Origin of the sequence: Gordonia prachuapensis (genome assembly GCF_036350515.1) — a bacterium.
GTDB classification, from domain to species: Bacteria; Actinomycetota; Actinomycetes; order Mycobacteriales; family Mycobacteriaceae; genus Gordonia; species Gordonia prachuapensis.
Map to the genome: position 1 here is coordinate 229,335 of NZ_JAZDUE010000004.1, position 57,671 is coordinate 287,005.

At 68.1% G+C, this 57,671-nt stretch carries 51 protein-coding genes (2 of these 51 cut by a window edge); 40 read left to right on the plus strand and 11 right to left on the minus strand.

Going from position 1 to position 57,671, the window contains the following annotated elements; all coding sequences use genetic code 11:
* The 4 genes from V1Y59_RS06735 to V1Y59_RS06750 form a co-directional block, all read left to right on the plus strand.
* Positions 1-318 carry the final stretch of a VWA domain-containing protein gene (locus tag V1Y59_RS06735; protein WP_330504046.1) on the plus strand. The gene continues 1,740 nt to the left of window position 1, outside the view, so 318 of the gene's 2,058 nt are visible here — the last part of the coding sequence; its start codon lies beyond the left edge, outside the window; it ends in the stop codon at positions 316-318.
* Positions 319-391: 73 nt separating this feature from the next.
* The gene (gene cobO / locus V1Y59_RS06740; protein WP_330504047.1) at positions 392-1,009 is read left to right on the plus strand and encodes a cob(I)yrinic acid a,c-diamide adenosyltransferase; all 618 of its coding nucleotides are present in this window, start codon (positions 392-394) and stop codon (positions 1,007-1,009) included.
* Between the two features lie 16 nt (positions 1,010-1,025).
* Positions 1,026-2,444, plus strand: a complete 1,419-nt coding sequence (locus V1Y59_RS06745; RefSeq protein ID WP_330504048.1) for a cobyrinic acid a,c-diamide synthase CobB — start codon at positions 1,026-1,028, stop codon at positions 2,442-2,444.
* The gene (locus V1Y59_RS06750) at positions 2,441-4,069 is read left to right on the plus strand and encodes a GAF domain-containing sensor histidine kinase (protein WP_330504049.1); all 1,629 of its coding nucleotides are present in this window, start codon (positions 2,441-2,443) and stop codon (positions 4,067-4,069) included. The genes V1Y59_RS06745 and V1Y59_RS06750 overlap by 4 nt, the downstream gene beginning before the upstream one ends.
* 12 nt (positions 4,070-4,081) lie before the next feature.
* Here V1Y59_RS06750 and V1Y59_RS06755 read toward each other — a convergent pair whose 3' ends face one another.
* Positions 4,082-4,768 (minus strand): response regulator transcription factor, encoded by a 687-nt coding sequence (locus tag V1Y59_RS06755; protein WP_330504050.1) that lies wholly within the window; start codon positions 4,766-4,768, stop codon positions 4,082-4,084.
* Positions 4,769-4,918: 150 nt separating this feature from the next.
* On the opposite strand from V1Y59_RS06755, the gene V1Y59_RS06760 reads away from it, so the two are divergent.
* From V1Y59_RS06760 to V1Y59_RS06770, 3 genes are all read left to right on the plus strand, one after another.
* Positions 4,919-5,950, plus strand: coding sequence for an acyl-ACP desaturase (locus tag V1Y59_RS06760; RefSeq protein WP_330504051.1), 1,032 nt, complete (start codon positions 4,919-4,921; stop codon positions 5,948-5,950).
* Positions 5,951-6,064: 114 nt separating this feature from the next.
* The gene (cobA, locus tag V1Y59_RS06765; RefSeq protein ID WP_330504052.1) at positions 6,065-7,354 is read left to right on the plus strand and encodes a uroporphyrinogen-III C-methyltransferase; all 1,290 of its coding nucleotides are present in this window, start codon (positions 6,065-6,067) and stop codon (positions 7,352-7,354) included.
* 61 nt (positions 7,355-7,415) lie between these two features.
* Positions 7,416-8,930, plus strand: a complete 1,515-nt coding sequence (locus tag V1Y59_RS06770; protein ID WP_330504054.1) for a DHA2 family efflux MFS transporter permease subunit — start codon at positions 7,416-7,418, stop codon at positions 8,928-8,930.
* 27 nt (positions 8,931-8,957) lie between these two features.
* Here the strand turns inward: V1Y59_RS06770 and V1Y59_RS06775 are convergent, their stop codons facing one another.
* On the minus strand, positions 8,958-11,669 hold the full coding sequence (locus V1Y59_RS06775; RefSeq protein WP_330504055.1) for an ATP-binding protein: 2,712 nt from the start codon (positions 11,667-11,669) through the stop codon (positions 8,958-8,960).
* A gap of 120 nt (positions 11,670-11,789) precedes the next feature.
* Between V1Y59_RS06775 and V1Y59_RS06780 the strand changes: the two genes are divergently transcribed.
* Positions 11,790-12,881 carry a class I SAM-dependent methyltransferase gene (locus tag V1Y59_RS06780; RefSeq protein WP_330504056.1) on the plus strand — a complete coding sequence of 364 codons (1,092 nt, stop codon included), beginning with the start codon at positions 11,790-11,792 and terminating at the stop codon, positions 12,879-12,881.
* 71 nt (positions 12,882-12,952) lie between these two features.
* Positions 12,953-15,151 (plus strand): alpha/beta fold hydrolase, encoded by a 2,199-nt coding sequence (locus V1Y59_RS06785; protein ID WP_330504057.1) that lies wholly within the window; start codon positions 12,953-12,955, stop codon positions 15,149-15,151.
* Positions 15,152-15,520: 369 nt separating this feature from the next.
* On the opposite strand, the gene yaaA is transcribed toward V1Y59_RS06785, so the two are convergent.
* Positions 15,521-16,261, minus strand: coding sequence for a peroxide stress protein YaaA (yaaA, locus tag V1Y59_RS06790; RefSeq protein WP_330504058.1), 741 nt, complete (start codon positions 16,259-16,261; stop codon positions 15,521-15,523).
* A gap of 60 nt (positions 16,262-16,321) precedes the next feature.
* Between yaaA and V1Y59_RS06795 the strand changes: the two genes are divergently transcribed.
* Entirely contained in the window at positions 16,322-18,052 is a 1,731-nt protein-coding gene (locus V1Y59_RS06795) for a proline--tRNA ligase (RefSeq protein WP_330504130.1), read from the plus strand.
* Positions 18,053-18,150: 98 nt separating this feature from the next.
* Positions 18,151-18,450 carry a CD225/dispanin family protein gene (locus tag V1Y59_RS06800; RefSeq protein WP_330432257.1) on the plus strand — a complete coding sequence of 100 codons (300 nt, stop codon included), beginning with the start codon at positions 18,151-18,153 and terminating at the stop codon, positions 18,448-18,450.
* Positions 18,451-18,468: 18 nt separating this feature from the next.
* Here V1Y59_RS06800 and V1Y59_RS06805 read toward each other — a convergent pair whose 3' ends face one another.
* Both V1Y59_RS06805 and V1Y59_RS06810 read right to left on the minus strand, forming a co-directional pair.
* The gene (locus V1Y59_RS06805; protein ID WP_330504059.1) at positions 18,469-18,903 is read right to left on the minus strand and encodes a ferritin-like domain-containing protein; all 435 of its coding nucleotides are present in this window, start codon (positions 18,901-18,903) and stop codon (positions 18,469-18,471) included.
* Positions 18,900-19,436 (minus strand): hypothetical protein, encoded by a 537-nt coding sequence (locus tag V1Y59_RS06810; RefSeq protein WP_330432255.1) that lies wholly within the window; start codon positions 19,434-19,436, stop codon positions 18,900-18,902. The genes V1Y59_RS06805 and V1Y59_RS06810 overlap by 4 nt, the downstream gene beginning before the upstream one ends.
* Positions 19,437-19,602: 166 nt before the next feature.
* On the opposite strand from V1Y59_RS06810, the gene rimP reads away from it, so the two are divergent.
* The 11 genes from rimP to truB all read left to right on the plus strand — a co-directional run bounded on the left by rimP (position 19,603) and on the right by truB (position 30,924).
* Positions 19,603-20,148 (plus strand): ribosome maturation factor RimP, encoded by a 546-nt coding sequence (gene rimP / locus V1Y59_RS06815; protein ID WP_330504060.1) that lies wholly within the window; start codon positions 19,603-19,605, stop codon positions 20,146-20,148.
* Positions 20,149-20,245: 97 nt separating this feature from the next.
* On the plus strand, positions 20,246-21,283 hold the full coding sequence (nusA, locus tag V1Y59_RS06820) for a transcription termination factor NusA (RefSeq protein ID WP_330504061.1): 1,038 nt from the start codon (positions 20,246-20,248) through the stop codon (positions 21,281-21,283).
* 121 nt (positions 21,284-21,404) lie between these two features.
* A complete protein-coding gene (locus V1Y59_RS06825) occupies positions 21,405-21,686 on the plus strand; it encodes a YlxR family protein (RefSeq protein ID WP_330504062.1) in 282 nt (93 codons plus the stop codon).
* A 102-nt stretch (positions 21,687-21,788) separates the two neighbouring features.
* Entirely contained in the window at positions 21,789-24,557 is a 2,769-nt protein-coding gene (infB, locus tag V1Y59_RS06830; protein ID WP_330504063.1) for a translation initiation factor IF-2, read from the plus strand.
* 91 nt (positions 24,558-24,648) lie between these two features.
* Positions 24,649-25,113, plus strand: coding sequence for a 30S ribosome-binding factor RbfA (rbfA, locus tag V1Y59_RS06835; protein WP_330504064.1), 465 nt, complete (start codon positions 24,649-24,651; stop codon positions 25,111-25,113).
* Entirely contained in the window at positions 25,110-26,066 is a 957-nt protein-coding gene (locus V1Y59_RS06840; RefSeq protein WP_330504065.1) for a DHH family phosphoesterase, read from the plus strand. The genes rbfA and V1Y59_RS06840 overlap by 4 nt, the downstream gene beginning before the upstream one ends.
* A gap of 23 nt (positions 26,067-26,089) precedes the next feature.
* On the plus strand, positions 26,090-27,424 hold the full coding sequence (locus V1Y59_RS06845; protein WP_330504066.1) for an MATE family efflux transporter: 1,335 nt from the start codon (positions 26,090-26,092) through the stop codon (positions 27,422-27,424).
* Between the two features lie 44 nt (positions 27,425-27,468).
* Positions 27,469-28,230 carry an esterase/lipase family protein gene (locus tag V1Y59_RS06850; RefSeq protein WP_330504067.1) on the plus strand — a complete coding sequence of 254 codons (762 nt, stop codon included), beginning with the start codon at positions 27,469-27,471 and terminating at the stop codon, positions 28,228-28,230.
* Between the two features lie 149 nt (positions 28,231-28,379).
* A complete protein-coding gene (locus V1Y59_RS06855; RefSeq protein ID WP_330504068.1) occupies positions 28,380-29,366 on the plus strand; it encodes a metallophosphoesterase family protein in 987 nt (328 codons plus the stop codon).
* On the plus strand, positions 29,363-30,019 hold the full coding sequence (locus V1Y59_RS06860; RefSeq protein WP_330504069.1) for a 4'-phosphopantetheinyl transferase family protein: 657 nt from the start codon (positions 29,363-29,365) through the stop codon (positions 30,017-30,019). The genes V1Y59_RS06855 and V1Y59_RS06860 overlap by 4 nt, the downstream gene beginning before the upstream one ends.
* A gap of 2 nt (positions 30,020-30,021) precedes the next feature.
* Complete coding sequence (gene truB, locus V1Y59_RS06865; protein ID WP_330504070.1) at positions 30,022-30,924, plus strand: tRNA pseudouridine(55) synthase TruB; 903 nt, start codon at positions 30,022-30,024, stop codon at positions 30,922-30,924.
* A gap of 30 nt (positions 30,925-30,954) precedes the next feature.
* Here the strand turns inward: truB and V1Y59_RS06870 are convergent, their stop codons facing one another.
* A complete protein-coding gene (locus V1Y59_RS06870; RefSeq protein WP_431309118.1) occupies positions 30,955-31,707 on the minus strand; it encodes a metal-dependent transcriptional regulator in 753 nt (250 codons plus the stop codon).
* Between the two features lie 160 nt (positions 31,708-31,867).
* On the opposite strand from V1Y59_RS06870, the gene V1Y59_RS06875 reads away from it, so the two are divergent.
* The 4 genes from V1Y59_RS06875 to V1Y59_RS06890 all read left to right on the plus strand — a co-directional run bounded on the left by V1Y59_RS06875 (position 31,868) and on the right by V1Y59_RS06890 (position 37,555).
* Positions 31,868-32,833 (plus strand): bifunctional riboflavin kinase/FAD synthetase, encoded by a 966-nt coding sequence (locus V1Y59_RS06875; protein ID WP_330432242.1) that lies wholly within the window; start codon positions 31,868-31,870, stop codon positions 32,831-32,833.
* A 149-nt stretch (positions 32,834-32,982) separates the two neighbouring features.
* Entirely contained in the window at positions 32,983-33,252 is a 270-nt protein-coding gene (rpsO, locus tag V1Y59_RS06880; protein WP_330504071.1) for a 30S ribosomal protein S15, read from the plus strand.
* Positions 33,253-33,648: 396 nt separating this feature from the next.
* A complete protein-coding gene (locus tag V1Y59_RS06885) occupies positions 33,649-35,946 on the plus strand; it encodes a polyribonucleotide nucleotidyltransferase (RefSeq protein ID WP_330504072.1) in 2,298 nt (765 codons plus the stop codon).
* A gap of 106 nt (positions 35,947-36,052) precedes the next feature.
* The gene (locus tag V1Y59_RS06890) at positions 36,053-37,555 is read left to right on the plus strand and encodes a putative nucleotidyltransferase substrate binding domain-containing protein (RefSeq protein WP_330504073.1); all 1,503 of its coding nucleotides are present in this window, start codon (positions 36,053-36,055) and stop codon (positions 37,553-37,555) included.
* 614 nt (positions 37,556-38,169) lie between these two features.
* On the opposite strand, the gene ald is transcribed toward V1Y59_RS06890, so the two are convergent.
* The gene (gene ald, locus V1Y59_RS06895) at positions 38,170-39,276 is read right to left on the minus strand and encodes an alanine dehydrogenase (protein ID WP_330504074.1); all 1,107 of its coding nucleotides are present in this window, start codon (positions 39,274-39,276) and stop codon (positions 38,170-38,172) included.
* A 136-nt stretch (positions 39,277-39,412) separates the two neighbouring features.
* Between ald and V1Y59_RS06900 the strand changes: the two genes are divergently transcribed.
* From V1Y59_RS06900 to V1Y59_RS06920, 5 genes are all read left to right on the plus strand, one after another.
* Positions 39,413-39,901, plus strand: a complete 489-nt coding sequence (locus V1Y59_RS06900; protein WP_330432237.1) for an Lrp/AsnC family transcriptional regulator — start codon at positions 39,413-39,415, stop codon at positions 39,899-39,901.
* Positions 39,902-39,986: 85 nt separating this feature from the next.
* The gene (gene dapB, locus V1Y59_RS06905) at positions 39,987-40,739 is read left to right on the plus strand and encodes a 4-hydroxy-tetrahydrodipicolinate reductase (RefSeq protein ID WP_330504075.1); all 753 of its coding nucleotides are present in this window, start codon (positions 39,987-39,989) and stop codon (positions 40,737-40,739) included.
* 18 nt (positions 40,740-40,757) lie between these two features.
* Positions 40,758-41,237 carry a hypothetical protein gene (locus V1Y59_RS06910; RefSeq protein WP_330504076.1) on the plus strand — a complete coding sequence of 160 codons (480 nt, stop codon included), beginning with the start codon at positions 40,758-40,760 and terminating at the stop codon, positions 41,235-41,237.
* Complete coding sequence (locus V1Y59_RS06915) at positions 41,234-41,689, plus strand: flavodoxin family protein (RefSeq protein WP_330504077.1); 456 nt, start codon at positions 41,234-41,236, stop codon at positions 41,687-41,689. The genes V1Y59_RS06910 and V1Y59_RS06915 overlap by 4 nt, the downstream gene beginning before the upstream one ends.
* A gap of 152 nt (positions 41,690-41,841) precedes the next feature.
* Positions 41,842-43,440, plus strand: coding sequence for an NCS1 family nucleobase:cation symporter-1 (locus tag V1Y59_RS06920; RefSeq protein ID WP_330504078.1), 1,599 nt, complete (start codon positions 41,842-41,844; stop codon positions 43,438-43,440).
* Between the two features lie 98 nt (positions 43,441-43,538).
* Here V1Y59_RS06920 and V1Y59_RS06925 read toward each other — a convergent pair whose 3' ends face one another.
* Positions 43,539-45,023, minus strand: a complete 1,485-nt coding sequence (locus V1Y59_RS06925) for an MFS transporter (protein WP_330504079.1) — start codon at positions 45,021-45,023, stop codon at positions 43,539-43,541.
* A 264-nt stretch (positions 45,024-45,287) separates the two neighbouring features.
* Here V1Y59_RS06925 and V1Y59_RS06930 point away from each other — a divergent pair, with 264 nt between their 5' ends.
* Positions 45,288-45,929: a TetR family transcriptional regulator gene (locus V1Y59_RS06930; RefSeq protein WP_330504080.1), complete on the plus strand. Its 642-nt coding sequence runs from the start codon at positions 45,288-45,290 to the stop codon at positions 45,927-45,929.
* Positions 45,930-45,971: 42 nt separating this feature from the next.
* Here the strand turns inward: V1Y59_RS06930 and V1Y59_RS06935 are convergent, their stop codons facing one another.
* Positions 45,972-46,382 carry a hypothetical protein gene (locus V1Y59_RS06935; RefSeq protein WP_330504081.1) on the minus strand — a complete coding sequence of 137 codons (411 nt, stop codon included), beginning with the start codon at positions 46,380-46,382 and terminating at the stop codon, positions 45,972-45,974.
* 272 nt (positions 46,383-46,654) lie between these two features.
* Between V1Y59_RS06935 and V1Y59_RS06940 the strand changes: the two genes are divergently transcribed.
* Genes V1Y59_RS06940 through V1Y59_RS06950 form a run of 3 tightly spaced genes read left to right on the plus strand, consistent with a single transcriptional unit; the run spans position 46,655 to position 49,220 of the window.
* A complete protein-coding gene (locus V1Y59_RS06940) occupies positions 46,655-47,488 on the plus strand; it encodes a thymidylate synthase (RefSeq protein WP_330504082.1) in 834 nt (277 codons plus the stop codon).
* A complete protein-coding gene (locus tag V1Y59_RS06945) occupies positions 47,488-47,997 on the plus strand; it encodes a dihydrofolate reductase (RefSeq protein ID WP_330504083.1) in 510 nt (169 codons plus the stop codon). The genes V1Y59_RS06940 and V1Y59_RS06945 overlap by 1 nt, the downstream gene beginning before the upstream one ends.
* The gene (locus tag V1Y59_RS06950) at positions 47,994-49,220 is read left to right on the plus strand and encodes a winged helix-turn-helix domain-containing protein (protein ID WP_330504084.1); all 1,227 of its coding nucleotides are present in this window, start codon (positions 47,994-47,996) and stop codon (positions 49,218-49,220) included. Before V1Y59_RS06945 ends, V1Y59_RS06950 begins: the two co-directional genes overlap by 4 nt.
* Positions 49,221-49,223: 3 nt before the next feature.
* Here V1Y59_RS06950 and V1Y59_RS06955 read toward each other — a convergent pair whose 3' ends face one another.
* Positions 49,224-50,237 carry an NADP-dependent oxidoreductase gene (locus V1Y59_RS06955; protein ID WP_330504085.1) on the minus strand — a complete coding sequence of 338 codons (1,014 nt, stop codon included), beginning with the start codon at positions 50,235-50,237 and terminating at the stop codon, positions 49,224-49,226.
* 194 nt (positions 50,238-50,431) lie between these two features.
* Between V1Y59_RS06955 and V1Y59_RS06960 the strand changes: the two genes are divergently transcribed.
* Positions 50,432-51,196 (plus strand): HAD-IIB family hydrolase, encoded by a 765-nt coding sequence (locus V1Y59_RS06960; RefSeq protein WP_330432227.1) that lies wholly within the window; start codon positions 50,432-50,434, stop codon positions 51,194-51,196.
* A 43-nt stretch (positions 51,197-51,239) separates the two neighbouring features.
* Here the strand turns inward: V1Y59_RS06960 and V1Y59_RS06965 are convergent, their stop codons facing one another.
* On the minus strand, positions 51,240-52,988 hold the full coding sequence (locus V1Y59_RS06965) for an alkaline phosphatase D family protein (protein ID WP_431309121.1): 1,749 nt from the start codon (positions 52,986-52,988) through the stop codon (positions 51,240-51,242).
* Between the two features lie 311 nt (positions 52,989-53,299).
* On the opposite strand from V1Y59_RS06965, the gene thyX reads away from it, so the two are divergent.
* The 4 genes from thyX to V1Y59_RS06985 all read left to right on the plus strand — a co-directional run.
* Entirely contained in the window at positions 53,300-54,052 is a 753-nt protein-coding gene (gene thyX / locus V1Y59_RS06970) for an FAD-dependent thymidylate synthase (protein WP_330432225.1), read from the plus strand.
* Between the two features lie 289 nt (positions 54,053-54,341).
* Positions 54,342-55,313 carry an SMP-30/gluconolactonase/LRE family protein gene (locus tag V1Y59_RS06975; protein WP_330504087.1) on the plus strand — a complete coding sequence of 324 codons (972 nt, stop codon included), beginning with the start codon at positions 54,342-54,344 and terminating at the stop codon, positions 55,311-55,313.
* A 124-nt stretch (positions 55,314-55,437) separates the two neighbouring features.
* A complete protein-coding gene (dapA, locus tag V1Y59_RS06980) occupies positions 55,438-56,346 on the plus strand; it encodes a 4-hydroxy-tetrahydrodipicolinate synthase (RefSeq protein ID WP_330432223.1) in 909 nt (302 codons plus the stop codon).
* Positions 56,343-57,671 carry the 5' portion of an RNase J family beta-CASP ribonuclease gene (locus V1Y59_RS06985; RefSeq protein WP_330504088.1) on the plus strand. The gene runs 642 nt beyond the window's last position, so only the first 1,329 of its 1,971 coding nucleotides appear in the window; the start codon lies at positions 56,343-56,345; its stop codon lies off the right edge, out of view. Before dapA ends, V1Y59_RS06985 begins: the two co-directional genes overlap by 4 nt.

A 57,671-nucleotide genomic window follows, 5' to 3' on the forward strand; every position in this document is an offset into this window, starting at 1 on the left:
GGTCGCACACCGCTGGCCGAGGGACTCATCGAGGCAGCCGATGTCATCGACCGCGCCGCGCGTCGCGAACCACAGCGTCGCGCGCTGCTCGTGGTGCTGACCGACGGCCGTGCGACGGCCGGGCCGGACGCCGCACCCCGGGCCCGGAAGGTGGCCACTGCGATCGGTCGGCGAGGCATCGACGCCGTGGTGGTCGACTGTGAACAGGGCATGATCCGGCTCGGGCTGGCCGCCGAACTCGCCGCGGCCCTCGGTGCGCGGTGTCTGCCGATGGACGAGTTGTCCGCCGACCTGCTCACCGGCGGCCGGGCCGCCTGAGTCCCGGGTCCGACTGAGACCCGAGTCCGCCTGAGACACTGTTCGCACCACACCGCGACTGCGAGGAGGCCACGTGCCACGAGGAGTGCCGGACACCGTCCCCGACGACGGTTTGACCACCCGGCAGCGGCGCAATCAGCCGGTGCTGGCGGTGCACACCGGTGACGGGAAGGGCAAGTCCACCGCGGCGTTCGGGATGGCGATGCGAGCCTGGAACGCGGGACTGAGCGTGGCGGTCTTCCAGTTCGTCAAGAGCGCCAAATGGAAGGTCGGGGAGGAGAGCGCCCTGCTGACGCTCGGCGATGTGCACGTCGAGACCGGCAAGGGAGCCCCGGTCGAATGGCACAAGATGGGTCAGGGCTGGTCGTGGCTGCGCGCCAACGCGGATCACGACGCCGACCACGCGGAGGATGCGCGGGCCGGATGGGTCGAGATATCTCGGCGCCTGGCCGCCGAACAGCACGATTTCTACGTCCTCGACGAGTTCACCTACCCGCTCGACTGGGGGTGGGTGGACACTGACGAGGTGGTGGAGACACTCCGGAACCGACCCGGCCGACAGCACGTGATCATCACGGGGCGCCGTGCGCCGGCGGCGCTGACGGACGCCGCCGATCTGGTGACCGAGATGCGCAAGGTCGCCCATCCGATGGACGCCGGACGCAAGGGCCAGAAGGGCATCGAGTGGTGAGCGGATCGGGGCGCAGATGAGTGCGGTGCCCGCCGTCGTCGTGGCCGCGCCTGCATCGGGCAGCGGCAAGACGACGGTGTCCACCGGACTGATCGGTGCGCTGCGGGCCGCGGGTCACCGCGTTGCCCCGTTCAAGGTCGGTCCCGACTACATCGACCCCGGCTACCACGCGGTCGCCGCCGGGACGGTGGGCCGCAACCTCGACCCGAATCTGGTCGGCGCCGACCTGGTCGGCCCGCTGTTCGCGGCCGGCTCGGCCGGCGCGGACATCGCCGTCGTCGAAGGCGTGATGGGCCTGTTCGACGGACGCATCCTCGCGGACTCGGCGTCCTCCGACGACCCGGCGGGTTTCGGGTCGACCGCCCACGTCGCCCGGCTCATCGGGGCGCCCGTCGTCCTCGTCGTCGACGCCTCCGGGCACAGCCAGTCGCTGGCCGCCACGCTGCACGGCTTCATCGGTTTCGATCCGTCGGTCCGCATCGTCGGGGTGATCCTGAACCGGGTGGGATCCGATCGCCACGAGTCGGTGCTGCGTAAGGCGTGCGCGCGTGTCGGACTACCGGTGATGGGTGTGCTGCGGCGCAACCCGGCGTTGCAGGTGCCGTCCCGGCACCTCGGGCTGATCCCGGCGGCCGAACGGCGCGACGACGCGGTTCGTGCAGTGGATGCGATGACCGCGACCATCGGTGCGGCACTTGATCTCCCGGCCATCGTCGCGGCGGCCCGCACGCGCGCGGCGCAGTCGACGACCGCGTGGTCACCGCACGAGGCCGTCGCCGACGGCGCACCCGCGACCAGCGCACGCAGACCGGTGGTGGCCGTGGCCGGCGGTGCCGCGTTCACCTTCGGCTATGCCGAGCATCGTGAGCTGTTGGTCGCAGCAGGCGTCGACGTGGTCGGCTTCGACCCGCTGCACGACCCGCTGCCACCGGACACCGATGCGGTCGTGATCGGCGGCGGCTTCCCGGAGGAACACGCCGAAGCCCTGTCGGCCAACGAACCCCTGCGGACCGGGCTCGCCGACCACGCGGCCGCCGGCCGGCCGATCGTCGCCGAATGCGCCGGGCTGCTCTATCTGGCCCGCGAACTGGACGGGTACCCCATGGCCGGGGTGATCGATGTCGTCGGTCGGTTCACCGACACCCTCACCCTCGGCTACCGCGACGCCGTGGCGGTGACCGACTCGGCCGCGTTCGCGGAGGGGCAGCGGGTCACCGGACACGAGTTCCATCGGTCCACCGTGATCGGCGGCGATCATCTTCGGCCCGCCTGGGCGTGGCGCGATCACCTCGGGGTCGCCGGGACCCACGGCTACGCGAACGGTGCCGTGCACGCCTCGTATCTCCATGTGCATCCGGCGGGTTGTCCGCACTCCGTGGCGCGGTTCGTCGAGCACGCGCGCAACCGCTCCCGGGTTCGCGAGCACACCGGATGACGAGCGGCCGGCGCCTGGGTGAAGCGCTCGGCGCCCTCGAACGCCAGGGCGTCGACGACCCTGCGGTACTGCGTGATCTCCTCGAGGCGGTCCTGGTCGTGGGCCGGGGATTGGACCTCGACAACGCGCTGCAGCGGATCGTGGAGGTGGCGTCCCACGTTCTCGACGCCCGCTACGCCGCGCTCGGTGTCCGCGGCCCGGACGGTGGGCTCAGCGCGTTCGTCTACACCGGCATCTCCGCGGCGCAGCGGGCCCGGATGGACCACCTCCCCGTCGGCCGGGGCGTGCTCGGCGTGCTCATCGAACAGACCGACGTGCTGCGCATACCCGCGCTCGCCGAGCACCCGTCGTCGGCGGGTTTCCCGGACGGTCACCCCCCGATGTCAACGTTCCTCGGTGCGCCGATCGTCATCCGCGGCTCGGTGTTCGGCAGTATCTACCTGACCGAGAAGCAGGGCGCGGATGCCTTCAGCGAGATCGACGAGACCCTCGTCGCCGTGCTCGCGGTGGCCGCCGGGATCGCCGTCGACAACGCGCGCCTGTTCGAGCAGGCCCGAACCCGTCACCGCTGGATGCAGGTGATCGCCCGACGCGGGTCGGAACCGCTGGCCGGAATCGCCTTGGACGACACGCTGTCCCGACTGTGTGACGACGTCGCCGCGCTCTGCGACGGCGTCGACGTGTTCCTGCTGACCGGCGAGCCCGGCGCGGTCACCGTGCGCGGTCACACCGGCCCCGACATCGCCGTCCCGGCCCTGGGAATCGGCCCGCGGGCCGCCCGGACGGTGGTGCCGCACACCGACATCCCGTCAGAACTGATCCGTCGGGATGCGCGCTGGGTGACCATCCAGCCGATGCAACGCGCCGCCGGCACCTTCGGGTATCTCGTGATCACCCACGTCGCCCGCCCGTGGTGGGACGACGAGGACGGGGCCGGTCTGGCGGGTGTCGCGGAGGTCGCGTCGTTGGCGGTTGCCTACGCCGAGCAGCAGCAGACGGCGCGCGATCTCGAAGTCCTCGAAGACCGGCACCGGATCGCGCGTGACCTGCACGACCACGTCATCCAACGCCTGTTCGCCATCGGCATGTCGGTGCAGGCGATGCTGGCGGGCCACGAAGCCGACGACGCGGCCCGGACCCGACTCGAACAGGTGGTGGGCGACCTCGACCGCACCATCGCCCAGATCCGTACGTCGATCTTCGATCTCCAGTCCGTCCCCGGACACCACGACACCGCGACGCTGCGTCGTCGGGTGCTCGACATCGTGTCTGAGTTGGCCACCCAGGCACCCATCGCCCCCGGCGTCGCGTTCGCGGGCCCGGTCGACACAGTCGTCCCGGAGCGTCTCGCGCCGCACATCGATGCCGTTCTGCGCGAAGGACTCTCGAACGCGTTGCGACACGCCCACGCGGAACACATCGATGTGTCGGTGACCGCCGACGACGACGTGTTGACGGTGGCGATCAGCGACGACGGTGTCGGGATCGGCGCCGATGTGGTCTACCGCGGACTCGACAACCTCACCCGTCGCGCCGAGGACTGCGACGGCGTGTTCGAAGTGGCGACCGCACCCGGGAGGGCCGGCGGGACCACCCTCACCTGGACGGTGCCGCTGCGGGGCTGATCCCGCAGGCCGCTAACGGTTCTTGCCGTCGCGCAAACGCGTCGCCATGACCGCGACCTGCGTGCGGCGCTGCATGTCCAGCTTCGACAGGATGCGCGACACGTAGTTCTTGATCGTCTTCTCCGCCAGAAACATCCGTTCGGCGATCTGTCGGTTCGTCAGGCCCTCGCCGATCAGGTTGAACACCTCACGTTCCTGGTGGGTGAGCTCGGCGAGCGGGTCCTCGGCGGTGTCCTTGCCGTCGCGCAGTTTCGCCAGCAGCGCGGCCGTGCTGCGATCGTCGAGCAGCGAACCGCCGCGGCCGACGGTCCGGACCGCCTCGATGAGGTTGTGTCCGAGGATCTGCTTCAGGACGAATCCCGACGCGCCGGCGAGGACTGCTGCGAGGAGCGCGTCGTCGTCGGCGTAGCTGGTCAGCATCAGACAGCGCACCGACGGTTCGGCGGCCCGCACGTCGCGGCACAACTCCACCCCGTTCCCGTCGGGCAACCGGACGTCGAGAACGGCGACGTCGGGCACGGCGGCGAGAATGCCCACCTTCGCCTCTCCGACGGAGGCCGCCTCGCCGACGACCTCGAGATCGGCGGCGGTCCCGAGCAGATCGCGCAGCCCGCGGCGCACGAGTTCGTGGTCGTCGACCAGATAGACACGGATCGGCTTCGGTTCGGCAGCCGGTTCTGTCGGGGCCTGCGCAGGCATGGTCTGACGGTACCGCAGCATCAGGTGCGCGGTCGGCTGTCGGCCGGAGACCTGGGACCCACCACATCGGGGACTTTCGGCCCACGTAGGCGCGTGACATGCCGGAGCAGAGTTGATCCGTACCGCAGCAGCGCGACCCGAGGAGAGCTGATGAGCAGTCTGATCGATCGACCGGCGGCAACCGACGAACTGATCACCGAGAACCGGATGACCGGCTCTGATCTGCTCCGGGAACTGTTGCCCGTCTGCGAGGCCGAAGTCGAGCGGCACATGAAGATGACCAAGGACTGGCACCCGCACGACTATGTGCCGTGGGATGACGGGCGCAACTTCGCCGCGCTCGGTGGGATCGACTGGGATCCGGCGCAGTCACAGCTGTCGGAGACGGCCAAGGCCGCGATGATCACCAACCTGCTCACCGAGGACAACCTGCCGTCGTATCACCGGGTGATCGCCGACAACTTCGGTCTCGACGATGCCTGGGGTTTCTGGGTGGGTCGCTGGACAGCCGAGGAGATGCGGCATTCGGTCGTCATGCGCGACTACCTGGTGGTGACACGCGGTGTGGATCCGGTGGAGCTGGAGAACATCCGGATGGAGCACATGACGCACGGGTTCAACCCGTTGCCCGACGACGACGGGCAACGCGACCACAGCTACGACATGCTCTACGCGGTGAGCTATGTCAGCTTTCAGGAACTGGCCACCCGGGTCTCGCACCGCAACACCGGAAAGGCTTGCGGTGACCCAATCGCCGACCGGATGCTGCAACGCGTTGCTGCCGACGAGAACCTGCACATGCTCTTCTACCGAAACGTCGTCGCCGGGGCGCTCGACCTGGTTCCCGACCAGACGATGGCGGCCATCTACGCCATCGTGTCCAACTTCCAGATGCCCGGCGCCTCCATGCCGAACTTCCGGCGCAACGCGGTGCTGATCGCCAAGGGTGGCATCTACGATCTGCCGCAACACCTCTCGGAGGTGGTGATGCCGGTGCTGCGCAAGTGGCGGATCTTCGAACGCGACGACTTCGGTCCGATGGGCGAGCACTACCGCGAACTGCTCGCGCAGTTCCTCGACGACATGGACGTCAAGGTCCGCAGATTCGAGGAGTCGCGCGAACGGGCGCTGCACCGTCAACGCGCCCGTGGGCTCGACCAGACGCCGGCGGCCACGCGGTGACGGCGCCCGACGACGAACCCGCCGTGGCCCCCATCCCCGGATTCCACACCGTCGGCCGGCTACCGATCTGAGCCTGTTCACCGGTTCGCCGCGGGATCGGTAGGCTCGTGGGTCATGTCCTCTGGCGTGTCCGACTCCGACCGGCCCGGCCCTGGCCGCCCCGACCGTCCTGCCACCGAAGCGTCCGCGACCGGCGACCACGCACGCGGCCACTATCTGGTCGGTCTCGACCTGTCCGGCCGCAGGGTCGTCGTGGTCGGCGGCGGGTCGGTCGCGCAACGTCGGCTGCCCAACCTGATCGCCGCCGGGGCGGACGTGCACGTGATCGCGATCGATCCGACGCCCGCCGTCGAGTCCACCGTCGGTATCTCGGTGTCGCACCGGGCCTATCGCGACGGAGATCTCGACGGGGCCTGGTATGTGATGGCCTGCACGGACGATCCGGAGGTGAACGCGCAGGTCGTCGCCGATGCCGAGGCACGACACACCTTCTGCGTCCGCGCCGACGACGCGCGATACGGCACCGCCGTCACACCCGCGTCGGGCCGGCACCGCGACGTGCAGTTCGGCGTCCTCGCCGGCGGCGACCACCGCATGTCCGCGGCGTTGCGCGCGGCCATCGGACGGGCGCTGGCCGACGGATCGCTCAGCGTCGCCGACGACGCGCCGCACGCCCCCGGTGTCGCGCTCGTGGGCGGTGGACCCGGCGACCCGGACCTGATCACAGTGCGCGGTCAGAAACTGCTGCAGCAGGCCGACGTCGTCGTCGCCGACCGGCTCGCACCACCGCAGCTGCTCGCCGAGCTGGGACCGCAGGTCGAGATCATCGACGCGGCGAAGGTGCCCTATGGGCGCGCGATGAAGCAGGAGGCCATCAACGACGTCCTGGTCGAGCGGGCCAAGGCGGGCAAGTTCGTCGTCCGCTTCAAGGGCGGCGACCCGTACGTGTACGGACGTGGCTTCGAAGAAGTCCAGGCCTGTGTGGAGGCCGGTGTGCCGGTGACGGTGGTCCCGGGCATCAGCAGCCCCATCGCCGCCCCGGCTTCTGCCGGTATCCCGGTGACCCACCGCGGTGTGACCCACGAGGTGGTCATCGCCTCCGGCCACGTCGCGCCCGACCATCCGGATTCACTGATCGACTGGCCGGCCCTCGCCCGACTGAAGGGCACGCTGGTGCTGATGATGGCGGTCGAGCGGGTCGATGCCTTCGCCGACGCCCTGCTGTCCGGCGGCAGGGCGCCGGAGACGCCGGTGGCGATGATCGAGAACGGCTCGTTACCGACACAGCGTGTCCTGCGCACCGATCTCGCGCATGCGGCGGCCACGGCCGACGAGCAGGATCTGCGACCACCGGCGATCGTCGTGATCGGCGACGTCGCCGGGTTCACCGAGCTCGCCACCTGACACCGCAACGGGCCAACGGCGATTGGCATATTCGGTGCACCGAGCGGTAGCGTCGAAGCCTATGTCAGCCCCGGAAACGTCGAGCCCCGCGCACGCGGCCGTGTACCGCCGCGTGTTCGGCCCGGCGATCCTGGTGCTCAGCGGCATGCAGCTGTTGATGGTGCTCGACGGCACCGTCGCCGCGCTGGCCCTACCGCGGATCCGTGACGCACTGCAGTTGTCCGAGTCCGGTGCCAACTGGATCATCAGCAGCTACGTGCTCGCGTTCGGCGGTCTGATGTTGCTGGGCGGACGACTCGGCGACACCTTCGGCCGCAAACGCATGTTCATCGTCGGCGTGGTCGCGTTCACCATCACCTCGCTGTTGTGTGGCGTGGCGTGGAACGAGCCCAGCCTCATCATCGGACGTGCACTGCAAGGCGCATCCGCCGCGATCGCCGCGCCGACCGCGATGGCCTTGGTCGCGACAACGTTCGCGCCCGGCAAGCCACGGAGCCAGGCCTTCGCGATCTACGCCGCGATGACCGGCGTCGGCTCGGTCGCCGGCCTGATCCTCGGCGGCGTCCTCACCCAGGTCTCGTGGCGGCTGGTATTCCTGATCAACGTGCCGATCGGCGTGCTGGTCACCATCGGTGCGATCGCGGTGCTGCGGGAGTCGCAGGGCGAACGCCTCGCACTCGACATCCAGGGCGCGATCCTCGGCACCCTCGGCTGCACGTTGTTGGTGCTGGCCGTCAACGAGGGGCCGGACGGGTGGGCGCGTCCACTCGTGGTGGGCTCCTTCATCCTCGGTGGCCTCGCACTGATCGCCTTCGTGATGGTCGAACGCAACGCGGCGAACCCGATCCTGCCGTTCAGCCTCTTCGACAACCGCAGCCGCGTCGCCGCGCTGGCCGCGATCTTCCTCGCCAGCATGATCATGATGTGCATGGCGGTGTTCATCTCGCTGTACCTGCAGGGCATCCTCAAGTACACCCCGATCCAGAGCGGGCTGGCCGTCGTGCCGTTCGCGTTCGGTCTGGGTATCGCCGCGGCCATCGCATCCAAACTCGCCTTGATGATCCAGCCGCGGTGGCTGGTACTCATCGGCGGCACGATCATTCTCGCCGGATGCCTCTATGCGTCGTCGATCGCCACCGGCTCGCCGGGCTACTTCCCGAGCATCGGACTGCCGGTCGTCGTGATCGGTTTCGGCGTCGGCTTCGCCGTCATCCCGCTCACGCTGTCCGTGGTCGCCGGCGTCGGACCCACCGAGATCGGCCCGCTGACCGCGCTGGCTCAGGTCGCGCAGAATCTCGGCGGGGCCATCGGCCTCGTCGCCGTCGGTGCCGCCGTCACCTCCCGAGCGTTGTCGGAGGGCGGCACCACCGCACCGGTCGAGACGATGAACCCGACCGAACTGGCCGCCCAGGCCAGCGGCTACGGACTGGCCTTCGCCTGCTGCGCGGGCATCGCCGTGCTCTCCGCCGTCGTCGTCCTGTTCATGCGTTTCACCCCCGAAGAGGTCGCCGAAGGGCAGGCAGCCCAGGAAGCCGCCAACGCGAGCCTCGACGTCGACGACCACACCCCGCACTGACGACGCTCGATCTCGACCCGGCCGTGCTCAGTTCGTCGAGGGGGACACGATGTCGGAGAGTTCGGCGCGCGAGCGGATCCCGAGCTTCCGGTAGACCTTGCGCAGGTGGTACTCCACGGTCTTGGGACTCAGGAACAGCGCCGCGGCGGCTTCGCGCGTGGTGCGACCGTCGGAGAGGAGCAGCGCCACCTGCAGCTCCTGCGGCGTGAGCGCCGCGACCCCGCCCTGGGGGCGATGCGCAACACGCTCGCCGGTGAGGTCCAGTTCGGTGGCCGCCCGGTCGGCCCAGGGTCGGGCCCCGAGTTCGGTGAACGCCGACAGACACGAGCGCAGTTGCACGCGGGCCTCCACCCGACGGCCGGCCCGACGCAGGCGTTCGCCGTAGACGAGTTCGGTACGAGCGGTCTCGAACCGATCCGGTGTGTCGCGGTGCAGGACCAGTGCGTCGGCGAACGCCTGGTCGAAGTCGTCGGCCACCATCGCAGCAGCGCGGCGTGCGCGCGCAGCCGACCAGGGCTGGCCCTTCGCGTCCGCGACCCCCGAGAACTGCCGGGCGACGTCGGCAGCGTCCGCCGTCCGGCCGAGCCGGACCATGGTCTCGACCAGATTCGGGCGAGGCGAGAGGTCGGGGTCGCCGACGGCACGTTCGGTTAGGAGCTCGTCCACCGCCAGCAGTCGATGCAGGGTCTCCTCCGGGTCGTCGCCGGCCATGGCCAGGTCGGCGAGTGCGTGCAGGGCCCAGATCCGAGCCGCGTGGATGTCACGGGCGAGACCCAGGGACACCGCCTCCTCGGCGTGGGCGCGACACTCGTCGGCCTGCCCCGTCCGCGCCTGCAGCCATGCCAGGCCCGCCAGACTCATGGCCAGCTCCGTGGTCTGGCCGGTGTCACGTGCCAGGCGGATCGCCTCGGTGTAGTCGGCGGCGGCGCGTGGCCACGAATCCGAGGTCGCGCCGTCGCGGGCGACCTGGAACAACAGGCCGGGCAGGACGCCTACCCCGGCCCGGCGACGGGCCCGGTCTATCCGGTCCCGTAGGTCCCGTCCGGTGTCGCCGTCGCGAAGGAACAGCGGCGCGTAGAGCACCCACGACAGACTGTGCTCGTCCGCCTGCGTATCGATGCTCTGCGCCAACAGCGGCACTGCGGCCCGCAAGTCCGCGACGCCCCCGGATCCCGCCAAGACTTTCGCCACCCCTGCCGCGAGCGCGCCCATCGCCCGGGCGCGGGTGGTGGTCGCCGCCGCGACGGCGTCGTCGAGCGGCTTGATCAGACGGCGCACAACCGTGCCGTCGGCCAGGAAGAATCCCGCGTGCACGGCCTCGGCTAGTAATCCGGCACGGACGTCGGGTGAGTCGCTGCGCATCGCGGCCTGCTCCAACAGCGTGATCCCCTCCAGGAGTGATCCGCTGCGCACGGCGATCACCGCCCTCAGCTCCAGCGCCTGCAGGACAGTCCGCGAACCCGCGGCATGGTCGATTTCGTCCAGAAGTGTGCGTGCCCGCTCTCCGAGTCCGGCCGTCCACGCCGCCGTAGCAGCGGCCAGCAGCCGAGCGCGGATTTCGGCGGCATCAGGGCTCAGTCGCGCGGCTCGTTCGTACGCGGCGGACGCCACCGCCCACGCGGCGCGCTCTGCGGCTCTGTCCCCGGCCGTGTGCAGCAGATCGGCAGCCGTGGCATCTGGGGCCCACAATGCTTCGGCGACATGCCAGGCCCGCCGGTCGACGTCGGCATCCGGCAATGCGGCGGCCGCCGCAGCGTGAACGGACCTGCGTTGCTGTGGCGCGGCGTCGCGATAGACCGCCGAGCGCAGCAGCGGGTGCCGGAAGATGATCTCGCCGCCCGTCACCTGAGCGAGTCCCGCGTCGGTGACCGATGCGAGAGACGCCGGGTCCACGCCGATGGCGGCACACGTCTGCCCGGTCAGGCGCAGGTCACCGTTGCAGACCACGGCAGCCAGCAGCACGGCGCGGGTGGTGTCGTCCAGCGGCCGCAGGCGGCGGACGAATGCGTCCACCAGCGCCGCCGACAGGGGAGCAGGTACTCCTGACGGACGAGGCGGCAGCGCGTCCGGGTTCTCGGCGAGTTCGGAGACCGCGAGAGGGTTTCCGCCGGTGAGTTCGTGCAGACGTGCCACCCACTCGTCGGTCACCGGCCGTGCGGTCAGATCGGCGACGAGGCGCCGGATCCCCTCGAGGTCGAGACCTGTCAGGCGGAGTTCGTCGACGCCGACGACGAGATGGTCCACCTCGCCTTCGCGACCGGCCGCCACGACCGCGATCGGATCCGCACTGAGCCGCCGAGCGGCGAACAGCAGCGCATCGGCCGATGGCGTGTCGATCCATTGCAGGTCATCGAGCAGCACCGCGATCGGACCGTCCTCGGCGTACCGGCACAACAGACTCAGCGTGGCCGCACCGACCGCGAACCGGTCACCGGCGGCCGATTCCTCGAGCGCAAGCGCGGACGAGAGGGCCCGTGCCTGTGGTTCCGCGATGGTGTCGAGGAGATCGAGCGCCGGTCGCAGAACCGCGAGGAGCGCGGCGAACGGAACCTCGCGCTCCGGCTCCGTTCCGGTCGCGCGAACGACCCGGAACCCGTCGAGACGGCTCTGCGTCCACCGGAGCAACGCGGTCTTGCCGACCCCCGGCTCGCCGGTCACGGCCAGCACACCGCTGGTACCGATCCGGGCGTTCGACACCAGCCGGTCGATCACCCGCTGCTCGCGTTCGCGACCGATCACCACCCAGAGTCTAGGCCCCGGTGGAGGGGACCAGGGGGGTCACCGGACGCGATCGCCGTTCCGGTCGTCGTACGTTTCGGACGTGATCGACCAGCCGCGAGACGACCAAGGAGAACGACGATGACCACAACCGATGATGCGACAGGCGCAGCCGTCGACATCGACCCCGACAAAGTGATGCAGTTCGTGTTCCGTGCGGTGGACGAGGTGGGTGCCACCCTGAACACCGCGCTGGTGGTACTCGGCGACAAGCTCGGCTACTACCGGGCCCTCGCCGCCCACGGTCCCAGCACGCCGGCCGGCCTCGCCGAGGCCACCGGGACCGGCGAACCCTACGCCAGGGAGTGGCTCAACGCCCAGGCTGCGGGTGGATACGTGACCTACGACCCCGGCCGGGGGACGTACACGCTGCCTGCCGAGCACGCGGTGGCCCTGACGGACGAGAACAGTCCGGCGTTCCTTCCGGGCTTCTTCCAGATAGCGCTCGGTACCGTCCACGACACGACCAGCGTGATCGAGGCCGCCCGCGCCGGGGCCGGATACGGCTGGCACGAGCACGACACCGACGTCCACATCGGCTGCGAACGATTCTTCCGGCCCAGCTATCACGCCTACCTCATCTCCGAGTGGCTGCCCGCCCTCGACGGGGTCGTGGAGCGGCTCACCGCGGGGACCACGGTGGCAGACGTGGGATGTGGCCACGGGGCCTCGACAATCCTCATGGCGCAAGCTTTTCCGGCGTCGACGTTCCTGGCTTCCGACTACCACGCGGAGTCGATCGAGATCGCCCGCGCGCGGGCCGAAGCCGCCGGGGTCGGCGACCGGGTGCAATTCGAGGTCGCCCCGGCCGACGGCTTCTCCGGTCGTGACTACGGATTGGTGACGATGTTCGACTGTCTGCACGACATGGGCGACCCCGTCGGCGCGGCGGAGCATGTGCGATCGGCGCTCGCGGCCGACGGCACGTGGATGATCGTCGAACCGCAGGCCGGCGATCATGTCGAGGACAACCTCAACCCGGTCGGCCGCGCCTACTACGGGTTCTCGACACTGCTGTGCACACCGGCGTCCCTGTCGCAGGATGTCGGGCTCGCGCTCGGCACCCAGGCCGGCCCGGCGAAGATCCGGGCGGTGACCACCGCCGCCGGATTCACCCGCTTCGACCGTGCGGCCCAGACGCCCTTCCATCAGGTGTTCGACGTCAGGCCGTGATCAGTGGGGGGCGTGACTGCGGGGTGGCGGAGGAGCACACTGAGAACGCGACGTCGTCGAGGAGGCGCAGGATGACGACTCAAGTAGCGTGCCCGTCCCGGCCCGATGTTCCGGTAGGGGTGGCCCGGCATCGTCCACGCGTTCCGGACCGATCGGACTCCGTGCAACGCAACGATGTTCGGATCGCATACGACGTCTACGATGCCGATCGTCCGACGGTGATCCTCCTGCCCACCTGGTCGATCATCGACTCGCGGGTGTGGAAGCTCCAGGTGCCGTACCTGGCCCGGCACTATCGCGTGGTGACGTTCGACGGCCGCGGTTCCGGCCGCTCCGGACGGCCGCAGGGCGCCGCGTGCTACACGGATGCCGAGTTCGCTGCGGACGCGGTCGCGGTGATGGATGCCACCGAGACCGATCGAGCTCTGCTGGTGGGCTTTTCGTGCGGGGTGGCCTGGTCGGTGCATGTGGCGGCCGGGCATCCCGAACGGGTTGCCGGGATCGTGGCGATCGCACCGTCGTGCGGACTGTCGGTGCCGAGCCCGGAGCGCGACGTCTTCGCGTACGACAAGCGCCTGGACACCGTGCACGGATGGGCGAAGTACAACGAACACTACTGGCGCGACGGTGGACTCGAGGATTTCATCAGCTTCTTCGCCGACCGGATGTATCACGAGCCGCACTCGACCAAGCAGCGTGAGGACTTCGTCGGCTGGGCGAGCGACATCTCCGCCGACACCCTCGCCGACACCACCGCCGGCAGGCTCGGCCTGCACGGGGCCGACGCGCAACCGCTCGAACCGTTGTGCGCGAAGGTGGCCTGTCCGGTTCTGGTGGTGCACGGGACAGAGGACCGGGTGCGCCCGGCGGGAATAGGCGAGCGGTTGGCGGAGTTGACGGGCGGGTCATTGGTGCTGCTCGACGGTGTCGGGCACGGTGTTCCGGGTCGGGAACCGGTCCGTATGAACAGTTTGATCCGAGAGTTCGCCGACCAGATCTTCCCCGCCCCGCAACCGCCGTCGTTCACCACCTGGACCAGGTCGCGGCAGCGTCCGCGCCGGGCGCTGTACCTGTCGTCGCCGATCGGTCTGGGCCACGCCCGGCGGGATCTGGCGATCGCCGCCGAGCTACAGCAGCGACATCCCGACCTGCAGATCGACTGGCTGGCACAGGATCCGGTGACCCGGGTGCTGGCGGCTGCCGGCGAGCGCATCCATCCGGCGTCCCGCTATCTGGCGAGCGAATCGCGTCACATCGAAGACGAATGCGCCGACCACGACCTCAACGCGTTCCAGGCCATCCGTCGCATGGACGAGACACTGTTGCAGAACTTCATGATCTTCGACGAGGTCGCCGCCGAGACGCCCTACGACGTGGTGATCGGGGACGAGGCGTGGGATGTCGATTACTTCATGCACGAGAATCCCGAGTCCAAGCGCTTTCCGTTCGTGTGGTTGACCGACTTCGTCGGGTGGCTGCCGATGCCGTCCGGTGGCGACGACGAGGCCGCACTGACCGCCGACTACAACGCCGAGATGATCGAACAACGGGCGCGATACCGGCGGTTGCGCGACCACTCGGTCTTCGTGGGCAATCGGGATGATGTGGTCGACGAGACGTTCGGTCCCGACCTGCCGCGCATCCGTGAGTGGACGAACAACAACTTCGACTTCTCCGGGTACATCTCGGGATTCACACCCCCATCGGAGGAGGAGACGGCCAGACTCCGGGCGGGTCTCGGTCTGCGCCGGGACGACCTGCTCTGTCTGGTCACGGTCGGCGGCTCCGGTGTCGGCACTGCCCTCCTGCGACGTGTGCTCGACGCCGTCCCGCTCGCGTGCCGCCTCGAACCGGCGCTGCAGTTCCTCATCGTGTGTGGGCCGCGGATCGATCCGGAAGCGTTGGTCGGTCACACCGACGAGGTGTCGCGTCGCGTCCGTATCCCTGGATTCCTGCCCGACCTGCATCGCCATCTCGCCGCCTGTGATCTCGCCGTCGTCCAGGGCGGCTTGACCACCTGTATGGAGCTGACCGCGAGTCGACGCCCCTTCATCTATGTGCCGTTGCGTAACCATTTCGAACAGAACTTCCACGTCCGGCATCGTCTGGAGCAGTATCGGGCCGGGCGGTACATGCCCTACGAGGACGCCGCCGACCCGGACCGCCTGGCCGCCGCGATCATCGAGACGCTGCACGCCGATGTCGACTACCGGCCGGTGGAGACCGATGGTGCGGTGCGGGCAGCGGACTTGATCGACGGACTGCTGTGATGTCCCTCGGTGCACCGTTGTCCGGTGGTTTCCCCCCGATGGTCGAGTAGCGACGAGCCCCTGGGCGAGGGCCTCCTGCCGATGGTCGAGTAGCGACGAGCCCCTGGGCGAGGAGCGTATCGAGACCGCGAGAGGGTCATGGCGGTCTCGATACGCCGTCTCGCCTAGCGGCTCGACAGCTACTCGACCAGCGGAAAATGGCGGGCTGCTCGACCAGCGGAAAATGGTGGGCTGCTCGACCAGCGGAAAATGGCGGGCTGCTCGACCAGCGGAAAATGGCGGGCTGCTCGACCAGCGGAAAATGGCGGGCTGCTCGACCAGCGGAAATGGCGGGCTACTCGACCAGCGGGAACACCTTCGGGTGAGCGCTCACTCCGTGATGACGACGATCTGATCGGCTCGCGCGATCTCCACACGCTGTCCCGCATCGGACAGCACAGCCGCGAGGGAGTCGACGTCGCGGACGTTGCGCCGCGTACGCACCAGCTCGCGCGCCATCAAACCCTTGTAGTGCTTGTTGAAGTGGCTGACCACCTTCCGCGAACCGTCGGCGGCCTCGGTCATCACGGTCGCGGTCACCGCCCCGTGCACCGGACCGAGTTGCTGGTACACACCGGACCGCAGATCGACGACGAAGTCGTCGACGGCGTCGAGGCTTTCCGACAGCTCGGGTTTCCACACCGACGCCAGTGTCGGCATGCCGGGCAGCTTGGACCCGCCCGACAGTCGATAGGCGGGGATCATGTCGCCGGCCCGGACGACGCCGAACAGTGCCGACCCGACCGCGAGACGGTCGGCGGCCTTGGTCTTCTGCGCCCGCGTGAACGAGGCGTGGTCGAGGGCGTCGTAGAGCACCCCGGTGTACCGCTCGATCGCCGGGCGGGTGGGGGAGAGCCACAGGTCGGCGTTGCGGTCCACCTCGGCCAGCTGTGTCCGACCCAGGCCGAGCGCCTCACGGCTGGCATCCAGGTCGCACGCCAGGTCGACCAGTCCCTCGGCGATGCGCTTGCGGATCGGGTTCAGCTCGTCGAAGGAGAGGGTGTCCAGGTCGAGCGGCGCGCCGCGTCCACCGTCGGACTTGGTCTCGGAAGGAGGCAGGATGACGAGCACCGCAACACCATAACGACCGCCGGGAACACACGTCTAAGCTGGTCACCTGTGATCACTCGCATGTCGACGCTGTTCCTGCGCACGCTCCGCGACGACCCGGCCGACGCCGAGGTGCCCAGCCACAAACTCCTGGTCCGTGCCGGTTACGTCCGCCGCGCCGCGCCCGGTGTGTACACCTGGTTGCCGCTGGGTCTGCGGGTGTTGCGGGCGGTGGAGGACGTCGTCCGCGAGGAGATGGACGCGATCGGTGCCCAGGAGATCCTGCTGCCGGCGTTGCTGCCCCGCGACCCCTACGAGTCGACCGGCCGGTGGACCGAATACGGCGACAACCTGTTCCGGCTCAAGGACCGCAAGGGCGCCGACATGCTCCTCGGGCCCACTCACGAAGAGCTGTTCGCGCAGCTGGTCAAGGGTGAGTACTCCTCGTACAAGGACCTGCCCGTCGTCCTCTATCAGATCCAGACCAAGTACCGCGACGAGGAACGGCCGCGCGCAGGCATTCTGCGCGGCCGCGAGTTCGTCATGAAGGACGCCTACTCGTTCGACCTCGACGACGACGGCCTCAAGAAGGCCTACAACGCCCATCGCGAGGCGTATCAGAAGATCTTCCGACGCCTCGAGGTCGACTACGTGATCGTGGCAGCCACCTCCGGGGCGATGGGCGGCAGCGCATCCGAGGAGTTCCTGGCCGAGAGCGCGGTCGGGGAGGACACGTTCGTGCGGTGTGTCGAATCCGGGTACGCGGCCAACGTCGAAGCCGTGATCACCCCGGCACCGGAACCGATCCCGTTCGACGGATTGCCCGAGGCGAAGGTCTACGACACACCTGACACCCCGACCATCGACACACTCGTCGCCTGGGCCAATGACGCGCTCGACGGCACCTACGGCGCACACGACACCCTCAAGAACGTCATGGTGAAGGTGCGCCGGCCCGGCGGTGAGTGGGAGATCACCGGCATCGGCGTACCCGGCGACCGCGAGGTCGACATGAAGCGACTCGAGGCGTCGCTGGAACCGGCCGAGGTCGAGGTCCTCACCGACGCGGACTTCGCCGCCAACCCGTTCCTGGTCAAGGGCTACATCGGGCCGAAGGGGCTGGCGGCCAACGGGGTTCGCTATCTCGTCGATCCCCGGGTGGTGGACGGCACCGCCTGGATCACCGGCGCCGACGAGCCCGGCCGCCACGTCGTGAATCTGGTGGCCGGACGCGACTTCACCGCCGACGGAACCATCGAGGCCGCCGAGGTGCGTGACGGTGATCCGTCGCCCGACGGCAAGGGCCCGCTGGTGTCGGCCAAGGGCATCGAGATCGGCCACATCTTCCAACTCGGCCAGAAGTACACCGACGCCTTCGAGGTCGACGTGCTCGGCGAGAGTGGCAAACCGGTCCGACTCACCATGGGGTCCTACGGGGTCGGCGTGTCCCGACTCGTGGCCGTCATCGCCGAGCAATGTCACGACGAGAAGGGTCTGCGCTGGCCGCGTTCGGTCGCCCCGTTCGCGGTGCACCTGGTCATCGCCAACAAGGACGACGCGGCGATCGCCGGTGCGCACCAACTGGCCGAGGACCTCGACGGCGCCGGACTGTCGGTCCTGCTCGACGACCGCAAGGCGTCGCCCGGCGTCAAGTTCAAGGACGCCGAACTGCTCGGTATGCCGGTCGTCGTCGTGGTCGGCCGCGGATATGCCAACGGCACCATCGAGATCCGTGACCGTTTCACCGGCGAGGCCGTCGAGGTGCCGGTCGACGATGCGGTCGCGCGCGTCACGGAGGCGGCTCGGGGGTAGGGCGTCACCTCGCCGCTCGGTCGGCCGGGAACATTTCGGTCAGCTCGCTGCATCTGAGTCGAGAGATGCCCGCCCGGGCCGACCGAGCAGGAGAGCCGATGTATCCCACCCAGCGCCAGACCGATACGCAGCGAGCGGCACACGAGACGATCGCCGCCGAGTGCTCGGACTTGACCATGCCCGCCACCAACGCCGCGTGGGCAGGTGTTGCCCTCGTGTTCTTCTGGCCGTTGGGGATCGCCGCGCTGCACCAATCCTCGCAAGTCACCCCGCTGTGGCTGACCGGTGACCACGAAGCGGCCGAGGAAGCCTCCGAGAAGGCCCGCGCCTACGGCTCCTACGCGCTGGGCCTGTTCGTGTGGACGGCACTCGTGGTCGCCACCATTCTGTGGCCCTGAAGCGGTCCGGCGGCCGGACTATCCGGTCGAACCCGGAAATGCCACGGTGACCGGCGAGTCACGAAGCGCGACACGCCAGTTCGCGGCGCGCACGGATGCCGCGGTGAGCCCGTCGAGTGCCATGCGGCGGATCTCGGGGGTGTCGCCCTGTTCGATGAGCGCACGGTAGGCGACAGTGCAGTCCACTTCGGCCGACAGCAGCGCACGGACCGCGGTGACCGAGTCGTCGATCTCGACCGGCAGGGTGTACCCGGCCGCCGCCTCGGGGACCGTCGCGTCGGCGGAATTCAGGGCATCGACCAGCGCATCTCGCTGTACCCGGTGGGCGGCAACGTATTCGGCGACCGTCGGACGGCGCGCGGCGGACACGAAAGCCGTGGACACCCCGTAGGTGAAGATCGCAGCGTTCTCGGTGTCCACGGCGACAGAGAGCGCGTCGGTGGTCGCGGTCATGCGAGCTGTACCTCCACCATGCTGGTCACGGATGCGCTGATCGCGCCGGCGAGGCCCGCCGGGTACCCACTCAAGGAACCGGTTGCCTGCGCTGACGTCCGGGCGGACTGTCGCAGCAGGTCACGCATCCCGGCGACCGTCGACACCGTCGGTGCGGGTGGGGCAGGTGCACCGGACGGGCCGTTGGGCGCGGACGATCCCGCGGCGGCGCCGGTCGACGCGATCCGGCCCGCGGTCTCCTGGTCCAATCGGGTGATCTCCTCGCGCAACGACTGCGCGTGCTCGCCGCGCTGAGCCGCCACCACACCGAGCGCATTGGCGTACTCGGGTGTCAGCGGGGCGAGGGCAGTGGCAGCGGCCTGATCGGCGAGCGCAGCATCCGCCAGAGGCAGCAGGGCGGCCGCGGTGATCTGCTCGGGCGACGGTCCTCGATCACACGCCGCGACGGCGGAGATCGTGATGGCGCCGGCCGTGGCGGCGAGGCCACCGCGGAGGACCGCCCGCCGGGTGAGGGGTGTGGTCACGCGAGACATGATGCCAGCCGCCCACGCCGGCCCGGGAATCGGCGAAGTACCGCGCGGCGGCGTCGGGTCGGGATGTCGATGGTCTACAGTGGTCCACTGCGTGCGAGCCGGGGCGGGGCGACTCGAGACGCCGAGTCAACCGAGGACGCCGGACAACTGAAGACGAGGAGCATCCGTGCCGATCACTGCCGAGCAGGTCCACCGGCTCGTCGAACCGCTGGTGTCGGCGCGTGGGTTCGACCTCGAGGATGTCGTCGTCTCCGGACCTGCCGATCGTCCTGAGGTGAGCGTCGTCGTCGATCGCGACGGAGGTGGCAACCTCGACGTGCTCGCCGACCTCAGCAGGGACCTCTCCGACGCTCTCGACGCGGCACCCGACACCGCCGACGCCGTCTTCGCCCTCGAGGTCACCTCGCCCGGGGTGGGCAGACCGCTGACGCGGCCTCGTCATTGGCGCCGCGCCACCGGCCGCAAGGTCGCCGTCGATCACACCGACGACGCGGGCGCTGCGGCCCACCACACAGCCCGGATCGGTCCGATCGACGACGAGTCGGTTGTCCTCGTCATCAACGAGCGCGGTCGTCTGCGCACCGAACGGGTAGCGCTGGACTCGGTGATCAAGGCGGTCGTCGAGGTCGATTTCTCCCGGCCCTCGGTTGCCGAACTCGAGATGTGCGGACTCGACGCCGACGAAATAGCGCTGCGGCGCTCCGCACCCTGACCGACATCGCGCATCGCATTCACAAACGCAGCGGATCTGCGCACAATCGAATCGGACAAATGAATAGGAATCGACAAATGAATAGGAGTCCAGCCAGATGAACATCGACATCAACGCGTTGCGGATGATCGAGGCCGACAAGGGCATCTCCATCGAGACGGTCATCACCGCCATCGAGACCGCCCTGCTGACCGCCTACCGGCACACCGAGGGCTTCGCGCCGCACGCGCGGATCGACGTCAACCGCAAGACCGGTGCGGTGCGCGTGATGGCACAGGAACTCGACGCCAACGGCGACGTCGTCCACGAATGGGACGACACCCCGGAAGGTTTCGGACGCATCGCGGCCACCACCGCGCGCCAGGTCATCCTGCAACGCCTGCGTGACGCCGAGAACGAGAAAAACTTCGGCGACTATGTGACCCACGAGGGAGAGATCGTCGGCGGCGTCGTCCAGCAGGATGCCCGCGCCAACGCTCGCGGCATGATCGTCGTCCAGATCGGCAGTGACGCCAACAGTGCCGAAGGGGTGATCCCGCCGGCCGAACAGGTGCCCGGCGAGACCTATCAGCACGGTGACCGCATCAAGTGCTACGTCGTCGGTGTGTCACGCGGACCGCGTGGTCCCCAGATCACCCTGTCGCGCACCCACCCCAATCTGGTCCGCAAGCTGTTCTCGCTGGAGGTGCCCGAGATCGAGGACGGATCGGTGGAGATCGTCGCGGTCGCCCGCGAGGCCGGGCACCGCTCCAAGATCGCCGTCCACACCGGTGTCAGCGGTCTCAACGCGAAAGGCGCCTGCATCGGTCCGATGGGGCAGCGGGTCCGCAACGTGATGAGTGAGCTCGCCGGCGAGAAGATCGACATCATCGACTTCGACACCGATCCCGGCGTCTTCGTCGGGAATGCGCTGTCGCCGGCGAAGGTTGTGTCCGTCGAGGTCATCGATCTGGCCGGCAAGGCCGCGCGGGTGGTGGTACCCGACTATCAGCTCTCGCTGGCGATCGGCAAAGAAGGGCAGAATGCGCGCCTCGCGGCCCGGCTGACCGGCTGGCGCATCGACATCCGCTCGGACGCCGACCCGACACCACCGGCGGCACACGGCGGTCGTCATGGCGCGTCGCATGCCGACTGACCAGCCGGTTGTTCGGGAACGGACACGGCGCGCTAGACTGATCGATGGTTCAGCGAAGGCTGCCGACATCGTCGAACGACCGGCCCCACACGACGGCTCAGACCGCCGGGGTCCAGTCCGGATGTGTGTCGGTTGTCGTCAACGTGCCGAGGCCGCGGAGCTGGTCCGGGTCGCCGTCCGTCAGGGCGACGGTCCGCCGGAACTCGTGGTCGACGGCACGCGAACCATGCCGGGACGAGGTGCCTGGTTGCACCCGCGGCGGGACTGTGTGACCGCGGCGGTGCGACGTAAGGCGTTCGGCTCGGCGCTACGGGTCCCCGGTCTGACCGTGGACCCCGACGACCTCGCCGAATCGATCGGTGGGATCACCGAAGTAGATGGCCGTAACGGCCGGAACAGGTAGCAGAAGACATGAGCACACCGTGAAGTACCCACGATGAGCGCGTATCGGACGTAAACCGAGGTCGTAGCGGGCAGCCCGCTCGACCTCCAAGTGAGGAGAGCAGTGGCAGGCAAAGCCCGCGTTCATGAACTGGCCAAAGAACTCGGCGTGACGAGCAAACAGGTGCTCGAGCGTCTGAAGGAACAGGGCGAGTTCGTCAAGTCCGCGTCGTCGACGGTGGAGGCCCCCGTGGCCCGTCGACTCCGCGAATCATTCCCCCAGTCGGGGGCGAAAGACGGCGCCAAGTCGGCGCCGAAACCCGGCGGCGCCCCCAAGCCCGGCGCGAACGGCGGCGTGAAGCCCGGCCCGGCGGCCCGACCCGGTCCCAAGCCCGGTGCACCCACCCCGGGTCCGTCACCGGCAGCGGCCGCCAATGCAGCCCCGACGCCGACACCCGCGCCGACGCCGGCCAAGCCGAAGCCTGCGCCGGCCCCCAAGCCGGAGGCCCCGGCCGCGCAGGACACCGGTGCACCCGCACGTCCGGGTCCGCGTCCCGGGCCGAAGCCCGGCCCGCGTGCCCCGCGCGTCGGCAACAACCCCTATTCCTCTGCACCCGCGCCCGCTCCGCGGCCGCAGGGCCCCCGCCCCGGACCGGGACAGGGTGGCCCTCGCCCCGGCGGCGGTCGTCCCGGCGCCGGGGGACGTCCCGGACAGGGAGGTCCTCGTCCCGGACCCGGCCAGGGTGGACCCCGCCCGAGCCCCGGCAGCATGCCTCCGCGGCCCAGCCCCGGTGCCATGCCGAGCCGTGCCGCACGCCCTGACGCAGGCCGACCCGGTCGCGGCGGACCCGGTGGCGGCGGCGGCCGTGGTGGCGGCGGTGGCGGTGGCTTCCGCGGCGGACCCGGCGGTGGCGGCGGCGCTCCCGGCGGCTTCCGCGGACGCCCCGGTGGCGGCGGCGGTCGCGGTCGCGGCGGTGCCGCGGGCGCGTTCGGTCGTCCTGGAGGCGCACCCCGCAAGGGCCGCAAGTCGAAGCGCGCAAAACGCGCCGAATACGAAAACATGCAGGCTCCGGCCGTCGGTGGCGTTCGCCTGCCGCGCGGCAACGGCGAGACCATCCGTCTCGCCCGCGGCGCATCGCTGTCCGACTTCGCCGACAAGATCGACGCCAACCCGGCATCGCTGGTCCAGGCGTTGTTCAACCTGGGCGAGATGGTCACGGCAACCGAGTCGGTCAACGACGAGACGCTGGAGCTGCTCGGCTCCGAGATGAACTACACCGTCCAGGTCGTCAGCCCGGAGGACGAGGATCGCGAGCTCCTGGAGAGCTTCGATCTGTCCTACGGCGAGGACGAGGGCGGCGAAGAAGATCTCGAGCAGCGTCCGCCGGTGGTCACCGTCATGGGTCACGTCGACCACGGCAAGACCCGACTGCTCGACACCGTGCGCAAGGCCAACGTCCGTGAGGCGGAGGCCGGTGGCATCACCCAGCACATCGGTGCCTACCAGGTGAACACCCACCTCAACGGGGACGATCGCCTGATCACCTTCATCGACACCCCGGGTCACGAGGCGTTCACCGCCATGCGTGCCCGTGGTGCGAAGGCCACCGACATCGCGATCCTCGTGGTCGCGGCCGACGACGGCGTCATGCCGCAGACGGTGGAGGCGGTCAACCACGCGCAGGCAGCCGATGTGCCGATCGTGGTGGCGGTCAACAAGATCGACAAGGAAGGCGCCGACCCGGCGAAGATCCGTGGTCAGCTCACCGAGTACGGCCTGATCCCCGAGGAGTACGGCGGCGAGACGATGTTCGTCGACATCTCTGCCAAGCAGGGCGACAACATCGACGCGTTGCTGGAAGCGGTTCTGCTGACCGCGGACGCCTCGCTGGATTTGCGTGCCAACCCCGACATGGACGCCCAGGGCGTCGCGATCGAGGCGCACCTCGACCGCGGTCGCGGACCGGTGGCGACCGTGCTCGTGCAGCGCGGCACGCTCAAGGTCGGCGACTCGATCGTCGCGGGCGATGCCTACGGACGTGTCCGCCGCATGGTCGACGAGCACGGCGACGACGTCGCCGAGGCGCTGCCGTCGCGTCCGGTCCAGGTCATCGGCTTCACGTCGGTGCCCGGCGCAGGCGACAACATGCTCGTCGTCGAAGAGGACCGCACCGCCCGGCAGATCGCCGACCGGCGCAACGCGCGTAAACGCAACGCGCTGGCCGCGCGCAGCCGTAAGCGGATCAGCCTCGAGGACCTGGATTCGGCGCTCAAGGAGACCAGCCAGCTCAACCTCATCCTGAAGGGCGACAACTCGGGTACCGTCGAGGCGCTCGAAGAGGCACTGCTGGGGATCGACATGGGCGACGAGGTCTCGCTGCGGGTCATCGACCGCGGTGTCGGTGGTGTCACCGAGACCAACGTCAACCTCGCGGCGGCGTCCGACGCGATCATCATCGGCTTCAACGTCCGTGCGGAGGGCAAGGCCACCGAGCTGGCCAACCGCGAGGGCGTCGACATCCGGTACTACTCGGTGATCTACCAGGCGATCGACGAGATCGAGAGCGCGCTCAAGGGCATGCTCAAGCCGATCTACGAAGAGGTGGAGCTCGGCCGCGCCGAGATCCGGGCCATCTTCAAGTCGTCGAAGGTCGGCAACATCGCCGGCTGCCTGGTCCAGTCGGGCATCATGCGCCGCAACGCCAAGGCTCGCCTGCTCCGCGACAACGTCGTGGTCGCCGAGAACCTGACGCTGTCGTCGCTGCGTCGGGAGAAGGACGACGTGACCGAGGTGCGCGAAGGCTACGAATGTGGTCTCACGCTGACCTACAGCGACATCAAGGTCGACGACGTCATCGAGACCTACGAGTTGCAGGAGAAGGCGCGGGACTGACCTGCCGCACACACGATCTCCCCTTCGGTCTCCGCGCCCCTATGCGTGCGGCGACCGAAGGGGAGTAGTTTTCCAGTGGAAAGGATCGAAGATGGCTGATTCGGCACGAGCTGCGCGCCTGGCGAAACGGATCTCCTCGATCGTCGCGTCGGCGATCGGCACCGAGATCAAGGATCCACGCCTGGCCTTCGTCACCATCACCGACGCCCGGGTGACCAACGATCTCCACGACGCGACGGTGTTCTACACCGTCATGGGCGAATCCATCGACGCCGAACCTGACTACGAGGCCGCCGCCGCAGGCCTAGCGAAGGCGACGGGAATTCTGCGGTCGAAAGTGGGAGCCGGCACCGGGGTGCGGTTCACCCCGACGCTGACCTTCGTGCTCGACACCGTGCCCGACGCGGCCCGGCAGATGGAGGAACTCGTCGCCCGCGCCCGCGCGAACGACGAGCTCGTCGCCCGTCAGGCCGCCGGCGCGTCACCGGCCGGCGATGCCGATCCCTATCGCCGCGACGACGACGAACACACCGACGACAGCGGTTCGCAGGAGTGACCGCCTCGACCAGCACGGCGGTGGCCCGCGCACTGACCTGCGTCCCGGCCGTGACGATCCTCTGCCATGTCCGCCCGGACGCGGACACCATCGGCAGCGGGTTGGCGCTGGGACTCGCCTTGGACCGGCTCGGCACCGAGGTGGAGGTGGCGTTCCCGGCGACGGTGTCGCTGCCGACCGTGCTCGGTGACCTGCCGGGCAGCAAGCTGCTGGTCCCCGCCTCCGAGGTCGTCGGCCATCCCGTGGTGGTATCGGTCGATGCGGCCAGCCTGGGGCGGTTGCACGAACTCGCACCGGTGTTCTCCGCGGCGCAGCATTCGGTGGCGATCGACCACCACGCCTCCAACGAGGGCTTCGCGGAACTCGATCTGATCGACCCCGGCGCCGACTGCACCGCCGTCCTCGTGCTCTCGGTGCTCGACGAGTTGGGCGTGGAGATCGACGACGAGATCGCGACATGTCTGTACGCGGGGCTCGTCACCGACACCGGCTCGTTCAAGTGGGCGCGCCCCGAGTCGTTCCGGATCGCGGCGCGCCTCATCGAGGCCGGCGTCGACGGACGGGCGTGGAGCCGTGCACTTCTCGACACCCACCCGTTCGGCTGGTTCTCCATGGTCGCCCAGGTTCTGGCCGGTGCCCGCCTGCTGCCGGAGGCGTGCAGCGGCGAGGGCTGCGTGTACGCCGTCGTCGGCCACGAGATCCTCTCCGCGATGAGCTGGGAGGAGTCCGAGAGCGTCATCGACATCGTGCGGACCGCGAACGAGGCCGAGGTCGCCGCGGTTCTCAAGGAAACCGCTCCCGAGGAGTGGACGGTGTCGCTGCGATCCAAACACAGCGTCGACCTCGTCCCGATCGCCGCGGCCCACGGCGGTGGCGGCCATCGGCACGCCTCGGGCTACAGCGACACGGGCACCGTCGACGACGTCATCGCGCGGTTGGTGGAGTCGCTCTGAGCGAGTCGGACTCGGCGCCACCGGTGGCGAGTGGTCGCCGGATCGCCGTGCTCACGGTGTCGGCGCTCGCGGTGCTCATCGCCCCGCCCCTGTACCTGTTGCTCGACCTCGCCGTCGTCGGACGGCTCGGCGGCAACGAACTCGCCGCCCTCGGCGTCGGCACCCTCGTGCTGTCGGTGATCAGCACCCAGCTCACCTTCCTGTCCTACGGCACCACCGCCAGGGCCGCCCGCAAGTTCGGCGCCGGCGATCGGTCGGGTGCGGTCTCCGAGGGCATCCAGGCGAGTTGGATCGCGATTGCGGTCGGTGCGCTGCTGGTGGCGGTGATGTACCCGCTTGCCCCGACGGTGATGCGGCTGCTGGTCGGGACGTCTTCGCCGGGCGCCGAGCAGGTCGTCGACGACGCCGTCGGGTGGCTGCGCATCGCGATGTTCGGCGTTCCGCTGATCCTGCTGTCGATGGCCGGGAACGGGTGGATGCGCGGCGTCCAGGACACCCGCCGGCCGGTGTTCTACGTCGTTGCCGGGTTGTCGGTGGCGGCGGTGCTGGTGGTCGGGCTGACCCACGGGGTCGCCGGGTTCCCGAGGTTGGGGCTGCCGGGAAGTGCCTTCGCGAATCTGGTCGGTCAGGGGCTCACCGGTCTGCTGTTCGTGATCCGTGTGGTCCGCGAGGTGCGTCGCTCGGCGTCGCCGCGCATCGCCCCCGACCCCGGGGTGATCCGGGCGCAGTTGGTGATGGCACGCGATCTGGTGCTGCGCAGCCTCTCGTTCCAGGTGTGCTTCCTGTCCGCGGCGGCGGTCGCCGCCCGGTTCGGCGTCGCCGCAGTCGCCGCGCATCAGGTGGTGCTGCAGCTCTGGGAATTCATGTCGCTGTTCCTCGACTCTCTCGCCATCGCCGCGCAGTCCCTGGTCGGCGCCGCCCTCGGTGCCAGGGCCGTCGAGTCGGCCACTGGGATCGCGCGGCGGGTGACGGTGGTGTCGCTCGCGGCGGCCGGCGTGGCGGCCGGAGTCTTCGCCGCCGGTGCGGCGTTGATCCCGAAGCTCTTCACCTCCGATCCGGAGATCCTCGATGCGATCTCGGTCCCGTGGTGGTTTTTCGTCGCGATGCTGCCGATCGCCGGTGTCGTGTTCGCACTCGACGGGGTGCTGCTCGGCGCGGGAGACGCGCGCTTCCTGCGCACCGCCACGCTCGCCGCGGCGCTCGGTGGCTTCCTGCCGTTGATCTGGTTGTCACTCGTGTTCGACTGGGGACTCGCCGGTATCTGGACGGGGCTCGTCGTGTTCATGGTGCTGCGGTTGATCGCGGTCGCGACACGGGTGCGCTCGGGTCACTGGCGGCGCACCGGGGTGACGACCTGACCCGCCGGTAAGTTCACCGCCGAACTTGGGGTACCCTTACCGCCATGCCACTTCGGAAACTGAGAACTCTCATCGCGCTGACCTGCGGCGCATTGGCGACGGCGGGGATCGCGGCGGTGGCCGCCCCGGCCGACGCGGCGCCCTCGACGACGCGTGCCCTGATCATCCCCGGGCAGTACTTCGGGGAGGTGCCGTACCTGCCCATGGCCGACAACCTCACATCGCGTGGGTATCCGTCCAAGGCGCTCAACCTGTTCGGGTTCGACGTGAAAGAGGACGCCGCGGTGATCTCCGCCGAGGTCGACCGGATCAAACGCGAGCACCCGAACGACCGTGTCGCACTCGTCGGACACAGTATCGGCGGCGTCAGCGCCCGCTACTACCTCAAGGAGATGGGCGGCACCGAGAAGGTCGACACCTACCTCGCCTTCGGCAGTCCGCAGTACGGATCGCCCGGCGCGTGCGGCCAGCAGGCCGGACCGGAGGTGTGCCCGGGTACCCCGTTCATGAAGCAGCTCAATGCCGGCGACGACACCCCCGGTGACACCGAGTACTACGGCGTGCGCAGCGCCCGTGAATGGGTCGACGGCCACCTCGACGGCGGCCAGTGCCGCGTCACGCCGATCCCGGCGAACGAATCGCTGCCGGCCCTGGGCCTCGAGCACACCTTCGAGTCCTTCGACCCGAAGATCTGGGATGTGACCGTGGCCGCGTTCCAGGGACGCTGCGCGGGTGAGTTCGTCACCGAACCCGACGGCGTGCTGACCTACGAGAAGTCGGCGCTGCCGGGAGCGCCCGTCCGCTGAGCGCTCGAGCGCACCAGACCCCGTTGTCGACGAATCCACCTCGGTCTCGCCCGAGGTGGATTCGTCGTCCACGGGTGTCGGCTTCGCTGCCGTCGGCGAAGTCCCGGGCGGGTCGGTGGTGACGGCGCCCACATCGTTAGGGTGGTGGCATGGCGACCTTGTGGGCGATCAGCGACCTTCACGTCGCCCATCGGGGCAACGAACACATCGTTGACCAGATCCGGCCGCAGAGCAGCGAGGACTGGCTGATCGTCGCCGGGGACGTCGCCGAACGCACCGACGACATCATCGACACGCTGCGTCGCCTGCGGACACGGTTCCACACCGTCGTCTGGGTGCCGGGCAACCACGAGCTGTACACCACGGCCAAGGATCCGTTGCAGATCTTCGGTGTCGCCCGCTACGACTACCTGGTGCAGGCCTGCCGCGACATCGGCGTGGTGACACCGGAGGACATCTACCCGCTGTTCGATCCTGGTGACGGGTCACCGGCCGTACGCGTGGTGCCGATGTTCCTGTTGTACGACTACACCTTCCGGCCCGAGGGCACCACGACGACGCTGACCGCGCTCGCGTTGGCACGCGAGCGCAACGTCGTCGCCACCGACGAGTTCCTGTTGTCGCCGGAACCGTATCCGACCCGCGACGCCTGGGGGCGGGCCCGCATCGAGGCGACCCGCCGACGGTTGGACGCGCTCGACCCGTCCGAGCCGACCGTGCTGATCAACCACTGGCCGTTGCGTCGCGAGCCGACCGACGCCCTGATGTATCCGGAGTTCGCGCTGTGGTGCGGCAGCGAACTCACCGCCGACTGGCACACCCGGTACAACGCCGCGTGCTGCGTGTACGGGCACCTGCACATCCCCCGTACGACCTGGTACGACGACGTGCGCTTCGAGGAGGTGTCGGTCGGCTACCCGCGGGAATGGAAGCGTCGCGGTCTGCCGGAACCGTTGCTACGTCCCATCATTCCCGATCCGGGATTGACGGAGGACGACCTCCCGGGCCACGGGGCGAGGTTCGAACTCCCGCCGGATTACGAACGCCGGGCCGCAGAGTTCGCGCGGCGGATCGCCGAACGTCGAGAGCGGCGGGCATCCCGCTCGAGTTCGAGAACGAAGGAAGGCGATCGATGATCGAACAACTCGTGCCGAACGGTGTCGCCGCGGCCGAGGCCTTCACCGATCCGCCGGGTATCGAGCCGATGCCGGCCGAACGGTCACTCATCGAGCGGGCAGTGGACAAACGCCGTCGCGAGTTCACGACGGCCCGTCACTGTGCCCGACAAGCGATGGGGGAGTTGGGGATCGCTCCCGCCCCCATCTTGCGGGGTGAGCGCGGGATGCCGGTGTGGCCGGACCGCGTGGTCGGCAGCCTCACTCACTGCGACGGCTACCGGGCGGCGGTGGTCGCCTATGCGCTGCAGGTGCGATCCCTGGGGATCGACGCCGAACCGCACGACCGACTGCCCGACGGGGTCCTGGAGCACACCAGCCTCGCCGAAGAACGCGACGTGCTCGCCACCCGCGGCACCGACCTGCACTGGGACCGGCTGCTGTTCTGCGCCAAGGAGGCGACCTACAAGGCGTGGTTCCCACTCACCCAACGGTGGCTGGGGTTCGAGGACGCACACATCACCTTCGAGCAGACCTCGGCACGGGCAGGCACGTTCACGTCGCGGATACTCATCGACGGATCCGTCGTCGACGGTGGTGCACCACTGGCCGAACTCCGGGGGCGGTGGCTGATCGACCGGGGCCTGATCACGACGACGATCGCGCTGGTCTGAGGGTGGCCGACGCCTCGATCGAGAACGCCGGATTGGTCATCGTCGACAAAGACGCCGGGATGACCAGCCACGACGTCGTGTCCAGATGCCGAAAGATGTTCGACACCAGGCGAGTCGGGCATGCCGGGACCCTGGACCCGATGGCAACCGGGGTGCTCGTGGTCGGGATCGAACGGGCGACAAAATTGCTCGGGTTGCTGTCGCTGACCACCAAGTCGTACAGCGCGACGATTCGCCTCGGTGCGGCCACCGATACCGACGACCGCGAGGGCGAGATCGTGTCGCGTACCGACGCCCGGCATCTCGACGATGCCCGGATCGAGGCGGAGATCCCCGCATTGACCGGGGACATCGAACAGGTTCCCGCGCGGGTCAGTGCGATCAAGGTCGACGGCAGGCGGGCGCACGCCCTGGCGCGCACCGGCGCGGAGTTCGACCTCCAGGCGCGGCCGGTGACGGTGAGTCGTTTCGACGTCGTCGAGATCCGGCGAACCGACGACGGCTTCGTCGATGTGGACGTCGAGGTGGACTGTTCGGCCGGCACCTACATCCGTTCCCTCGCCCGCGACCTGGGTGTCGCTCTCGGCGTCGGCGGGCACCTGACGATGCTGCGCCGCACCGCGGTCGGCCCGTTCACTCTCGAGCACGCACGCACCCTGGACGCGTTGCGCGAGCGACCGCAACTGTCGCTGACCATCGACGAGGCGGCGAAGCTGTCGTTCCCGCATCGCGACATCGACGCCGACGAGGCCGAGTCGATCAGCCAGGGACGATGGTTGACGCCGGTGGGCCGCAAGGAGACCTACGTGGTCATCGACCCGGATGGTCAGGCGATCGCGCTGGTGCAGGAGAAGGGCAGGCGCGCGAGCTCGGTGATGGTGGTCAGGCCGGCGACGCTGCGCTGAGCCGCCCGATCCGTTGGGGGGCTTGGTACGTCAGGGAGCCGGAACGAGGAAGATCGCACGGGCGGCTATGTCGCCGAGGTCGATCTGGCCGCTGCCGTCCACGGAGATCGAGATCGTGCCGGCAAACGGTCGCTTCTCGACGACCGTGACGACGCGGTCGAGGGCCACACCGACCTCGTCGAAATAGCGCAGCATCTCCGGGTCGTCGTCGGAAATCCTTGCCACTGTCCCGGATTCGTCCACGTCGAGATCCGAGAGGAGTTTCGCGTCGGGGCTCGGGACCGAACCGTCGAGGGCGGGGATCGGATCGCCGTGCGGATCCCGGCTCGGGAAGCCGAGTTTCGCGTCGAGGCGCGACATCAGCCGATCCGACACCGCGTGTTCGAGCACCTCGGCCTCGTCGTGCACCTCATCCCAGCCGTACCCGAGTTCCCGCACCAGGAAGGTCTCGAGCAGTCGGTGGCGGCGCACCATGAGCACCGCGGCGGCCTGGCCCTCGTCGGTGAGGGTGACCGACCCGTAGCGCTCGTGTGCCACCAGTCCTTGATCGGCGAGCTTGCGGATGGCCTCGGATGCGGTCGAGGCCGAGACTCCCAGCCGCTCGGCCAGCATCTTGGTGGTGACCTTGACGTCTGCCCATTCCTGCAGGGTCCAGATCACCTTCAGGTAGTCCTGCGTCACGCTGGACAGTTCGGTCACCGGACGGTCCGCGGACGAGGACGACGCGTCGCCGTTTCCTCCGGCTTCGGGCCCACCGGATCGGGCCGTACGCGACTGGGGCATTCTTCGAGCTTAGGACGTGCCCGATCGCAGAGCGACATGAGTCGCCGCGTGTTCGGTAGTTGGATGTCTGTTCAACGACGGTCGAAGCGTCTGAAACACGCTGTTCAACACCGGCGGCCGGATGTGGTCTGTTGCGGGGGCGAGCCGTAGGCTGGTGCGCGTGTTGCGTTGGCGAGGTCTCGACGACATCCCCGCGGACTGGGGCAGATGCGTGGTCACGATCGGTGTGTTCGACGGCGCGCATCGCGGGCATGCCCAGCTGATCCATGCCGCGACCACGGCCGCCAAGGAGCGCGGCGTGCCCGCGGTCCTGATGACGTTCGACCCGCACCCGGCCGAGGTGGTCCGTCCCGGCACCCATCCGCCGCAGCTGACAACCCTGACCCGCCGGGCCGAACTGGCCGAGCAACTCGGCATCGACGTGTTCTGCGTGATGCCGTTCACGCCAGAACTCGCCTCCCGTTCTCCCAAGGATTTCGCCCACGACATCCTGGTCGAGTCGCTGCACGCCGCCGACGTCGTCGTCGGCGACAACTTCACCTTCGGCAAGAAGGCGGCGGGCGATGTCGCCAAGCTCGCCGACCTCGGCCGCAAGTTCGGCTTCGAGGTCCAGGCCGTCTCGCTGTTCGGTGAGCACGCGGTCACTTTCTCCTCCACCTACATCCGATCGTGCGTCGCCGCCGGTGACGTCGAGGCCGCGGCCGAGGCGCTCGGTCGGCCGCACCGCGTCGAGGGTGTGGTGGTGCGTGGTGACGGACGCGGGCGGGAACTGGGCTATCCGACGGCCAACGTCGCCCCACCCATGTACGCCGCGATTCCCGCGGACGGCGTGTACGCCGCGTGGTTCTCGGTTCTCGGTGCCGGCCCGGTCGTCGGCCAGGTGGAGCCGGGGGAGCGGTATCAGGCCGCCGTGTCGGTCGGAACCAATCCCACGTTCTCCGGGCGCACCCGCACTGTCGAGGCGTTCGTCCTCGACACGAGCGCCGACCTCTACGGCCAGCACGTCGCGATCGACTTCGTCGGACGGATCCGGGGAATGGTGAACTACCCCGATGTGGCCGACCTGATCACCGCCATCGCCGGCGACGTCGAGGAGACCCGACGCCTGCTGGCCGCGACCGGATGACCACCACCGATTTGGCCGGCACCTGTTTCCGCTGGTAAATTCGACCGCTGGTGTTGCTGCGGTCCGCGGTGGCACACCATCCGTTCCGGCGTCCGGGTGGACGTCGACGGCACACGACGAACGCGGGACTGAGAAACAGGAGTGACTCCATGGCACTGACTGCCGTCGAGAAGAAGGACATCCTCGCCGAGTACGGGCTGCACGAGACCGACACCGGTTCGCCCGAGGCGCAGGTCGCGCTGCTGACCAAGCGCATCACCGATCTGACCGAGCACCTCAAGACGCACAAGCACGATCACCACAGCCGTCGTGGACTGCTGCTGCTGGTCGGCCGTCGTCGCCGTCTGCTCAAGTACGTCGCGAAGGTCGACATCAACCGCTACCGCTCGCTGATCGAGCGCCTCGGTCTGCGTCGCTGATCCGTCGAATCTCACCCACGGCCGTCCCCGCTCCTTGCGGGGGCGGCCGTGTCGTTCTTGCTGGTCGGTCCGCAATGATAGGCTGGCTGGTGTTCGTTGCCGTGAAAGTCCTGCTGGACGTGACAAACGAGCAGATCGGTCCTCGGTAGTGGCCGCCGGAACCCGGCAACGGATTCAGGTTCCGGCCGCTTCGATCGAAGGCCGTCTGCGCACGAACCCGGCGCGCACCCGACGGTGCGCCCGCACAACCGGCATTTCTCTCATGGCTCCGTTCTGGGTCGGCTCCGCGTTCGCGCGGTCGCCGCGCATTGTGGTGCGCTCCGACACGAGTCGATCCGAATCGACAATCCGGCCGCCGAGACGCGGCGGCCGACACGAAGGGACCTTTCCAACCACATGACCGATGTGACCAACCCCGGCGTCGACACCGACGCCGACTACGACGACGCGATCACCGAAGCCACCGCCGTCATCGACAACGGCAGCTTCGGCACCCGCACCATTCGTTTCGAGACCGGGCGCCTCGCCCTGCAGGCCGCCGGTTCCGTCACCGCCTACCTCGACGACGAGACCATGCTGCTCTCGACGACCGCGGCGTCCAAGCAGCCGAAGGAGCACTTCGACTTCTTCCCGCTGACCGTCGACGTCGAGGAGCGCATGTACGCCGCGGGCCGCATCCCCGGCTCGTTCTTCCGTCGCGAGGGACGTCCGTCCACCGACGCCATCCTGACCTGCCGCCTCATCGACCGCCCGCTGCGTCCGTCCTTCGTCGACGGTCTGCGCAACGAGATCCAGGTCGTCGTGACGATCATGTCACTCGACCCCAAGGACCTCTACGACGTCGTCGCGATCAACGCGGCGTCGGCGTCCACCCAGCTCGCCGGGCTGCCGTTCTCCGGCCCGGTCGGTGGTGTGCGTGTCGCGCTCATCCCCACCGAGGAGAACAAGGCCGGCCAGTGGGTGGCCTTCCCGACTGTCGAGCAGCTCGAAGGTGCGGTCTTCGACATGGTCGTCGCCGGACGGGTTGTTTCCGGCGAGGGTGACAACGCCGATGTCGCGATCATGATGGTCGAGGCCGAGGCCACCGAGAACGTCATCGACATCATCGCCGGCGGTGCGCAGGCACCCACCGAGGCGATCGTCGCCGAGGGCCTCGAAGCCGCCAAGCCGTTCATCGCTCGCCTCTGCGAGGCACAGAAGTCGCTCGCCGCGGCCGCTGCAAAGGAGACCGGCGAGTTCCCGCTCTTCCCGCCGTACGCACAGGACGCCTATGACGCCGTCGCCGGCGCCGCCACCGATCGGCTCTCGCAGATCCTGACGATCGCGGGCAAGCAGGAGCGCGACGACAAGACCGACGAGCTCAAGGCCGACGTCCTCGAGTCCCTCGGCGAGCAGTTCGAAGGTCGCGAGAAGGAGATCGGCGCCGCCTACCGGTCGCTGACCAAGAAGCTGGTGCGCCAGCGCATCCTGACCGACCACTTCCGCATCGACGGTCGCGGCATCACCGACATCCGGTCGCTGTCCGCCGAGGTCGCCGTCATCCCGCGGGCGCACGGCAGCTCGCTGTTCGAGCGCGGCGAGACCCAGATCATGGGTGTCACCACCCTCGACATGGTCAAGATGGCCCAGCAGATCGACTCGCTCGGACCCGAGACGAGCAAGCGGTACATGCACCACTACAACTTCCCGCCGTATTCGACCGGTGAGACCGGTCGCGTCGGCTCGCCCAAGCGCCGCGAGATCGGCCACGGCGCGCTCGCCGAGCGCGCCCTCGTGCCGGTGATCCCGAGCGTCGAGGAGTTCCCGTACGCGATCCGTCAGGTGTCGGAGGCGTTGGGCTCCAACGGTTCCACCTCGATGGGTTCGGTCTGTGCGTCGACCATGGCACTGCTCAACGCCGGGGTTCCGCTCAAGGCCCCGGTCGCCGGTATCGCCATGGGCCTCGTCTCCGACACCGTCGACGGGGAGACCCGCTACGTGGCGCTCACCGACATCCTCGGTGCCGAGGACGCGTTCGGTGACATGGACTTCAAGGTCGCCGGCACCAAGGAGTTCGTGACCGCACTGCAGCTCGACACCAAGCTGGACGGTATCCCGTCGCAGGTGCTCGCGGGTGCGCTCAGCCAGGCCAAGGACGCCCGGCTGACGATCCTCGATGTCATGGCCGAGGCCATCGACGAGCCGGACGAGATGAGCCCGTACGCGCCGCGTGTCACCTCGATCAAGGTGCCCGTGGACAAGATCGGCGAGGTCATCGGCCCCAAGGGCAAGACCATCAACGGGATCACCGAGGAGACCGGCGCCAACATCTCCATCGAGGACGACGGCACGGTGTTCGTCGGCGCCACCGACGGCCCGTCGGCGCAGGCGGCGATCGACCGCATCAACGCGATCGCCAACCCGCAGCTGCCCAAGGTCGGCGAGCGGTTCCTGGGCACGGTCGTGAAGACCACCGCGTTCGGTGCGTTCGTGTCGCTGCTGCCGGGACGTGATGGGCTGGTGCACATCTCGAAGCTCGGTAAGGGCAAGCGCATCAACAAGGTCGAGGATGTGGTGAACGTCGGCAGCAAGCTGCGCGTCGAAATCGCCGACATCGACGACCGCGGCAAGATCAGCCTCGTGCCCGTCGACGAGGAGGCCGCAGGTGATGCCCCGGCCGACGCCACGGCCGAGGCAGCCACCGCTGACGCCTGATCGTTGAACGCCCACATGGCCCGCCACCCCGAATCGGGTGGCGGGCCATGCTTGTCAGGGGCCGGCCGGTCCGGATGGCGTTCCCGCCCGTTGCCGAAGGAGTGCCGTGACTGATTCCGACCGTGAACCCGCTGGTCGGTCCGAGAAGCTCACCGTCGCCCGCCGTCGTGACCGGGCGGGGGTCGGCCGCGGCATCGTCGGCGATCTCCTCGTCACCCGACCGTTGATGGGGACGGCGACGATGACGGTGCGCGAGGCCGCGGCCCAGATGACCGACCGCGGTCAGGAACACATGGTGATCCCGTTGTCCGACAGGGGATACGGAGTGCTCACCGACGCCGACATCCGGTCCGGCGTGGTGGCCGCCGGGCGCGGGCCCGACATGACCGTCGACGAACTGGTCAGGGTTCCGGTGCCCGTGGTGCACCGCGACACCGCAGCGATCGACGCGCTCACCGAACTGCTCGACCACGATCTCACGGCGATGCCGGTGGTGGACGGGGACGGCGCGGTGATCGGGGTGGTGGCCGCGGTCGACTTCATCGCCGCGCCGTCGGGTCCGGGAATGTCGTTGCGGGCGCAGGTGTCCCGCGCGGGTAGCGTTGATGACCTGCAGTCGAGTGCGCGCCGGGTCCCTTATCTCGTCGCCGACATGCTCCGCCGAGAACAGCCGGTGCATGAGATCACCGCGGTGGCCTCTCTGATTCACGACGCCGTGGTCAGGCGCGCACTGGATCTGGTGTTCGACGCTCATCCCGACCTCGACCGCGCGGCAGTGACGTGGTTGTCGCTCGGCAGCAACGCCCGGCGGGAGCCGGTTCTCACCTCCGACATCGATTCCGCCGTCACGCTCGACGACGATCTCACCGAGGGGCAGATCGCCGACTATCGCAAAGCTCTCGGCGAGGTCAACGACGTGCTCTCGGGTGCCGGACTGCCGATCGACGAGAACGGCGCGATCGCCGCCAAACCACTGTTCGCCAGGACCCACACCCAGTGGCGTACCGCCGCGCAGGGGTGGCTGGCGGATCCGCTGGAGAACAAGGGGTTGATCTTCACGTCGCTGCTCCTCGACGCCCGGCCGATCTGGGGCGATCCGAGTCGCAGTGCCGGCGGGGAGGTGTTCGGCGAGCTCCGACACCACTCGTCGACGATGGGTTTGCTGCTGGCGGAGGCGCTGTCGTACAAGGCGCGACTGCGGTCGATGCGCGATGTACTCACCCGACGCGCCGACACCTTCGAGATCAAGGCGCACGGCCTGACGCCGGTGGTGAACATCGCGCGATGGGCGGCGCTCGTCGTCGGCTCCCACGCGCTCGACACCAGGTCGCGCCTGCGTGCCGCGGCGGGCAGTCCGATGCTGAGTGAGGCCCGGGCCGCCGATCTGGTCGAGGTGTTCGACGTGCTCCAGCGCGTACGCCTGAACTATCAGGTCGCGCAGTTCGATCGGGGAGAGCCCGTCGGCGATGTCCTGGACATGAAGCGACTCTCGCCGCTGGACCGCAGCCTGGTGGCGCAGGCGGTTCGGGAGATCGCCGGGGTGCAGCGGACGATGTCGAACATGAGCCAGTTCCTGCCGGCCAGCGAGCCGGACACGGTGGTCGAGTAGCCCGCGAGCCGCCTCCTCCCGTTGGTCGAGTAGCGCGCGAGGGGCCTTCTCCCGTTGGTCGAGTAGCCCGCGAGTGGCCTTCTCCCGTTGGTCGAGTAGCACGCGAGCCGCTAGGCGAGCGTGCGTATCGAGACCACTTTTGTTGTGTGCGACGGGGTCTCGATACGTCACTCGCCTAGCGGCTCGTGTCTACTCGACCAGCGGTGGAGTGGGTGTGTAGGGTGCGGGCTGCCCTTTTATTGGTCGAGGAGCGTGCGTATCGAGACCAGTTGTGTTGTGTGTGAGGGGGTCTCGATATGTCACTCGCCTAGCGGCTCGTGTCTACTCGACCAGCGGGTGGGGGGTGAGTTCCGGGTGAGCCGCCTCTTTTCCGTTGGTCGAGTAGTGCGCGAGCTGCTAGGCGAGCGTGCGTATCGAGGCCACTTGTGTTGTGTGTGAGGGGGTCTCGATATGTCACTCGCCTAGCGGCTCGTGTCTACTCGACCAGCGGGGGGTGGCGGCTCGTGACTACTCGACCAACGGGAGGGGCGGCTCGTGTCTACTCGGCCAGCGAGTGGGGTGGCGGCTTGTGGCTACTCGACCAGCGGCGGTGGGTAGCGGCTTGGTGCCACCGATCAGAACGGCGCAGCCTCGACCGGGATACCGAGTGCCTCGCCGACTTCCGGGGTGAACAGCTTGCCATCATGCGTGCTCAGGCCGGCCGCCAGAGCCGGGTCGTCGGAACACGCCTTCTCCCAGCCCTTGTCGGCCAGCCGAAGCACATGGGGGAGGGTCGCGCCGGTCAGTGCGAGAGTCGACGTGCGCGCCACGGTGCCGGGCATGTTGGCCACGCAGTAGAACACGGCGTCGTGCACGGTGAAGGTGGGGTCGTCGTGGGTGGTGGGGCGTGAGTCCTCGAAGCAGCCGCCCTGGTCGATCGCGATGTCGACCAAAACCGCACCCGGCTTCATCTGCGCAACAAGATCGTTAGACACCAGGACGGGAGCCTTGGCCCCGGGCACCAGCACCGCGCCGATCACCATGTCGGCGTCGCGCACCGCGTCGGCGAGTGCGAGCGCCGTGCTGTAGCGGGTGTGGACGCGCCCGGCGAACCGGGCGTCGATGGCCCGAAGCTTGGCGATGTCGACGTCGAACACGGTGACCTGGGCGCCCATGCCCACGGCGATGGTCGCGGCGTTGACCCCGCTGACCCCGCCGCCGATCACGACGACATCGGCCGGCTCCGTGCCGGGCACACCGCCCATGAGCACGCCGCGCCCGCCCTCGGAGCGCATCAGGTGATAGGCGCCGACCTGCGGTGCGAGGCGACCTGCGACCTCACTCATCGGCGCGAGCAGCGGCAACGAGCCGTCGGCGTTGCGCACGGTCTCGTAGGCGATGGAGGTCGTCTTCGACCCGAGCAGCGCCTCGGTGCAAGAGCGGCTCGCAGCGAGGTGCAGATAGGTGAACAGGGTCTGGCCCTCCCGCAGCAGCGGGTACTCGGCCTCGATCGGCTCCTTGACCTTGAGCAGCAGGTCGGCCTGCTCCCAGACCTGCTCGCGGGTGGACAAGATCTGCGCGCCGGCCTCCTTGAAGTCGACGTCGTGGATCGACGAGCCCTCACCGGCGCCCGACTGGATCACGACCTCGTGACCGCGATTGTGCAGTTCGGCAACGCCGGCCGGGGTGATGGCGACGCGGTACTCGTTGTTCTTGATCTCGGTGGGGATTCCGACGCGCATGCGGGTCTCCTGACGATTCGGGGCGCGGGGCGGTGTGCACTCAAGCGTGAAGGAACACCGAAATCAGCACAACATCTGTGTGGATAATTCTTTGAACGTAGTATCAGATGAAGATCATTCGGAACGAAGGGATGTCATGGCCATCGACACGAAGATCGTTCGGCCCGCCGACCCACGACTCGACGACACCGACCGGGCGTTGCTGCGCCTGCTGCAGACCGACGCACGGATGCCGAACAGTGAACTCGCGGCGCGAGCGGGGATCGCGGCATCGACGAGCCACGGCCGGGTGCGGCGCCTGACCGAACTCGGCGTGATCCGTGGCTTCTTCGCCGACGTGGATCCGGCGGCGGTGGGCCGGCCGCTGCGTGCCATGGTGGCGGTCAGCCTCCAGTCCGACGCCCGCGGCGAGATCCGGCACTTCGTCGGGGAGATCGAGACGCACGACGAGGTCATCGACGTGTTCTTCCTGGCCGGCACCGACGACTACCTCCTGCACGTGGCCACCGCCGACACCGAGGCGCTTCGGCAGTTCGTCGAGATGCTCAACTCGCGGCGGGAAGTCGCGGGGACCACCACCTCGCTGGTGTTCGAGCATCGTCGGGGTGGTGCGCCGATCTTCTGAGCCGCGCGAGACACCTACACTGGCATGTCGGTATACGCGCTTGTCGAACACAGGCTCGTCAAACTCCGGCGATGAGAGGGATGACATGGGCAGCGGAATCCGGGTGGGCGTACTCGGCAGTGCGGGCAAGGTGGGGCAGGCGATTGTCGCAGCCATCGAGGCCGCCGACGACCTCACGTTCACCGTCGGGGTGGACAAAGGCGAATCGCTGCAGGCGTTCGTCGACTCCGACACGGCTGTCGTGGTGGATTTCACGCACCCGAGCGCGGTCATGGACAACCTCGAGTTCCTGATCGGCAACGGGATTCATGCGGTCGTGGGCACCACGGGGTTCACCGAGGAACGGCTCGATCAGGTCCGGACCTGGCTGTCGGACAACCCCGCGGTCGGCGTGCTCATCGCGCCGAACTTCGCCATCGGCGCGGTGCTGTCGATGCGGTTCGCCGCGCAGGCCGCGAGGTTCTACGAGTCCGTAGAGGTCATCGAGCTCCATCACCCGCACAAGGCCGACGCGCCGTCGGGCACCGCGTACCGCACGGCGAAGCTGATCGGTGAAGCGCGCACAGAAGCTGGTCTCGGACCGGTGCCCGATGCGACCACCGACGAGCTCGACGGTGCCCGCGGCGGCGTCGTCGACGGCGTCCACGTACATGCGGTGCGGCTCGCCGGCCTCGTCGCGCACCAGGAGGTCATCCTCGGAACCGAGGGCGAAACCCTCACCATCCGGCATGATTCGCTGGACCGCACCTCGTTCGCGCCGGGTGTGCTGCTCGGCGTCCGGGAGATCGGTGAGCGACCCGGGCTGACCGTCGGCCTGGAACAGTTGATGGACCTCTGATCCGAGTTCCGACACGACATGGCTGCTGACCCGACCCGCCGCGACGCCCGACCGATCGTCTGGATGATCGGGTTCCTGGTTGTCGCGCTCGTCGTCTACTTCGTGATTCTCGGGCAACGTGGAATCGACCTGATCACCTCCGGCACGGTCGCCGGTATCGGCGTCGGGATCGGGGTGATGATCCTGCCCCTCATCGGGGCGTGGCTCATCTTCGCGACCCTGCGGGCGGGCATCGAGCACCAGAAGCTCGCGCGGATCATGGCCGACGAAGGCCGGGAACTCGACGTCTCCGACCTGCCCCGCCGCGCGTCGGGCCGCATCGAACGCGATGCCGCGGACGACTTGTTCGCCCAGGTGAAACAGGAGTGGGAGGCGGACCCGACCGACTGGCACAACACCTACCGGATCGCGCGCGCGTACGACTACGCCGGCGACCGCACTCGTGCACGTCAGATGATGAAACGTGCCGTCGCACAATACAAAGGGGACGACGCATGAGCACCTTGCTGATCATCCATCAGACCCCGTCACCGCACTGCCAGGAGATGTTCGAAGCGGTTGTCAGCGGGGCGAGTGACCCGGAGATCGACGGTGTGGACGTGGTGCGGCGAGCCGCGCTTGCCGTCACGCCGACGGACATGCTCGAGGCCGACGGCTATGTCCTGGGCACCCCGGCAAACCTCGGATACATGAGCGGAGCGCTCAAGCACGCCTTCGACACCTGCTACTACCAGATCCTCGACTCCACCCGGGGGCGTCCGTTCGGTCTGTACCTGCATGGCAACCAGGGCACCGAGGGTGCCGAGAAGGGGATCGAGTCGATCACCACCGGCCTGGGGTGGACCAAGGCCGCGGAAACGGTCGTGGTGTCGGGCAAACCCAGCAAAGAGGAGCGCGAAGCGTGCTGGGAACTGGGCGCGACCGTCGCGGCTCAGCTGATGGACGCATGAGCCGAGTGCGTCGTTGCCTGAATATATTTCGTAATATAGGCAATTGTTCGCACGCGTTAACGAACCGGAAACGCGCGACCGGTAGCGGCGAAACACGGTCTTCTTAACGTCAGTCGGGTCTACTGCCAGACCCGACTGTCGAGGAGACGTTCATGTCAACCGATTCATCCCAGCTGACTCCCGGTGTCCACACCGGGCCGGCGGGAACGTCAATCATCAAAGAGTCGTACCACCCGAGACTGACCAACGAGGATCTCGCGCCCCTCGTCGAGCAGAAGTGGAACTGGTACAACATCTTCGCCTTCTGGATGGCCGACGTGCACAGCGTCGGCGGGTACGTGACCGCCGGCGCCTTGTTCGCGCTGGGGTTGACCAGCTGGCAGGTCTTCGTCTGCCTGATCGTCGGCATCTGCATCGTGCAGGTGATGTGCAATCTGGTGGCCAAGCCCAGCCAGGTCCATGGTGTCGCCTACCCGGTGGTGGCCCGCGTCGCATTCGGGGTGCTCGGCGCGAACATCGCAGCCATCATCCGGGGCAGCATCGCCATCGCCTGGTACGGCGTGCAGACCTTCCTCGCCGCCGGATCGCTGACCATCGTGATCCTCAAACTCTGGCCCGGCCTCGCCGACTACGCCACCGACGAATACAGCTTCCTCGGACTCTCCTACATCGGCTACGTCAGCTTCTTCACCCTGTGGGTACTGCAGGCGATCGTCTTCTGGAAGGGCATGGAGATGGTGCGCTGGCTGTGTGACGTCAGCGGGCCGTTGATCTACACCCTCATGTTCATCCTGTGCATCTACATGATGGCGCGCGCAGACTGGAACATCAGCCTGGATCTGACGCTCACCGATGAGCAACTGTCGTTCGGTCAGCAGCTCGCCGCCATGGCCGGCGCGATCGCCCTGGTGGTCTCCTACTTCGCCGGGCCGATGCTCAACTTCGGCGACTTCTCCCGGTACGCGAAGTCCTTCCAGCAACTCAAGCTGGGCAACCTCATCGGCCTGCCGATCAACTTCGTCGTCTTCTCCCTGCTGGTGGTGCTCACCGCGTCGGCGACCCTGCCGGTCTTCGGCGAGTTGATGACCAACCCGATCGACACGGTCGAGGCCATCGACACCTACACGGCCGTGCTGCTGGGCGGATTCGCCTTCGTGCTGGCCACCATCGGCATCAACATCGTGGCCAACTTCGTCGCACCCGCCTTCGACTTCTCGAACGTGAACCCGCAGAAGATCAGCTGGCGCATGGGCGGCATGATCGCCGCCGCCGGTTCGATCATCCTGATGCCGTGGAACTGGTACGACAACGACGAGGCGATCCTCTGGACGCTGGGCATTCTCGGCGCACTGATCGGTCCGCTGTTCGGCATCCTCATCGCCGACTACTACCTCATCCGCAAGCAGCACGTGGTGGTCGACGAGCTGTTCTCGATGGAGGAGGGCGGAACCTACTGGTACCGCAAGGGCTTCAACCCGATTGCCGTCCAGGCGGTGATCATCGGTGGCGCGTGCTCGATCAGCTCCGTCGTGTTGCCCGAGTTCGTGTCCGCGGTGGACTGGCTCAACCAGTACAGCTGGTTCGTCGGCTGTATCGCAGGCTTCCTCGCCTACCTGTTGCTGGCACGACGCGCCGGTATGCATGTGGTGGCCGCCCACGCGACGACGACCTCGGACATCGAAGTGTCGGCCGATGGCACCGTGACGCCGTCGGACGCCACCGAGGCGACCGCCAACCCGGCCGAGTCGTAGTCCGGTCGGCACGACCGACGCACCGCGAGCGTTGATCGGCCCCCGCGAGTTCCCATTGACTCGCGGGGGCCGATCTCGCTGGGGCTGTCCTTGCGCCGTCAGGCGGCCACGTGCACGGCGTTCTGGGTCTCGTCGCCCATGTCGGAGGCTCGCAGTCGGATCGTGGCGAGGGTTACCAGCAGCGCAAGCACGAAGAACCCTGCGCCCCAATAGAACGCGACGTCGTAGCTGTAGATGCTGGCTTCCTTGAAAGCCGCCGCGTCGACCGGAACGGGTTGTCCGCTCGCCGGGTCGACGGTCATCGCGCTGCCGGGGTGGCGGGCGAGCACCTGAGCGACAATCGTGCTCAGCAGCGCCAGCCCCACCGAACCGCCGATCTGCTGCCCCGTGTTGAGCAGGGCGCTGGCCACTCCCGCGTCGCGCTCCTCGATGCGGTGCAAAGCGACCGACTGCATCGACACGAAGATCAGACCCATACCGCCGGCGATCAGCACCTGACTGGGCAGCACAGTGCCCAACCACGTGCTGTTCGAGTCGAGTTGGGCGAGGTAGAGCAAGCCGACGATACCGAGCAGGGCGCCGGCGATGGTCGGTATGCGCGGGCCGATCCGGGGCAGCAGGGAACTCGCGATCCCGGCGGCGACGACGATCGCTGCGGGGAAGGGCAGGAACGCAATGCCGGCATCCAACGGTGAGTAACCCAGGGTGTTCTGTAGGTAGTAGCTCAAGAACATGAACACGGCGAACATCGGGATCGGGATGATCAGCGACAACAGGAACGCGCCGCCGCGGTTGATCTCACCCGGGATGCGCAGTGGCAGTAGCGGGTTCGCCGATCGCGCCTCGATGTAGACGAATGCGGTGAGGAGCGCGGCGGACAGGACGAACAGTGCGATCGTCGACACCGACGACCAGCCCACCTCCGCCGCACGGGTGAACCCGTACACCAGGCTGATCAGGCCGATCGTCGCCGTGATCGCGCCCGGGATGTCATAGCCGTGCCGGCGCTCGGTCGGACGGTCGTGGGTGACCAGCAGCAGCGCGCCTACTGCCGCGATCACCGCGATCGGAGTGTTGACCAGCAGCGTCCACCGCCACGAGAAGTACTCGGTGAGTGCACCGCCGGCGATCAGGCCGATCGCCGCCCCGCCGCCGGAGACCCCGGCGTACACGGCGAATGCCCTCGCCCGTTCCTTCTGTTCGATGAACGTGACCGTGATGAGCGACAGCGCGGCCGGCGCGAGCACCGCCGCGAATGCGCCCTGCAGTGCACGCCCGCCGAAGAACGAGAGGCTGTCCCACGCCAGGCCGGCGAGCGCCGAGGATGCGGCGAACCCGACCAACCCGATCAGGAACATGCGTCGGCGGCCGAGATAGTCGGCCAAGCGGCCGCCGAGGAGCAGCAATCCGCCGAAGATCAGCGTGTAGGCGGTCATCGCCCACTGCCGATTCGCGTCGGAGATCTCCAGATCGACCTGGGCAAACGGTAGGGCGATCGTGACGATGGTGGCGTCGAGCACCACCATCAACTGGGCCAGGGCGATGATGCCGAGCGCCCACCACCGCCGGGGGGAACGATCCACTACGACACGGGAGCCGTCGTCGACATGGTCTGGTGGGAATGGTTGGAGGACTGGGGTTTCCGTCATGGCGAATTCCTGAGCTCGTGAGGATGGTCCGGCGAGCCAGGATCGCAACATCGGGGGACTGGCGGTCGCCGCGAACAAGAGCAATAATGGCAGAGTCAGACAGAAGTCGTCAACAGACAAAAGCGTGTAGGAGACAATTGACCTGAAATGCCTGTTTGGTTACCGTCCGGTGACGTCGGCCGGATACCATCCCGAATCATGGACTGTCCGACCGAGAAGCTGGGACTGCGCGAACGCAAGAAGCTGCAGACCAGGTCCGCGTTGATCACCGCTGCACTGGAACTGTGCGACCGTCAGGGATTCGACGCCACGACAGTGGAGCAGATCGCCGACGCCGTCGACATCTCGCCACGGACGTTCAACCGATATTTCGCGACCAAGGAAGAGGTGGTCCTCGGTCCGATCGAGGAGATGGTCACCGCGGTCGTCGCGGCACTGGATTCGCAACCACGCACCGGCAACGAACTGCAGGCGCTGTGCGACGCGCACGTGCAGGTGTTCACCGAGGCTCTCGACGAGGAGTCACCCTCACCGCTGTTCGACCAGTTCATGGTTATGAACAGGATCGTTGCGAGCTCGCCCGCGGTACGGGCACGTAGCGTCGAGATGGGCGAGTGGAAGACCCAGTCGATCCGCCGGAAGGTCGCCGAGCGGATGGAGCTCGAGGAGACCGACCTGCGGGTGCGGGTGGTGATGTCGACGTACGGCGCGTTGATGCAGCTGGCGATGGATCAGTGGCATCAGGGTGCGGAGCCGACCGATCGAGCGGCGATGAAAGAATGCGTGCAGGCCATCGAATCGACCTACGAGACTTTTCGGACAACGGTGCCGGGCTCGTAGCCCGGCCGGTGTCGCCCCTGCGCGGGCGGCGGGTGCGTCAGGTCAGCGCAACGGATCGCCTGCCGGGAGTAGTGACTCCCGGCACAGCCCGGTGTTGAGGACACGGGCGGCGTCGCGGGCGAGGTCGGCGTCGTAGAACCCGACAACCCGCTCATCGGCATCCGATCGCACCTCGTAATGACGGGATCCGTGGCTGTCCTCGACAGTGGCGACGCGATATGCGCGCAGGTCGAGTGCGTACAGCGCCGAGGCGCGATGGCCGCGAAGTGCTGCGGTGATGGATTCGTCGGGCAGGCCGGCGACGCGGGCGAACTGCACCATCTCGGAGATGGAGGACGTCAGATCCTCGATCTCGGCGGCGGGTACGCGGGTGTCCTGCGCCGCGGCGCGGGCCCGGCACGACGTGCGGGTGATGTGCGAGATCAGCGAGGATGCGTGTGTGGCGTGGTTCACGGGGGTCTCCAGTACCTGCGGTGTCCGGCCTTCTGGGTGATCGGGCCTGTGAATGATCGGGCCTTGTGGGCTGATCGGGCGTGGGTGGCTCGGTACACGTGCGTTGGGCACCGAAGACACCACGGTATGCACTGCACGCCCACGTGGCACGCATTGCGCGGGCATCTCACAACGATCCTCAGCCGGTGCCTTGCGACACATCGGGGCCGAGGCAACACGATGTGTCGTGTCTGCGGGACGATGCGTCCTCCCCATTACCTACACTTGCAGGCGTGAGCACGGCGATCAGCGAGACCACCGCGACCGGGGCGATCCCGACACCCTACGAGGATCTGCTGCGGCTGGTCCTCGAGTCGGGTACACCGAAGTCCGACCGGACCGGAACGGGAACCCGCAGCCTGTTCGGTCATCAACTCCGCTACGACCTCGCCGTCGGGTTTCCGCTGGTCACCACCAAGAAGGTGCACCTGAAGTCGATCGTCTACGAGCTCTTGTGGTTCCTGCGCGGCGATTCCAATGTGCGGTGGCTGCAGGAACGAGGAGTGTCGATCTGGGACGAGTGGGCCGACGCCGACGGGGACCTCGGGCCGGTCTACGGGGTGCAGTGGCGCAGCTGGCCCACGCCCTCCGGTGAGCACGTCGACCAGATCTCGGCGGCCTTGGAACTGCTCAAGACCAATCCCGACTCGCGACGCAACATCGTGTCGGCGTGGAACGTCGGGGAGATCCCGCAGATGGCGCTGCCGCCCTGTCATGCGTTCTTCCAGTTCTATGTCGCCGACGGGAAACTGTCCTGCCAGCTCTATCAGCGCAGCGCGGATCTGTTTCTCGGGGTCCCGTTCAACATCGCGTCGTACGCACTGCTGACGCACATGATGGCCCAGCAGGCCGACCTCGAGGTCGGCGAGTTCGTCTGGACCGGCGGTGACTGCCACATCTACGACAACCACGTCGAGCAGGTCAGGCTGCAGCTCTCCCGCGAGCCCTTCGCATACCCCACCCTGCAACTCCGTCGGCGGGAGTCGATCTTCGACTACGAGTACGACGACATCGCGGTCGTCGGGTACGAATCCCATCCGGGCATCAAGGCGCCGGTGGCCGTCTGATGGTCACCACCGTCACGTTGCTGTGGGCGCAGGACCGCGTCGGTGCCATCGGACGCGGCAACACCATCCCGTGGCATGTCCCCGAGGACATGCGCCGATTCCGGGACCTGACCGGAACCGATCCGGTGGTGATGGGGCGCAAGACCTGGGAATCGTTGCCCGACCGGTTCCGGCCGCTGCCGGGCCGGCGCAACGTCGTCGTCACACGCTCGACGACCATGCAGCTCGAGGGCGCCGACGTCGTCGACTCGCTCGACGCCGGACTCGAACTGATCGACGGCCCGGCGACGATCATCGGCGGCGGGCAGATCTACGAGACCGCGATGGGCCACGCCACCCACCTGCGGGTCACCGAGATCGACGTGCTGGTCGAGGGCGCCGACACCTTCGCGCCCGAGATCGACCCGTACGTCTGGGACACCGACGAATCGGGGGAGTGGCTGACGTCGTCGACCGGAGTCCGGTATCGCTTCGTCGACTACGTCCGACACGCGCTCGTGCGCAGATGACACGCGCGCTCTCCGGCCGGCAGGCGCGGCGGATCGCCGTGGCCGCACAGGGATTCACCGATCGACGACCTGCCGGTGAGGCCACCGCGGCACACCTACGACGGGTGGTCGGCCGCACCCGCCTGATCCAGATGGACTCGGTGAACATCGCGGTCCGAGCCCACTACATGCCGATGTTCAGTCGCCTCGGTGCGTACGACCGCAACATCGTCGATCGCGCTGCCTGGCGCCCGCGACGACCCGGCGCGCGGCTGCTGGTCGAGTACTGGGCACATGAGGCGGCTCTGATCCCGGTGCAGGACTGGCCTCTGTTCGGCTGGCGCAGAGATGAATTCCGAAACGGCCGATATCGGTACACACGTGATGTCATGGCCCGAAACGGGGAACTCGCCCGCGACGTGCGCGCGATCATCGTGGAGTACGGTGCGAGCACCCCGCGTCAGATCGAGGATCATCTCGGCATCGAACGCGCACAGGGCATTCCCGGAGGCTGGTGGCATCGTGGTGAGGTCAAGCATGTGTGCGAGGCGATGTTCGCCGCCGGTGACCTGTCCGCGGTGCGCAACGAGAACTTCGTGCGCCACTACGATCTCGCCGAGCGCGTGGTGGACTCCGAGCACCTGCACGACCTCGACAAGACAGAAGCGCATCGCGAACTGGCACGGCGGGCAGCGAGATCACTGGGTGTGGCGACTCTCGCCGATATCGCCGACTACTACCGCACCAAGACCGCCGACATGCGCCCGGCGATCGCCGACCTCGTCGACTCCGGTGAACTGACACCGGTCGCGGTGGACGGCTGGCGCGACCCCGCCTACCTCCACATCGACGCGGTCATCCCGCGGCGCGTCGAACGCAGCGCCATCCTGTCCCCGTTCGACCCGTTGGTGTTCTACCGGCCTCGTGCCGAGCGGCTCTTCGATTTCCACTACCGCATCGAGATCTACGTACCCGAGCACAAACGGGTACACGGCTACTACGTGCTGCCCTACCTGCTCGGCGACGACATCGTCGCGCGCGTCGACCTCAAGGCCGACCGGAAGGCGGGGGCGCTGCTGGTCCTCGCCGCCTTCCTGGAGCCAGGTCGACCCGAAGACGTTGTCGCGCAACGCCTGGCGGTCGACCTCGACGAGATGGCGTGCTGGCTCGGCCTCGACCGGGTCGAGGTGTCGCGGCGGGGCGACCTGTCCGCGCCGCTGCGCGCCGAGCTCGCAACCAGGTGAGAGTCAGCCGATCCGCACGACCATCTTGCCGGTGTTCTCGCCGCGCATGAGGCCCAGAAATGCGTCCACCGCGTTCTCGATGCCGTCGACCACGGTTTCGTCGTACACCACCTCGCCGTTCGCGAACCAGGTACCCATATCGGCGTTGAAGGCCTCGGCCCGGTCGAGATGGTTGCCGATCGTGAAACCGGTGAGCGTGAGGCCCCGGGTGATGATGTTGGCAATGTTCGACGGACCAGGAGTTCGACTCGTCGCGTTGTACTGGGCGATCGCACCACACAGGGCAGCGCGGCCGCCGTCGTTGAAGGAGTCCAGCGCGGCTTCGAGGTGATCGCCACCCACATTGTCGAAGTAGACGTCGATACCGTCCGGTGCCGCCTCTCGGAGTTGTTTGCGCACCGGCGCGTTCTTGTAGTCGAAGGCGGCGTCGTAGCCGTAGCGTTCGGTCAACACCGTCACCTTCTCCGCGGACCCGGCCGAACCGATGACGCGCCCGGCGCCCTTCAGGCGCGCGATTTGGCCGACTGCGGTCCCGACCGCACCGGCGGCGCCCGAGACGAACACCGTGTCCCCGGGCTGCATTCGCGCGATGTCCAGAAGACCCACGTACGCCGTGAGACCGGTCATACCGAGCACACCGAGGAACACCGAGGACGACGCACCGCCGGGAGGCTCAGGGAGGGCGCGGAAGCCGCTCGCGTCCTCCTGGACCACGTCTCGCCAACCGAACTGATGGCTGACCAACGTACCCACGGGCAGGTGCTCGACCGTGGACTCGACGACGCGTCCGACAGCACCGCCGGTCATCGTCTCGTCCAATCCGAACGGTGGGATGTAGCTGCGGGTGTCGATCATGCGGCCGCGCATGTACGGGTCGACGGACACGAACTCGTTGACGACACGGACCTGGCCGGCGTCGAGATCTCCGTACTCGACGGTGACCGTGCGGAAATCGTCGTGGGTGGGCCAGCCGTGCGGACGTTGTGCGAGCTGGATCTGGGTGCTGGTGTGCGACATCGAACGCCTTCCCACGTGGTGAACGGACCATTCCACCCTAGGTCTTGAAAATGACATGTCCCCGGAGGCCGATTCACGGTCGGGCCGCGACGTGATGTCGGTCAACCACGCTGTACGTGTGCGGGCGCGTGATGACATGCTGCAGGTCGACACAATTGGCGTCGCGCAGCGGCGGGCGATCGGGGAGGCGGACGATGACGGTTTCGTACCAGGGCAGGGACTACGCGTTGGTGATGTTCGATCTCGACGACACCCTCGCCCCGTCGAAGAGCCCGCTGCCCGATCCCATGGCCGCCGTTCTCGCGCGCATGCTCGACGACACCTTGGGATGCGTGATCTCCGGCGGGCGCTTCACCCAGTTCGAGAAGCAGGTCATCGGTCGACTGGGCGAGTTCCGCGGGGCCGGGAACCTCCACCTGATGCCCACCTGCGGAACGCAATATGTGCGCTGGTCGGGAACCGAGTGGGAGACCGTGTACGCCGAGTACCTCACCGACGACGAGAAGAAGCGCACCCTCGACGTTCTCGAGACCGGGGCCAAGGACCTCGGCCTGTGGGAATCGGAGACGTGGGGACCGATCCTGGAGGACCGCGGCAGTCAGATCACCTTCAGCGCGTTGGGGCAGACGGCGCCCGTGGATGCCAAGGCCGCTTGGGATCCCGACGGGGCGAAGAAGGAGTCGTTGCGCGCCTACGCGGCCGACCGTCTGCCCGACCTCGAGGTCCGCAGCGGGGGGTCAACATCGGTCGATGTCACCAAGAAGGGCATCGACAAGGCCTATGGTGCCCGCAAACTCATGGACATCCTCGGCCTCGGCGTCGACGACATCCTGTTCTTCGGTGACCGTCTCGACGAGGGCGGCAACGACCGTCCGGTCCTCGATCTCGGGATCACCTCGATCGCCGTCGAAGGCTGGGAGGACACGTACGCGAAGTTGTCGGCCATCGTCGACGGGTGAGCGGCCCGCCGACTCACTGCCGGAAGCCGCCGGCAAGCGACGGTCAGTCCGCGGTCCCGCCGACCGGCTGCACCTGCTGACTCCCGGATGCGACCCGGAACGACCGCGCGTGGTAGCGGCCGGTCCGGGGATCGGTCTTGTCCCGAACGAAGTACCAGTCCATCTGCGCCGCGGTCGGCGTGACGGTCAGCACGGCGTAGCCGTGCGCGTCGAAGTCATTCCAGCGCACATGCCGGTTCGCGGTCATGATGGCCGCCGGAACCGCATTGCCCACAGTGTGTTCGGGCACACCGAGGATGTCGTCGACGTTGGATGATGTCACCGACGGCACGACGAGTTCGGTGGCGACGGTGCCGGCAGCCGGGTAGCGGGCCGCGTCGACGGGGACATCGCAGGCCCAGGAGGAGTGGATGTCGCCGGTGATGAACACGACGTTGTCGACGCCGCCGTCGCGGATGGCGCCGAGTAGGCGGTTGCGGTCGGCGGTGTAGCCGTCCCATTGGTCGGCGTTGTACGGGATGCCTTCCCGGGGCAGGTCGAGCACCTCGGTGAGCGCGGCGGTGTTGCGCGCATCGAGCGGCGGAATCAGGACCGGCGAGATCATCACCGAGTTGCCGACGATTCGCCAACGAGTCGTCGAGGATGCCAGACCGTCTGTGAGCCAACGCATTTGCGTGGCTCCGGTGATGGTTCGCCCGGGGTCGTCGACTCGCCTCGACGTCGAGGAGACCTCCTGGTCGCGGTAGGTGCGCAGATCCAGCATCGACAGTTCCAGCAGGCTGCCGAATCGCAGGCGCCGGTACAGATGCCGGCCGTTGCCGGACGCGGCGGGACGTACCGGCATCCACTCGTAGTAGGCCCGTTCGGAGGCGGCCTTGCGGGCGGCCCACGACCCTTCGGTCGCGTCATGATTCTCGGCCCCACCCGACCACGAGTTGTTCGCGGACTCGTGGTCGTCCCAGGTGCAGATCCACGGGACGGTGCGATGCAGTTCGGCCAGATCGGGGTCGGTCTTGTACTGCGCGTGCCGAATTCGATAATCCCGCAGGGTGATCGTCTCGTTGGCCGGCTGGGTCTGCCGGATCACGCCGCCCGAACCGCTGTACCCGCCGGTCTCGTACTCGTAGAAGTAGTCGCCGAGATGCACGATCGCGGCCAGGTCCCGGTGGGTGCCGAGGTGCCGGTATGCGCCGAAGTATCCCGCCTCCCAATTGGAGCAGGACACGACGCCGAACCGCACCCGGCTGACGTCGGCACCCGGTGCCGGAGCGGTACGGGTGTGCCCGACCGGCGACACGGAACCCGCCGCCGGGCCGGAGGTCACGCGGAACCGGTAGGCGTAACGCGTGTTCGCCGACAATCCGGTGACGTCGACCTTCACCGTGTGATCCGACTCCGTCGATGCGGTGACGGAACCCGATGCGGTCACCGTCGCGAACGAGGTGTCGGTCGCCACCTCCCAGGTGACGTCCGACGCGGGCCCGAGACCGGAGCCTGGACGCGCGGCAGGCGTGGGTGTGACGCGGGTCCACAGGATCACACCGTCGGGCAGGGGATCGCCGGAGGCGACGCCGTGGGCGAAGACCGGGGTGGGCGCCGCCGATGCCCGGCCGGCTGCGGCGAACGGGAGCGCGGCGCCGGCCACGGCGGCACCCGCGAGGAACGTCCGCCGGGAGGTACCTGTGCCGGACGACGACGTGCCGGTCGAATGAGCTGAGATGACGAACCCCCCGCATCGTGGTGAGACCGGCCCGGGCGGGCCGAGACCTGTGGCTGCAGTGTCGCCGAACATCATGCGACACCGAAGGCGGCGACGCGAGCACAGTACATGCTCGCCTCGGGTCGCGTACTGCGGATTTGCCACTGAGTTGCCGAACGTTCACCGACCGTCGAACCGGGGAGCAGTGGCGGCCACGTAGGCGGAGACGGATCGGGTGACCGCCGCGACCGCCATCGCGGACCAGCAGGCTTCGGCGACGAGTTCGTGGACCCCTCGTCGACCCCGTCGCGGGTTGAGCTGCCCGACGTCCGATACTGAGGGACAATCGACGGTCCGACCCGCCGACCCGAGGGTGCGCCGTGCAGACGTGGTGAGGAGAAGACGTGTCCGAGCTGGTACCGCTGAAGGTCCAGATGGTGGCCTCGACCGAGTTCACGCCGCCGCCCGACGTCGACTGGACCACCGACGCCGACGGCGGTGAGGCGCTGGTCGAGTTCTCCGGCCGCGCCTGCTACCAGAGTTGGGACAAACCGAACCCGCGAACCGCCACCAATGCGGGGTATCTGCGCCACATCCTCGAGGTGGGTCACACCTCGCTGCTCGAGCATGCGTCGGTCACCTTCTACATCACCGGGATCTCCCGCTCCTGCACTCATGAGCTGATCCGTCACCGGCACTTCTCGTACTCGCAACTGTCCCAGCGGTTCGTCCCCGAGCATGACGCGAATGTCGTCGCACCGCCTGCCATCCGCGGGGATGCCGAACTCGAGACGCTGTTCACCGAGGCGACCGATGCCAGTCGCAAGGCGTACTCCGAGCTGCTCGATGCCCTCGAAGCCAAGTTCGCGGACGTCCCGAATGCGATTCTGCGCCGCAAGCAGGCCCGGCAGGCCGCGCGGTCGGTGCTGCCGAACGCCACCGAGACCAAGATCGTCGTCACCGGCAACTACCGGGCCTGGCGGCATTTCGTGGGCATGCGGGCAACCGAGCACGCCGACGTGGAGATCCGGCAGCTCGCGGTGGAATGCCTGCGTCAGCTGATGAACGTGGCGCCGACCGTGTTCGGCGACTTCGAGATCGGGACGCTCTCGGACGGCACCGAGGTCGCCACCTCCCCGTTCGTGCTCGAGGGCTGACCCAGGCGGCGAGCGCGCGCGACGGCGGCGATGGTGGCCGTCTCAGCGGGCCGTGGCTGTGCCGCCGGACACATTGCGGCAGCGCATCGTTCACCGTGATGTCGTCTGCGTGTTCGACCCGGTTCTGACGTGGGCCTGATGTCGGGAATCAAATCATGGGACGTCGCGTCGACGCGGCGTTCTGAACGACTCGAATCAGGCTGCATCAGGGGGAGAAATGTCTGTAATGACCGTTGTGGGGGATGGCCGTGCCGGCGCGAGGCGAGGCAGGCGGGCACAACGTCGGGTGATGACGTCGATCGCCGCGGGATGCGTTGCCGCCTTCGCCGCGACCGTCGTGGCCGCGCCGGGCCATGCGTCGCCCGTCGACGCGCAGACGCATCGGGCCACATCGATGCCACCGTGTGCGCAGGCTGGGCCGCCGAAGGTGCTGACCCAGGACATCGCCACTTTCGAAGGTGGTGACTTCGACGACAAGGGGCGCATGGTCGTCTCTAACTGGCTCGGTTCCAACATGCATCGGATGGACAAGCCGGGCCGCACCCATGTCATCAATCCGTTCGTGCTGTTTCCGCTGGGCGTGGTGAACAACCGCGACGGCCGGATGGTGGTGGGGAACGGGATCACCACCCTCACGCCGTTCAGCCAGTTCATTCCCAGTGGGCAGCTGATGAGCATGCATCCCGACAACGGCAGTTTCCAGGGCTACGCGCGGCAATTCGTCTCGCAGGGCAACGGATTGACCCGGGGTCCGGACGGCAGCATCTACGCCTCGAACGACCTCGCGGCGTCGCTGGACAAGATCCTGCCGAACGGACACGTCATCAAGGGCTTCTACCAGGGCAGTGGGACCAACGGCGGAACAGTCAGCAGGGACGGCACGACCTTGTACGTGACCGAGACGTTCACGGCCGACGCGAAGGTCATCGCCATCGACACCACGACCGGGCGGGGTCACGTGTACTGGCGTCCCCCGGCGCACCTCACCCTGGCTCATCTCGATGACGTCAAACGCGACGGCGCGGGCAATCTGTATGTGGCCGCGTGGGGCGCGGGTCAGGTCTGGCGGATCTCGGCCGACGGACGCTCGGCCTGTGTCCTCATGGCCGGTGAACTGCTGCCCGCCGGGCTCGTCGTCGGCAAAGAGGGAACACGCTTTGCCCCGCACAGCCTGTTCGTGCTGACCCACGGTGGCCGGATTGTCGAGATTCCACACGCGGTGCCGACGCCGCGGGCAGCGACCACGTCCGCCGCAGGTTAGTCGACAGCGCCGCCACCTCGGCTTTCGTCAGGCTTTCGGCTGACTTTCGTCGCCGAGGGGCGGCGCCGCGACACAGTGCGCCCACACGCGAATGCGCCCTGCGGAGAAGGTAGCCTTGAGCACCATGAACGCAGGCCAAGACCAGCCGCAGGAACACCCGTTCGGGACCGTCGCCGTCGCGATGGTGACCCCGTTCACTCCCGAGGGCGCGCTGGATCTGGACAAGGCCGCAGAACTCGCCGACCACTTGGTGTCCAAGGGGTGTGACGGTCTGATCGTGTCCGGCACGACAGGCGAGTCGCCCACGACGACCGTGCCCGAGAAGCTCGAGTTGCTTCGCGTGGTGCTCGACGCCGTCGGGGACCGGGCCCGCATCACCCAGGGCGCCGGCAGCTACGACACCGCGGAGAGTGTCCGATTCTCGATCGAGGCGGAGAAGGTGGGCGCGCACGGGCTCCTCGTCGTCACGCCCTATTACTCGAAACCGCCGCAGGCGGGGCTGCTCGCGCACTTCCGGACGATCGCCGACGCCACCGATCTGCCGGTCCTGCTCTACGACATCCCGCCCAGGTCAGTGGTCCCGATCGCGAACGAGACGATGTTGGCGCTCGCCGAGCATCCGCGCGTGAAGGGCGTCAAGGACGCCAAGGGTGATCTGCACTCGGCGGCCGGGATCATCGCCTCCACCGACCTCGAATACCTGTCGGGTGAGGATGCGCTGAACCTGCCGTGGCTGTCCGTGGGTGCCACCGGATTCGTCAGCGTGATCGGCCACCTGGTCGCGGATCGGTTGCGGGAGATGCAGATCGCATTCGAGAAGGGTGACATGCGGACCGCGCGAGAACTCAACACGTCGATGTTGCCGCTCGTGAACGCCATGGGCAGGCTCGGCGGTGTGTCGATGGTGAAGGCGTCCCTGCGCATCCTCGGTCTGGACGTCGGGCACCCACGGCTCCCGCAGGTGCCCGCGAGTGGTCCGCAGATCGAAGCGCTCATCGCGGACCTGCGTGCGGCGGGTGTCCTGACCCGATGAGCGAACCGACGCGCCGTCGCCGAGCCGCCCGCCGACAGGCCGGACCTCCCGTGCAGCCCGACGAACATCCGGGCGACGGAAGCTCGAAGACGCAGTCCCAGGGTCGTAACCAGTCCCAGGGTCGCAGCCAGTCGCAGGGTCGCAACCAGGAGCCCAAACACGCTGCCGCGCGGCAGGATCGACCGCAGCCCGCCGCATCGCGGTCGGGTGGGGGACGTCACGAGCGCCGAGATCGCCGCGGCGACAACCGCGGTCGTGGACAGCAGCCCGAGTCGGTGCCGGCGGTCGACCGCCTGGGCACACCGCCGCGGGCCCCGCGCAACGGTCTACGCGTCGTCGCGCTCGGCGGCATCGGCGAGATCGGCCGCAACATGACCGTGTTCGAATACGGCGGTCGTCTGCTGATCGTGGACTGCGGTGTGCTGTTCCCCGAGGATGCACAGCCCGGCGTCGATCTCATCCTTCCGGATTTCACCTACATCGAGGACCGGATGGACGACGTCGACGCGATCGTCCTCACCCACGGCCACGAGGATCACATCGGTGCGGTGCCGTTCCTGCTGCGGCTGCGCAGCGACATCCCGGTGGTCGGCTCCAAATTCACCCTCGCCCTCGTCGAGGCAAAGTGTCGTGAACACCGTCTGCGCCCCAAGCTGGTGCAGGTCACCGAAGGCGAGCGGACGACGCACGGCCCGTTCGATTGCGAGTACTTCGCCGTCAACCACTCCATCCCGGACGCGATCGCGGTGGCGATCCGCACCGGCGCCGGGGTGGCGTTGCACACCGGCGACATCAAACTCGATCAGCTGCCGCTGGACGGACGACTGACCGACCTCGCCGGATTCAGCCGACTCGGCGACGAAGGTGTCGACCTGTTCCTGGTCGACTCGACCAACGCCGAGGTGCCCGGCTTCGTGACCCCCGAGCGGGAGATCGGTGGCGTCCTCGACCAGGTGATCGGACGGGCACGGCAGCGCGTCATCGTCGCGTCCTTCGCCAGCCACGTCCACCGCATCCAGCAGATCGTGGACGTCGCACACGCACACAACCGTCGCATCTGCTTCGTCGGGCGCTCGATGGTGCGCAACATGCAGATCGCGCAGGACCTCGGCTATCTGTCGGTGCCCGACGGCGTGCTCGTCGATCTCGACACGGCCGCAACCCTTCCGGACCATCGACTGGTGCTGATCTCGACCGGCTCGCAGGGCGAACCGCTCTCCGCGCTGTCGCGGATGGCGCGTGGCGAACACCGGCAGATCAACATCCGCGCCGACGACCTCGTGGTGCTGGCGTCGTCGTTGATCCCGGGTAACGAGAACTCGGTG

Coding starts and splice junctions, on each gene's coding strand:
- V1Y59_RS06785 (WP_330504057.1), top strand. CDS start 12,953: ATGACGACTCAAGTAGCGTGCCCGTCCCGGCCCGATGTTCCGGTAGGG.
- dapB (WP_330504075.1), top strand. CDS start 39,987: ATGGGCAGCGGAATCCGGGTGGGCGTACTCGGCAGTGCGGGCAAGGTG.
- V1Y59_RS06760 (WP_330504051.1), top strand. CDS start 4,919: ATGAGCAGTCTGATCGATCGACCGGCGGCAACCGACGAACTGATCACC.
- V1Y59_RS06745 (WP_330504048.1), top strand. CDS start 1,026: ATGAGTGCGGTGCCCGCCGTCGTCGTGGCCGCGCCTGCATCGGGCAGC.
- V1Y59_RS06805 (WP_330504059.1), bottom strand. CDS start 18,903: ATGACCGCGACCACCGACGCGCTCTCTGTCGCCGTGGACACCGAGAAC.
- V1Y59_RS06930 (WP_330504080.1), top strand. CDS start 45,288: ATGGACTGTCCGACCGAGAAGCTGGGACTGCGCGAACGCAAGAAGCTG.
- V1Y59_RS06825 (WP_330504062.1), top strand. CDS start 21,405: ATGTGTGTCGGTTGTCGTCAACGTGCCGAGGCCGCGGAGCTGGTCCGG.
- V1Y59_RS06795 (WP_330504130.1), top strand. CDS start 16,322: ATGTCGACGCTGTTCCTGCGCACGCTCCGCGACGACCCGGCCGACGCC.
- dapA (WP_330432223.1), top strand. CDS start 55,438: ATGAACGCAGGCCAAGACCAGCCGCAGGAACACCCGTTCGGGACCGTC.
- V1Y59_RS06850 (WP_330504067.1), top strand. CDS start 27,469: ATGCCACTTCGGAAACTGAGAACTCTCATCGCGCTGACCTGCGGCGCA.
- V1Y59_RS06780 (WP_330504056.1), top strand. CDS start 11,790: ATGACCACAACCGATGATGCGACAGGCGCAGCCGTCGACATCGACCCC.
- V1Y59_RS06810 (WP_330432255.1), bottom strand. CDS start 19,436: ATGTCTCGCGTGACCACACCCCTCACCCGGCGGGCGGTCCTCCGCGGT.
- V1Y59_RS06915 (WP_330504077.1), top strand. CDS start 41,234: ATGAGCACCTTGCTGATCATCCATCAGACCCCGTCACCGCACTGCCAG.
- V1Y59_RS06855 (WP_330504068.1), top strand. CDS start 28,380: ATGGCGACCTTGTGGGCGATCAGCGACCTTCACGTCGCCCATCGGGGC.
- rbfA (WP_330504064.1), top strand. CDS start 24,649: ATGGCTGATTCGGCACGAGCTGCGCGCCTGGCGAAACGGATCTCCTCG.
- V1Y59_RS06955 (WP_330504085.1), bottom strand. CDS start 50,237: ATGTCGCACACCAGCACCCAGATCCAGCTCGCACAACGTCCGCACGGC.
- V1Y59_RS06950 (WP_330504084.1), top strand. CDS start 47,994: ATGACACGCGCGCTCTCCGGCCGGCAGGCGCGGCGGATCGCCGTGGCC.
- V1Y59_RS06885 (WP_330504072.1), top strand. CDS start 33,649: ATGACCGATGTGACCAACCCCGGCGTCGACACCGACGCCGACTACGAC.
- V1Y59_RS06960 (WP_330432227.1), top strand. CDS start 50,432: ATGACGGTTTCGTACCAGGGCAGGGACTACGCGTTGGTGATGTTCGAT.
- ald (WP_330504074.1), bottom strand. CDS start 39,276: ATGCGCGTCGGAATCCCCACCGAGATCAAGAACAACGAGTACCGCGTC.
- V1Y59_RS06900 (WP_330432237.1), top strand. CDS start 39,413: ATGGCCATCGACACGAAGATCGTTCGGCCCGCCGACCCACGACTCGAC.
- cobA (WP_330504052.1), top strand. CDS start 6,065: ATGTCCTCTGGCGTGTCCGACTCCGACCGGCCCGGCCCTGGCCGCCCC.
- V1Y59_RS06965 (WP_431309121.1), bottom strand. CDS start 52,988: ATGTTCGGCGACACTGCAGCCACAGGTCTCGGCCCGCCCGGGCCGGTC.
- V1Y59_RS06770 (WP_330504054.1), top strand. CDS start 7,416: ATGTCAGCCCCGGAAACGTCGAGCCCCGCGCACGCGGCCGTGTACCGC.
- V1Y59_RS06800 (WP_330432257.1), top strand. CDS start 18,151: ATGTATCCCACCCAGCGCCAGACCGATACGCAGCGAGCGGCACACGAG.
- rpsO (WP_330504071.1), top strand. CDS start 32,983: ATGGCACTGACTGCCGTCGAGAAGAAGGACATCCTCGCCGAGTACGGG.
- V1Y59_RS06870 (WP_431309118.1), bottom strand. CDS start 31,707: ATGCCCCAGTCGCGTACGGCCCGATCCGGTGGGCCCGAAGCCGGAGGA.
- V1Y59_RS06755 (WP_330504050.1), bottom strand. CDS start 4,768: ATGCCTGCGCAGGCCCCGACAGAACCGGCTGCCGAACCGAAGCCGATC.
- V1Y59_RS06920 (WP_330504078.1), top strand. CDS start 41,842: ATGTCAACCGATTCATCCCAGCTGACTCCCGGTGTCCACACCGGGCCG.
- V1Y59_RS06975 (WP_330504087.1), top strand. CDS start 54,342: ATGACGTCGATCGCCGCGGGATGCGTTGCCGCCTTCGCCGCGACCGTC.
- V1Y59_RS06945 (WP_330504083.1), top strand. CDS start 47,488: ATGGTCACCACCGTCACGTTGCTGTGGGCGCAGGACCGCGTCGGTGCC.
- V1Y59_RS06910 (WP_330504076.1), top strand. CDS start 40,758: ATGGCTGCTGACCCGACCCGCCGCGACGCCCGACCGATCGTCTGGATG.
- nusA (WP_330504061.1), top strand. CDS start 20,246: ATGAACATCGACATCAACGCGTTGCGGATGATCGAGGCCGACAAGGGC.
- V1Y59_RS06860 (WP_330504069.1), top strand. CDS start 29,363: ATGATCGAACAACTCGTGCCGAACGGTGTCGCCGCGGCCGAGGCCTTC.
- V1Y59_RS06750 (WP_330504049.1), top strand. CDS start 2,441: ATGACGAGCGGCCGGCGCCTGGGTGAAGCGCTCGGCGCCCTCGAACGC.